Annotated in this window: 46 protein-coding genes (1 of these 46 running past the window's edge); 21 read left to right on the forward strand and 25 right to left on the reverse strand. The window is 60.9% G+C overall.

Annotated elements, in window-relative coordinates; all coding sequences use genetic code 11:
• Positions 1 to 69: 69 nt before the first annotated feature.
• Together EJA70_RS21210 and EJA70_RS21215 are read right to left on the reverse strand one after the other, a co-directional pair.
• Positions 70 to 561: a MarR family winged helix-turn-helix transcriptional regulator gene (locus tag EJA70_RS21210; protein ID WP_158833270.1), complete on the reverse strand. Its 492-nt coding sequence runs from the start codon at positions 559 to 561 to the stop codon at positions 70 to 72.
• A gap of 45 nt (positions 562 to 606) precedes the next feature.
• A complete protein-coding gene (locus tag EJA70_RS21215) occupies positions 607 to 1,563 on the reverse strand; it encodes a LysR family transcriptional regulator (protein ID WP_158833272.1) in 957 nt (318 codons plus the stop codon).
• Between the two features lie 111 nt (positions 1,564 to 1,674).
• Between EJA70_RS21215 and EJA70_RS21220 the strand changes: the two genes are divergently transcribed.
• Positions 1,675 to 2,424: a sulfite exporter TauE/SafE family protein gene (locus EJA70_RS21220; RefSeq protein ID WP_178116951.1), complete on the forward strand. Its 750-nt coding sequence runs from the start codon at positions 1,675 to 1,677 to the stop codon at positions 2,422 to 2,424.
• Here the strand turns inward: EJA70_RS21220 and EJA70_RS21225 are convergent.
• Positions 2,414 to 3,268: a LysR substrate-binding domain-containing protein gene (locus EJA70_RS21225; protein WP_172680137.1), complete on the reverse strand. Its 855-nt coding sequence runs from the start codon at positions 3,266 to 3,268 to the stop codon at positions 2,414 to 2,416. The genes EJA70_RS21220 and EJA70_RS21225 overlap by 11 nt on opposite strands.
• 96 nt (positions 3,269 to 3,364) lie before the next feature.
• On the opposite strand from EJA70_RS21225, the gene EJA70_RS21230 reads away from it, so the two are divergent.
• A complete protein-coding gene (locus EJA70_RS21230) occupies positions 3,365 to 3,586 on the forward strand; it encodes a DUF1127 domain-containing protein (protein ID WP_008088246.1) in 222 nt (73 codons plus the stop codon).
• A 64-nt stretch (positions 3,587 to 3,650) separates the two neighbouring features.
• Positions 3,651 to 4,877, forward strand: a complete 1,227-nt coding sequence (locus tag EJA70_RS21235; protein ID WP_158833276.1) for a winged helix-turn-helix domain-containing protein — start codon at positions 3,651 to 3,653, stop codon at positions 4,875 to 4,877.
• Positions 4,878 to 5,339: 462 nt separating this feature from the next.
• On the opposite strand, the gene EJA70_RS21240 is transcribed toward EJA70_RS21235, so the two are convergent.
• On the reverse strand, positions 5,340 to 6,686 hold the full coding sequence (locus EJA70_RS21240) for a class II 3-deoxy-7-phosphoheptulonate synthase (RefSeq protein ID WP_007964815.1): 1,347 nt from the start codon (positions 6,684 to 6,686) through the stop codon (positions 5,340 to 5,342).
• A 150-nt stretch (positions 6,687 to 6,836) separates the two neighbouring features.
• Between EJA70_RS21240 and EJA70_RS21245 the strand changes: the two genes are divergently transcribed.
• The gene (locus EJA70_RS21245) at positions 6,837 to 7,592 is read left to right on the forward strand and encodes a spermidine synthase (protein ID WP_158833278.1); all 756 of its coding nucleotides are present in this window, start codon (positions 6,837 to 6,839) and stop codon (positions 7,590 to 7,592) included.
• A gap of 132 nt (positions 7,593 to 7,724) precedes the next feature.
• Here the strand turns inward: EJA70_RS21245 and EJA70_RS21250 are convergent, their stop codons facing one another.
• Positions 7,725 to 8,516 carry a crotonase/enoyl-CoA hydratase family protein gene (locus EJA70_RS21250; protein WP_158833280.1) on the reverse strand — a complete coding sequence of 264 codons (792 nt, stop codon included), beginning with the start codon at positions 8,514 to 8,516 and terminating at the stop codon, positions 7,725 to 7,727.
• Positions 8,517 to 8,939: 423 nt separating this feature from the next.
• On the opposite strand from EJA70_RS21250, the gene EJA70_RS21255 reads away from it, so the two are divergent.
• A complete protein-coding gene (locus EJA70_RS21255; protein ID WP_008088238.1) occupies positions 8,940 to 10,613 on the forward strand; it encodes a DEAD/DEAH box helicase in 1,674 nt (557 codons plus the stop codon).
• A 158-nt stretch (positions 10,614 to 10,771) separates the two neighbouring features.
• Here EJA70_RS21255 and EJA70_RS21260 read toward each other — a convergent pair whose 3' ends face one another.
• Positions 10,772 to 11,539, reverse strand: a complete 768-nt coding sequence (locus tag EJA70_RS21260; protein ID WP_158833282.1) for a class III extradiol ring-cleavage dioxygenase — start codon at positions 11,537 to 11,539, stop codon at positions 10,772 to 10,774.
• A 103-nt stretch (positions 11,540 to 11,642) separates the two neighbouring features.
• Between EJA70_RS21260 and EJA70_RS21265 the strand changes: the two genes are divergently transcribed.
• Entirely contained in the window at positions 11,643 to 12,299 is a 657-nt protein-coding gene (locus EJA70_RS21265) for a thiopurine S-methyltransferase (protein WP_158833284.1), read from the forward strand.
• 87 nt (positions 12,300 to 12,386) lie between these two features.
• On the opposite strand, the gene EJA70_RS21270 is transcribed toward EJA70_RS21265, so the two are convergent.
• Positions 12,387 to 12,608, reverse strand: a complete 222-nt coding sequence (locus tag EJA70_RS21270) for a YgdI/YgdR family lipoprotein (RefSeq protein ID WP_008088233.1) — start codon at positions 12,606 to 12,608, stop codon at positions 12,387 to 12,389.
• Positions 12,609 to 12,685: 77 nt separating this feature from the next.
• Positions 12,686 to 13,288 (reverse strand): molybdenum cofactor guanylyltransferase MobA, encoded by a 603-nt coding sequence (mobA, locus tag EJA70_RS21275; protein WP_158833286.1) that lies wholly within the window; start codon positions 13,286 to 13,288, stop codon positions 12,686 to 12,688.
• A gap of 81 nt (positions 13,289 to 13,369) precedes the next feature.
• Between mobA and moaB the strand changes: the two genes are divergently transcribed.
• Positions 13,370 to 13,909 carry a molybdenum cofactor biosynthesis protein B gene (gene moaB, locus EJA70_RS21280; RefSeq protein WP_008088229.1) on the forward strand — a complete coding sequence of 180 codons (540 nt, stop codon included), beginning with the start codon at positions 13,370 to 13,372 and terminating at the stop codon, positions 13,907 to 13,909.
• Positions 13,893 to 15,119: a gephyrin-like molybdotransferase Glp gene (gene glp, locus EJA70_RS21285; RefSeq protein ID WP_158833288.1), complete on the forward strand. Its 1,227-nt coding sequence runs from the start codon at positions 13,893 to 13,895 to the stop codon at positions 15,117 to 15,119. The genes moaB and glp overlap by 17 nt, the downstream gene beginning before the upstream one ends.
• Before the next feature lie 54 nt (positions 15,120 to 15,173).
• Here the strand turns inward: glp and EJA70_RS21290 are convergent, their stop codons facing one another.
• Positions 15,174 to 15,467, reverse strand: coding sequence for a hypothetical protein (locus EJA70_RS21290; RefSeq protein WP_008088226.1), 294 nt, complete (start codon positions 15,465 to 15,467; stop codon positions 15,174 to 15,176).
• 303 nt (positions 15,468 to 15,770) lie between these two features.
• Here EJA70_RS21290 and yegS point away from each other — a divergent pair, with 303 nt between their 5' ends.
• Positions 15,771 to 16,682: a lipid kinase YegS gene (gene yegS, locus EJA70_RS21295; protein ID WP_158833290.1), complete on the forward strand. Its 912-nt coding sequence runs from the start codon at positions 15,771 to 15,773 to the stop codon at positions 16,680 to 16,682.
• Here yegS and EJA70_RS21300 read toward each other — a convergent pair.
• The 3 genes from EJA70_RS21300 to EJA70_RS21310 form a co-directional block, all read right to left on the reverse strand.
• Entirely contained in the window at positions 16,666 to 17,325 is a 660-nt protein-coding gene (locus EJA70_RS21300; protein WP_008088222.1) for a response regulator transcription factor, read from the reverse strand. The genes yegS and EJA70_RS21300 overlap by 17 nt on opposite strands.
• Complete coding sequence (locus tag EJA70_RS21305; protein WP_158833368.1) at positions 17,322 to 18,215, reverse strand: sensor histidine kinase; 894 nt, start codon at positions 18,213 to 18,215, stop codon at positions 17,322 to 17,324. Before EJA70_RS21305 ends, EJA70_RS21300 begins: the two co-directional genes overlap by 4 nt.
• Positions 18,216 to 18,697: 482 nt before the next feature.
• Positions 18,698 to 19,168, reverse strand: coding sequence for a hypothetical protein (locus tag EJA70_RS21310; RefSeq protein ID WP_158833292.1), 471 nt, complete (start codon positions 19,166 to 19,168; stop codon positions 18,698 to 18,700).
• A 454-nt stretch (positions 19,169 to 19,622) separates the two neighbouring features.
• Here EJA70_RS21310 and EJA70_RS21315 point away from each other — a divergent pair, with 454 nt between their 5' ends.
• On the forward strand, positions 19,623 to 20,558 hold the full coding sequence (locus EJA70_RS21315) for a chemotaxis protein CheV (protein ID WP_007908676.1): 936 nt from the start codon (positions 19,623 to 19,625) through the stop codon (positions 20,556 to 20,558).
• Positions 20,559 to 20,789: 231 nt separating this feature from the next.
• A complete protein-coding gene (locus tag EJA70_RS21320) occupies positions 20,790 to 21,596 on the forward strand; it encodes an MOSC domain-containing protein (RefSeq protein WP_008088217.1) in 807 nt (268 codons plus the stop codon).
• Positions 21,597 to 21,665: 69 nt separating this feature from the next.
• Here the strand turns inward: EJA70_RS21320 and EJA70_RS21325 are convergent, their stop codons facing one another.
• The 8 genes from EJA70_RS21325 to EJA70_RS21360 all read right to left on the reverse strand — a co-directional run bounded on the left by EJA70_RS21325 (position 21,666) and on the right by EJA70_RS21360 (position 31,018).
• A complete protein-coding gene (locus tag EJA70_RS21325; protein WP_007940055.1) occupies positions 21,666 to 21,950 on the reverse strand; it encodes a pyrimidine/purine nucleoside phosphorylase in 285 nt (94 codons plus the stop codon).
• 105 nt (positions 21,951 to 22,055) lie between these two features.
• Positions 22,056 to 22,598 carry an exonuclease domain-containing protein gene (locus EJA70_RS21330; RefSeq protein WP_008088215.1) on the reverse strand — a complete coding sequence of 181 codons (543 nt, stop codon included), beginning with the start codon at positions 22,596 to 22,598 and terminating at the stop codon, positions 22,056 to 22,058.
• 70 nt (positions 22,599 to 22,668) lie between these two features.
• A complete protein-coding gene (locus EJA70_RS21335) occupies positions 22,669 to 24,630 on the reverse strand; it encodes an acetyl/propionyl/methylcrotonyl-CoA carboxylase subunit alpha (protein ID WP_158833294.1) in 1,962 nt (653 codons plus the stop codon).
• 118 nt (positions 24,631 to 24,748) lie between these two features.
• Positions 24,749 to 25,546 (reverse strand): enoyl-CoA hydratase/isomerase family protein, encoded by a 798-nt coding sequence (locus EJA70_RS21340; protein ID WP_158833296.1) that lies wholly within the window; start codon positions 25,544 to 25,546, stop codon positions 24,749 to 24,751.
• Positions 25,543 to 26,700 (reverse strand): citronellyl-CoA dehydrogenase, encoded by a 1,158-nt coding sequence (atuD, locus tag EJA70_RS21345; protein ID WP_158833298.1) that lies wholly within the window; start codon positions 26,698 to 26,700, stop codon positions 25,543 to 25,545. Before atuD ends, EJA70_RS21340 begins: the two co-directional genes overlap by 4 nt.
• A 31-nt stretch (positions 26,701 to 26,731) precedes the next feature.
• On the reverse strand, positions 26,732 to 28,348 hold the full coding sequence (gene atuC / locus EJA70_RS21350) for a geranyl-CoA carboxylase subunit beta (RefSeq protein WP_158833300.1): 1,617 nt from the start codon (positions 28,346 to 28,348) through the stop codon (positions 26,732 to 26,734).
• A 3-nt stretch (positions 28,349 to 28,351) separates the two neighbouring features.
• On the reverse strand, positions 28,352 to 29,221 hold the full coding sequence (locus tag EJA70_RS21355) for an SDR family oxidoreductase (protein WP_158833302.1): 870 nt from the start codon (positions 29,219 to 29,221) through the stop codon (positions 28,352 to 28,354).
• Positions 29,222 to 29,233: 12 nt separating this feature from the next.
• Positions 29,234 to 31,018 carry an acyclic terpene utilization AtuA family protein gene (locus EJA70_RS21360; protein WP_158833304.1) on the reverse strand — a complete coding sequence of 595 codons (1,785 nt, stop codon included), beginning with the start codon at positions 31,016 to 31,018 and terminating at the stop codon, positions 29,234 to 29,236.
• 184 nt (positions 31,019 to 31,202) lie between these two features.
• Here EJA70_RS21360 and EJA70_RS21365 point away from each other — a divergent pair, with 184 nt between their 5' ends.
• From EJA70_RS21365 to EJA70_RS21375, 3 genes are all read left to right on the forward strand, one after another.
• Complete coding sequence (locus EJA70_RS21365; protein WP_008088201.1) at positions 31,203 to 31,826, forward strand: TetR/AcrR family transcriptional regulator; 624 nt, start codon at positions 31,203 to 31,205, stop codon at positions 31,824 to 31,826.
• A 92-nt stretch (positions 31,827 to 31,918) separates the two neighbouring features.
• Positions 31,919 to 32,716, forward strand: coding sequence for an ABC transporter substrate-binding protein (locus EJA70_RS21370; RefSeq protein ID WP_008088199.1), 798 nt, complete (start codon positions 31,919 to 31,921; stop codon positions 32,714 to 32,716).
• Between the two features lie 87 nt (positions 32,717 to 32,803).
• The gene (locus tag EJA70_RS21375) at positions 32,804 to 33,817 is read left to right on the forward strand and encodes a GNAT family N-acetyltransferase (protein WP_158833306.1); all 1,014 of its coding nucleotides are present in this window, start codon (positions 32,804 to 32,806) and stop codon (positions 33,815 to 33,817) included.
• A 92-nt stretch (positions 33,818 to 33,909) separates the two neighbouring features.
• Here the strand turns inward: EJA70_RS21375 and EJA70_RS21380 are convergent, their stop codons facing one another.
• On the reverse strand, positions 33,910 to 34,464 hold the full coding sequence (locus EJA70_RS21380; RefSeq protein ID WP_008088195.1) for an RNA polymerase factor sigma-70: 555 nt from the start codon (positions 34,462 to 34,464) through the stop codon (positions 33,910 to 33,912).
• Between the two features lie 370 nt (positions 34,465 to 34,834).
• On the opposite strand from EJA70_RS21380, the gene EJA70_RS21385 reads away from it, so the two are divergent.
• The gene (locus tag EJA70_RS21385; protein WP_158833308.1) at positions 34,835 to 47,833 is read left to right on the forward strand and encodes a non-ribosomal peptide synthetase; all 12,999 of its coding nucleotides are present in this window, start codon (positions 34,835 to 34,837) and stop codon (positions 47,831 to 47,833) included.
• A 230-nt stretch (positions 47,834 to 48,063) separates the two neighbouring features.
• The gene (locus EJA70_RS21390) at positions 48,064 to 48,876 is read left to right on the forward strand and encodes an alpha/beta fold hydrolase (RefSeq protein ID WP_158833311.1); all 813 of its coding nucleotides are present in this window, start codon (positions 48,064 to 48,066) and stop codon (positions 48,874 to 48,876) included.
• 63 nt (positions 48,877 to 48,939) lie between these two features.
• Here EJA70_RS21390 and dsbG read toward each other — a convergent pair whose 3' ends face one another.
• Genes dsbG through dsbD form a run of 3 tightly spaced genes read right to left on the reverse strand, consistent with a single transcriptional unit; the run spans position 48,940 to position 52,300 of the window.
• Positions 48,940 to 49,710, reverse strand: a complete 771-nt coding sequence (gene dsbG, locus EJA70_RS21395; protein ID WP_158833313.1) for a thiol:disulfide interchange protein DsbG — start codon at positions 49,708 to 49,710, stop codon at positions 48,940 to 48,942.
• Positions 49,686 to 50,567, reverse strand: coding sequence for a TlpA disulfide reductase family protein (locus tag EJA70_RS21400; protein ID WP_158833315.1), 882 nt, complete (start codon positions 50,565 to 50,567; stop codon positions 49,686 to 49,688). The genes dsbG and EJA70_RS21400 overlap by 25 nt, the downstream gene beginning before the upstream one ends.
• Positions 50,567 to 52,300, reverse strand: coding sequence for a protein-disulfide reductase DsbD (gene dsbD / locus EJA70_RS21405; protein WP_158833317.1), 1,734 nt, complete (start codon positions 52,298 to 52,300; stop codon positions 50,567 to 50,569). Before dsbD ends, EJA70_RS21400 begins: the two co-directional genes overlap by 1 nt.
• Positions 52,301 to 52,453: 153 nt before the next feature.
• Between dsbD and EJA70_RS21410 the strand changes: the two genes are divergently transcribed.
• The 5 genes from EJA70_RS21410 (at position 52,454) to EJA70_RS21430 (ending at position 57,005) form a co-directional block, all read left to right on the forward strand.
• The gene (locus EJA70_RS21410) at positions 52,454 to 53,134 is read left to right on the forward strand and encodes a response regulator (RefSeq protein ID WP_007908710.1); all 681 of its coding nucleotides are present in this window, start codon (positions 52,454 to 52,456) and stop codon (positions 53,132 to 53,134) included.
• Positions 53,134 to 54,456, forward strand: coding sequence for an ATP-binding protein (locus EJA70_RS21415; protein WP_158833319.1), 1,323 nt, complete (start codon positions 53,134 to 53,136; stop codon positions 54,454 to 54,456). Before EJA70_RS21410 ends, EJA70_RS21415 begins: the two co-directional genes overlap by 1 nt.
• A gap of 199 nt (positions 54,457 to 54,655) precedes the next feature.
• Positions 54,656 to 55,141 carry a GNAT family N-acetyltransferase gene (locus EJA70_RS21420; RefSeq protein WP_158833321.1) on the forward strand — a complete coding sequence of 162 codons (486 nt, stop codon included), beginning with the start codon at positions 54,656 to 54,658 and terminating at the stop codon, positions 55,139 to 55,141.
• A 143-nt stretch (positions 55,142 to 55,284) separates the two neighbouring features.
• Entirely contained in the window at positions 55,285 to 56,697 is a 1,413-nt protein-coding gene (locus EJA70_RS21425) for an aspartate aminotransferase family protein (RefSeq protein WP_158833323.1), read from the forward strand.
• A gap of 83 nt (positions 56,698 to 56,780) precedes the next feature.
• Complete coding sequence (locus tag EJA70_RS21430) at positions 56,781 to 57,005, forward strand: MbtH family protein (protein ID WP_008088166.1); 225 nt, start codon at positions 56,781 to 56,783, stop codon at positions 57,003 to 57,005.
• Positions 57,006 to 57,204: 199 nt separating this feature from the next.
• Here EJA70_RS21430 and EJA70_RS21435 read toward each other — a convergent pair whose 3' ends face one another.
• Positions 57,205 to 57,671 carry the 3' portion of a metal ABC transporter solute-binding protein, Zn/Mn family gene (locus tag EJA70_RS21435; RefSeq protein ID WP_158833325.1) on the reverse strand. It continues 439 nt past the right edge of the window, so the window shows 467 of its 906 coding nt (coding positions 440-906); its start codon lies off the right edge, out of view; its stop codon occupies positions 57,205 to 57,207.

Here is a 57,671-nt window from a genome sequence, read left to right on the forward strand (position 1 = left end):
TGATCTTGAAAAAGCCCAGGTCAAAAGATCGCAGCGTGCCGCAGCTCCTGCAGGGGGGGAGAGGTAGATTCAGGTAAGGCTGTTTTGCAGGTGGCTGCGTAGTGCCTGGAGTTCTGCTTGCAGATTTTGCAGGCGCTCGATGGAGAAACCGCTGGCGCCGAGGATGCAAGGGGGAACCGTGCGCGCCCGATCTTTTAGCGCTCGGCCCTGTTCGGTCAATTCGACGATGACTACCCGCTCATCCTCTCGGCTGCGCGTGCGGCTGAGCAGGCCTTCGCCCTCTAGCCGTTTCAGCAGCGGCGTCAGCGAACCCGGATCAGTCAGCAGCTTTGTGCTGATCTCTCCGACCGTCAAACCGTCCTTTTCCCACAGCACCATCATCGCCAGGTACTGCGGATACGTCAGGCCCAGCGCCTGCAACAGCGGCTTGTAGACCTTGGTCATCATCAGCGAAGTGGAGTGCAGGGCGAAGCACGCCTGATTGTCCAGCAGCAGTTCTTCGCAGACGTCGGGGGTGTTGCGGTCGGAAGTCATATCAAAGCCTTGATCGGTAATGGTCATGAATCTAGCGCCCGAATGTTTAATGCGCCAGATAATTCGCCGGCGCTAATGACGACCCAGGTCCCGCTGCAGCGCCAGATCCCAAGGGGGCACCGGGCTGAACCGCGTCTTCAGATACTCCAGCAGCAAGCGACTGCGGGAGTTGGTTTGCTGCTCCATACGCAGCGCGTAGATACCCGTGGATTCAGCCTTCGGCAGGCCACTTTCGCAAAACAGCGGCAGCAACTCGCCGCGCAGCAGGTATTCGCTGGCCAGCCAAGTGGGTAAATGGGCGATGCCTAGCCCGGCCAATGCGCCGCAAACCAGCGCCTCGGCATTGTTGGCGCTCATGCGGATCCGCGCCGGACGGTGCAATTGCATCTGACCGTCCTGTTCGAATCGCCAGGCGAAGGGCGGGGCGAGTCCTTCCCAATCCAGGCCGTCATGTTCGCTCAACTGTGCGGGGTGCTTGGGGATGCCGCGACGCTTGAGGTAGTCCGGGCTGGCGCAGGCAATGCGCACCATGCTCGCCAACGGCGTGGCCACCAGCCGCGTATCGGCCAGTTGCCCTGCGCGCAACACCAGATCAACCTTGCCCAGATTCGAGCCGCCCATGTCGACGAAGCTGTCGATCAGGTGCAATTGCACATCCAGCCCCGGATAGAGGACGAGGAAGTCGGCAATCACCGGCGCCAGATGTCGCCGCCCGAACGCGGCCGGGGCATCGATGCGGATCAAGCCTTCGGGGGCGCTGCTTAAGGACACCGCTTCAGCCCGCGCCAGTTGCAACTCGGCGACGATGCGCCGCGCCCGCTCGGCGAACGCCAGACCGGCCGGCGTGGCGAGTACGGCGTGGGTGCTGCGAATGAACAATTGGCTGCCGACAGCATTTTCCAAGTTGTCGATACGCCGCGCGACCGCTGAGGGCGTCAGCGGATGACGGCGCGAAGCGGCGGAAAAACTGCCACTCTCCAGCACGTCGAGAAACAGCCCGAGTTGGTCGGTCAATTGATTGGGATTCATGTTCGGCCCGGTGCTTGTGCGAAATCGGCATAGCCATTGTGCGTTGCTGTGCGTTTCCCCGCCAGCGGCGACTGCGTAGGATGAGTTGCCTGACGTTAGAGGAATTGGGCTGTGATGGAGTTTTTGTTGTACCTGCTGTTTGGCGCCGCACTCGGCACCTTGGGTGGCATTTTTGGCATCGGCGGCGGTTTGATCGCGATTCCGTTGCTGGGCGTGTGGTTCGGCCTCGATCAACAGATCGCTCAAGGCACGGCGCTGGTCATGGTGGTGCCCAACGTAATGCTGGCGCTGTGGCGCTATCACCAGCGCAATCGCATCGAACTGCGCCACGCGCTGCCACTGGCGCTGATGGGCTTTTGTTTTGCCTGGATCGGTTCGATCTGGGCGGTCGGCATCGATGCGCAAACCATGCGCATCGGTTTCGTTGCGTTCCTTGTGGTGCTGTCGGCTTACAACCTGGTGAAGATGTTCGGCAAGCAACCCGCTGCGACTTCCGAAATGCGCTATTCGTGGCCGTGGCTGGGTGTGCTCGGCGCGGCGTCCGGGACCATGGGCGGATTGTTTGGTGTCGGCGGGGCGGTGGTGGCGACGCCAGTGCTGACCAGCCTGTTCGGCACCACACAAGTCGTCGCGCAGGGTTTGTCGCTGGCGCTGGCACTGCCAAGTACCGGCGTGACCCTGGTGACCTACGCAGTGCATCACGAAGTGGACTGGATGATCGGCCTGCCGCTGGCCATCGGTGGTCTGGCCAGCATCAGTTGGGGCGTGAAGGTCGCCCACGCGATGCCGGAAAAACTCCTGCGTGGGCTGTTCTGCGGTTTTCTGGTGCTGTGTGCGGTGATGCTCGCGTTTAAAGTTTGAAGCCTTCGACGATGTGCTCGGCCAGGCACTCGGTGATCGGCGACGGGTTGTTCAGGTTGCGCACCAGCATGATGCTCGCCTCCGGCAGCAACGGCAGGTCTTGGTCGGCACCAAGAATGCGCATGTCCGGGGTGATCAGGCTTTCCAGTTGCGCGGTGATCGCCAGACCCGCGCTGACCACGGCCATCAGCGCCGACAAACTGGTGCTGTTATAGGCGATGCGGTAATCGCGGCCCATCGCGTCCAGCGCATTGCACGCCCACAAGCGGCAGAAACAATCACTGTTGAACATCGCCAGCGGCAGCGGCGTTTGTTCATGCGCGCTGAAATTCTGCGCCTCGGCCCAGACGAAACGCTCCTTGCGCAGCAGTTGGCCGATCTCGTTGCCCGGCTCGCGGGTAACGATCGACAGATCCAGATCGGTGCGCTGCAACAGCTGTTTGGTCGACTCGCAATGCACTTCGATCTGGATCAACGGATAGAACTGCGCGAACCGCGACAGAATTCCCGGCAGAAAACGCATCACATAATCATCCGGCGTGCCGATGCGCACCGTGCCGACCATGTGTGGCTCGCGCAGGGTGTTGAACACCTCGCTGTGCAGCTTGAGGATGCGCCGCGCGTAACCAAGCAGCACCTGGCCTTCGGCAGTCAGGCGTACCTGTCGGCCGTCGCGCTCGAACAACTGGCGCTGCAACACGTCCTCTTCCAGACGCTTCATCTGCATGCTCACCGCCGATTGCGTGCGGTTGACCATTTCACCGGCGCGGGTGAAACCACCCTGATCGGCAATCGCGACAAAGGTGCGCAACACATCGGTATCGATACTGGGGTAGGCCGACAATTGATGAATCTCCGTGATGCATGCCATCAGAAACATTCGTTGGATTGATCTTAGCGCTGGCGCGAGACTTGAGCCATCCACATGGAGGGCAACACGATGAAAGGTCAAAGAGAGTATGTAAGCGAAGACAAATTTGACGGCCACGGCCATATCGTTTCCGACCTGCTGCACAAGTTTAGCCGCTGGTATGAATTGCACCGTGAACGTGAGTTGCTCGCCAGTCTGAGCGACGAAGCGTTGAAAGACATCGGGGTCAGTCGTGCCGACGTCGAACACGAGTCTGTGCGGCCGTTCTGGGATGATCCGATGCATAAATGATGACGCCAGTGCTACACAAAACACTTTCAGGTGAGGTAGGTTGCGAGCAGACAAGGAGATGCTCATGCCCGCAACAGTATCCTTTTCCCTCAAACAGGCGCGACGTCTGGCGCTGGCCGCCCAAGGGTTCAACGGGCGCCAGCCGCCGACCGTCAAGGCCACTCACCTCAACCGGCTGATCGAACGGCTGGGCTTGCTGCAAATCGATTCCGTCAACGCCGTGGTGCGCTCGCACTACCTGCCGCTGTTTTCCCGTCTCGGTAACTATCCTTCTGACTTGCTCGACCAGGCTGCCTGGAGTTCGGGGCGTCGTCGTTCGTTGTTCGAATATTGGGGCCATGAAGCGTCATTGCTGCCGCTGTCGATGTATCCGTTGATGGGCTGGCGCATGCAACGCGCCAGGCGCGGCGAAGATATTTATCAGCAACTGGCCAAGTTTGGTCGCGAGCAGCAAGACGTTGTACGTCGCGTGTTGAGTTCGGTGCAAGAGCAGGGCGCGATCGGCGCCGGCAGTCTGTCGACCCGCGAAGACAAGGCCGGGCCATGGTGGGACTGGAGCGCGGAAAAGCACGCGCTGGAGTGGTTGTTTGCTGCCGGTGAAGTGACGGTAGCGGGACGACGTGGGTTTGAGCGTTTGTATGATTTGCCGGAGCGAGTGATTCCTTCGTCCATTCTGCAGCAAGCGTTGCCCGATGAGGCCGAGGCGCAGCGTGGTTTGCTGTTGCATGCAGCACAGGCGTTGGGCGTCGGTACGGAGAAAGACCTGCGCGATTACTTTCGTTTGAATCCGGCGGATGCGCGTCCGCGACTGGCTGAGCTGGTCGAGGCGGGGCAACTGCAAATATGCGAAGTGGCCGGTTGGCGGCAGATCGCTTATTGCCTGCCGGAGCCGAAAGTCCCGCGCAAGGTGGTCGCCAGTGCGCTGCTGTCGCCCTTCGATTCGTTGATCTGGGAGCGCAGCCGCACCGAGCGGTTGTTCGATTTCCGCTATCGGCTGGAGATTTACACGCCGCAAGACAAGCGGGTTTACGGCTATTACGTGTTGCCGTTTTTGCACAATGAACGGATTGCGGCGCGGGTTGATCTGCGTGCTGAGCGGGCGGCGGGACGACTGGCGGTGCATGCGGTGCACGAGGAAGAGCCGGGGCTGGATGAGGCGGGGATGTTGGCGCTGGCGGTGAATTTACGGCGGATGGCGGATTGGTTGGGGCTTGCGCGGGTACAGCTCAATTGTCAGCGCGAGAGTGCTGCACGATTACGAGTGGCATTCGCCCAGATCGGCTGTGACTGAACTGACGCCATCGCTGGCAAGCCAGGCTCCCACAGTGTTCTGCGTCGTACACAGATTTTGTGATCGGCGCGGTCACTGTGGGAGCCTGGCTTGCCAGCGATGAGGCCGGTTCAAACGACAAAGATATCGAACCCTAGCGGCGAACCTGTTGAATGAGGGGGGATGAGCGGGCGCCTTCGCGAGCAAGCTCAGCTCCTACATTGACCGCGTCATTCATCAATTTTGTGCGCGACGCAGATCCTGTGGGAGCCTGGCTTGCCAGCGATGAGGCCGGTTCAAACGACAAAGATATCGAACCCTAGCGGCGAACCTGTTGAATGAGGGGGATGAGCGGGCGCCTTCGCGAGCAAGCTCAGCTCCTACATTGACCGCGTCATTCATCAATTTTGTGCGCGACGCAGATCCTGTGGGAGCCTGGCTTGCCAGCGAAGAGGCCGGTTCAAGCGATAAAGATATCGAACTCTAGCGGCGAACTTGCTTGAGGGTTTCAGCGATGAGGAACGCCAACTCCAGCGACTGATCGGCATTCATACGTGGATCACAATGCGTGTGATAGCGATCCGACAAGCCATCTTCGGTAATCGGCCGCGCACCACCGATGCATTCGGTGACGTTCTGTCCGGTCATCTCGATGTGAATCCCGCCGGCATAAGTGCCTTCCGCTTCGTGCACCTGGAAGAACTGCTTCACCTCGCCAAGAATCTGCGCAAAGTCGCGGGTCTTGTAACCGCTGCTGGCCTTGATGGTATTGCCGTGCATCGGGTCGGAACTCCACAGCACCTGCTTGCCTTCACGCTGCACCGCGCGGATCAGCGCCGGCAGGTGATCGCCGACCTTGTTCGCGCCCATCCGCGCGATCAAATTCAGGCGACCCGGATCGTTGTCCGGATTGAGCACGTCGATCAGGCGGATCAGATCATCGGGGTTCATGCTCGGGCCGACCTTCACGCCGATCGGGTTGTTCACCCCGCGCAGAAACTCGACATGCGCGCCGTCGAGCTGACGGGTGCGGTCGCCGATCCACAGCATGTGCGCCGAGCAATCGTAGTAATCGTTGGTCAGGCTGTCGCGGCGCACGAAGGCTTCTTCGTAGTTCAGCAGCAACGCTTCGTGGGCGGTGAAGAAACTGGTTTCGCGCAGTTGCGGCGAGCTGTCCATGCCACAGGCGCGCATGAACGCCAGGGTTTCATCGATACGATCAGCGAGGTGGCTGTACTTCTCGGCCAGCGCCGAGTTGGCGATGAAATCGAGGTTCCACTTGTGTACCTGATGCAGGTCGGCAAAACCGCCTTGGGCAAAGGCGCGCAACAGGTTCAGCGTCGCGGTCGATTGATGATAAGACTGCAGCAGACGTTCCGGGTCCGGCACGCGGCTCTTTTCGTCGAAGCCGATGCCGTTGACGATGTCGCCGCGATAAGCCGGCAGCGTCACGCCATCGATGGTCTCGTCGTTGGCCGAACGCGGTTTGGCGAACTGACCGGCCATGCGTCCGACTTTGACCACCGGGCAACCGGCGGCGAAGGTCATGACGATCGCCATTTGCAGCAACACTTTAAAGGTGTCGCGAATCTTTGCTGCGGAGAACTCGGCGAAGCTTTCGGCGCAATCACCGCCCTGCAACAGAAACGCCCGGCCTTGGGTGACTTCGGCAAACTGACGACGCAGCTCGCGAGCTTCGCCGGCGAACACCAGCGGCGGATAACTGGCCAGGGTTTGCTCGACCTGGCGCAGGTGCGCGGCGTCGGGGTATTGGGGTTGTTGCTGGATCGGCAGGGCGCGCCAGCTGTCAGGGCTCCACGGTTGGCTCATCACGGTCTCTAAGGTTCTTCGCACGGACGGCCATGTTAGCAGCAATTAGTGCGTGACCTGTTCCCGCCCCATCGCCGACAATCGCGGTTTTGCCACGGTGCCACAGCGGTGCCATCGCGTCACCGCGCCCGGTGACCATCAGGAGACGAAATGACTGAGGAGCGCGTCGAGCATCTGCTCGCCGAAGTACAGGACGAGTTCGGCGTGATTCGCGTGCTGGAAGTGGCTGATTACCGCTTTCTCGAATTCGGTGATGCGATCGAGCAGAGCTGCGTGTTCACCGCTGACCCGAGCTGGCTGGAGTACGACTACACCCGCGCGATGTTGATCGGTGCGTTGTGCCATGAGCTGCCCGAGAGTGCGCTGTTCCTCGGGTTGGGCGCAGGCACGTTGACCCAGGCCTGCCTCAAGTTTCTGCCGCTGGAAGATGTCGAGGCCATCGAACTGCGCCCGGACGTGCCACGTCTGGCCATCGAATACCTTGGGCTGGACGATGATCCGCGGCTGTACATCCGTGTCGGCGATGCGCTGGAGTTGTTACCGACTGCCGAGCCTGCGGATCTGATTTTCGTCGACCTCTACACTGACGTCGGCCCGGGTGTCGGGCATCTGGCCTGGGGGTTTCTCGGTGATTGCCAGAAGCGCTTGAATCCGGGGGGCTGGCTGGTGATCAATCAGTGGGCCACCGATGATGGCCAGCCGTTGGGCGCGGCGCTGTTGCGCGGGCTCTATCACCGGCATTACTGGGAACTGCCGGTGAAGGAGGGCAATGTGATTCTGCTGGTGCCGGCGGATCTCGATCAGGAGCTCGACATGCAGGCGCTGACCGCTCGGGCTGAAGCCTTGGCGCCGCGGTTGGGGTATTCGTTGCAATCGTTGATCAACAGTATTCGCCCGGCGACCTGAGGCGTCAGAGCTGGCCCCATCGCTGGCAAGCCAGCTCCCACAGGGTTCGCGCCGTACGCAAAATGTGTGAACTACTCGGTCACTGTGGGAGCTGGCTTGCCAGCGATGGGGCCCAGACAGGCGCCATAATTCTCAGATTCCTTTGAAAATGCCAGGGCGGCGTTCCACCAAAGACCGCACGCCCTCCCTGGCATCTTCACTGGCCAACAACTTCTTCACCAGCGCCGGCAGCCCCTGCGCAGCCGCGGTCTCACCTTCATAGCGAGCCTGTCGCGCTGACAGCAACGTCGCTTGCACCCCCAATGGCGCCTGCCGGGCAATCCGCTCGGCCAACTCAATCGCCCGTGGCAGCAAATCCTCACTGGCCATCACTTCCTGCACTAGCCCCAAGCGCAACGCATCGTGCGCATCAAACTCATCCCCGGTCAGCAACCAGCGCATCGCGTTGCCCCAACCGGCGATCTGCTGGAAACGCAACGTCGCGCCGCCAAAAGGAAAGATCCCACGCTGCACTTCCATCTGCGCGAAGCGGGTATTGCTCGCACAGAGGTTGATGTCGGCGGCCAGCATCAGCTCGATACCGATGGTCAGGCAGTAGCCCTGTGCGGCGACAATCACCGGTTTGCTCACCCGCGGCCCGACGAAAACACCCCACGGGTCGCAACCACCGGTCGGAACCTGCCAGCCTTGCGCCAGCGCCGAGCTGGCATTCACCAGATCCAGACCGGCGGTGAAGTGCTCGCCATGGCCAAATACCACGGCCACCCGGGCCTCGTTATCGGCCTCGAACTCGCCATAGGCCAGGCTCAGTGCATTGAGCAGGTCGAGGTCGAAAGCATTGCGCTTGGCCGCCCGATCGAGGCCGATCAAGTGCACGTGACCACGACGTTCTCGGCTGACGCGGCCGGCGCAGGGCTGGTTCATGGTAAATCCTCGGGCGGGAAGGGCGGGTGCGGCGACGGAATGCCGCAGGTCGGTGAATCGTTTAAGCGTCATCGCCCGCAGGGCCGGGCCTTTGAAAAATAGACCTTGGCGCGATTATCCGCAAAACCCCGTTACACAGCGGTGACACACGCATTCAGGCGATAAAAAAAGCTCCCTTTTCGGGCAAAATCCGGTATAGTGCGCGCCGGCCTTTAACCGGGCCGCGTTTAGGTAGCGCAATTTCCCGAAGTCAGCTTCGGCTGCACGTCCGCATTGCGGGCTCTTCCCGGACGATTCTTTTTTTTCATTCATTCGTTTTCGCAAATCCCCGCCGACAAAGCTGCCAGGGCGACTCTTGAGTCTCAACACGGCATGCGCAGCTTTGGAGCATGGGTCTTTGCGGATGCACTTAGAGGCAGACCCATGACCCAGGAAACCGGCGGATTCGCCGCTTTTAATCTTAACCCGAATATTCTTGCAGCCGTCGCAGCGACTGGCTACGAAGAGCCTTCGGCGATTCAGCAGCAATCGATCCCGATCATCATGGCCGGCCAGGACATGATTGGCCAGGCGCAAACCGGTACCGGTAAAACCGCCGCGTTCGCACTGCCTATCCTGCACCGCATCGATCCTGCCAAGCGCGAACCGCAAGCCCTGATCCTGGCGCCAACTCGTGAGTTGGCGCTGCAAGTAGCAACCGCTTTTGAAACCTACGCCAAGCAAATGCCGGGCGTTACCGTTGTGGCCGTTTACGGCGGCGCGCCGATGGGCCCACAACTGAAAGCAATCCGTAATGGCGCACAGATCGTTGTCGCCACTCCGGGCCGTCTGTGCGACCACCTGCGTCGTGACGAAAAAGTGCTGTCGACCGTGAACCACCTGGTTCTCGACGAAGCTGACGAAATGTTGAAGCTGGGCTTCATGGATGACCTGGAAGTCATCTTCAAGGCTCTGCCAGCGACCCGTCAGACCGTTTTGTTCTCGGCTACCCTGCCGCAGTCGATCCGCGCCATTGCCGAACGCCACCTGCGCGATCCGCAACACGTGAAGATCCAGACCAAGACCCAGACCGTTACCGCGATCGAACAGGCTCACCTGTTGGTTCACGCTGACCAGAAGACTTCGGCCGTTCTCAGCTTGCTGGAAGTGGAAGACTTCGACGCGCTGATCATGTTCGTGCGCACCAAGCAAGCGACCCTGGATCTGGCCAGCGCCCTCGACGCCAAAGGCTACAAAGCCGCGGCGCTGAACGGTGACATCGCCCAGAACCAGCGTGAGCGCGTGATCGACTCACTGAAAGATGGCCGTCTGGACATCGTTGTGGCGACCGACGTTGCTGCTCGTGGCCTGGACGTTCCGCGCATCACTCACGTGTTCAACGTTGACATGCCGTACGACCCAGAGTCCTACGTTCACCGTATCGGCCGTACTGGCCGTGCCGGTCGCGAAGGTCGTGCACTGCTGCTGGTGACTCCACGTGAGCGCCGCATGCTGCAAGTGATCGAGCGTGTAACCGGTCAGAAAGTGGCTGAAGTTCGCCTGCCGGACGCTCAAGCCGTTCTCGATGCGCGCATCAAGAAACTGACCAACAGCCTGTCGCCGCTGGTTGCTGATGCCGAATCGACTCACGGTGAGCTGCTTGATCGTCTGACTGCAGACATCGGCTGCACTCCGCGTGCTCTGGCTGCAGCCCTGCTGCGCAAAGCCACCAACGGTCAAGCACTGAACCTGGCTGCTATCGAGAAGGAACGCCCACTGGTGCCGAACAACGCACCGCGTGGCGACCGTCCTGAGCGCACCGGTGATCGTCCTGATCGTGGTGACCGCGAGCGTCGCGCGCCAATGCCTTTGGGCGAAGGCCGTGCTCGTTGCCGTACCGCGCTGGGTGCGCGTGACGGTATCGCCGCGAAAAACCTGCTGGGCGCCATCCTCAACGAAGGTGGTCTGGCCCGTGAAGCGATCGGTCGCATCCAGGTGCGTGACAGCTTCAGCCTCGTCGAGCTGCCGGAAGATGGTCTGGATAAACTCCTGACCAAACTGAAGGACACTCGCGTTGCTGGTAAGCAGTTGAAGCTGCGTCGCTACCGCGAAGATTGATCCGCCCTTGGGCTGATTGATCGCAGATAAAAAATCCCCGACTGGTTCGGGGATTTTTTTTGCCTGTTTTTCAGGGTCAAAAGATCGCAGCCTTCGGCAACTCCTACATGGGAATGCATTTACCTGTAGGAGCTGCCGAAGGCTGCGATCTTTTGCTTTTACCCGAAACGATAAATATCCATCCCCAGCGCGCCCATCGTGAACCCCCGATGCGCGACGCTGAACTCACCACCCGCGCCCCGCGCAAAATACAACGGCAACAAATGCTCATCACTCGGATGACTGCGCACCGCGTTCGGCGCTTGCTGGCGGTAATCGTGCAATGCCGCCTCATCGTTCGCCGTCAGCTTGTCGATCACCCAGTCGCGGAAGTCCCGCGCCCAAGGCTCAACGCTTTCCGGTCCGGCATGCCAGTCCAGTTCGCGCAGGTTGTGGGTGATGCTGCCAGAGCCGATCAGCAGAATGCCTTGCTCACGCAAACCGGCCAGCGCACGACCAACGCGAGTCTGTAACGCCGGGCCGACACGGCTCGGCAGGGAAACCTGAACCACTGGAATGTCCGCCTGCGGGTACATCAGCGACAGCGGCACCCATACGCCATGATCGAACGGACGCTGAGGGTCGAGACGCGCCGGTAGATTGTTGGCCGCCAGCAGCTCGGCTATTTGCGCCGCCAGTTGCGGGTCGCCCGGCGCCGGGTATTGCACTTCAAACAATGCGCGGGGAAAGCCCCCGAAGTCGTGCCAGGTGTCCGGCTGTGGGTTGCTGCTGACCAACAGCTCGTGGCTCTCCCAGTGGGCGGAGACGATCACGATGGCTTTCGGTTTCGGCAGTTCGGCTGCCAGTCGCGCCAGGGCCGGGCCACTGGCGCCCGGTTCCAGTGCGAGCATCGGTGAGCCGTGGGAGATAAACAGGCTGGGAAACATAAGAGGGTTCCTGAGCGTTAAGATGACCCATCTTCAGTCAGATCATTGATCTAAATCTAATATAAGTTTTAACGCTTTTTGATCGATTTTTTAGGGGTGATAGATGCAACCTGAGTTTTGGCACAAGAAGTGGGCTTCGAACCAGATCGGCTTTCATTTGCCTGCGGTGAACCCGTATCTGCAGCGTTTCTGGCCGGATCTGCAGCTTCCAGCACAAGCACGCGTGCTGGTGCCGTTGTGTGGGAAAAGTCTGGATTTGCTGTGGCTGGCCGGGCGTGGGTATCAGGTGCTTGGCATTGAGCTGTCGCAGAAGGCTGTCGAGGATTTTTTCACTGAACAGCAACTTCAGCCGCAGATCAGCGAGCACGGTGCTTTCAAGGTTTATCGCGCCGGTTCGATTGAGCTGTGGTGTGGTGACGTTTTCGCGCTGACCGCAGAGGATGTTGCCGGTTGCGCCGCGCTGTACGACCGTGCTGCCGTGATCGCCTTGCCAGTGCCAATGCGCGAGCACTATGCCGAGCATTTGCAAAACATTCTGGCGGCCGGTTTGAAGGGGCTGCTGATTACGCTGGATTACGATCAGGCGCAAATACCGGGGCCGCCGTTCTCTGTGGATGATGCGCAAGTGCAGCGCTTGTTCGGCGGCCTCTGGCAGATGCAGGTGCTGCAATCGCAGGATGTGCTGAGTGACAGTGGCAAGTTTGTGCAGGCCGGTGCTACGCGGCTTGAGGAGCGGGTGTATCGGTTGACTGCCCGGTAGCTTTGTTGCGCGCATAAAAAATGCCCCGACGTATCGGGGCATTTTTTTAACCAGTCAATCTGACTGCTTCAGGCGTCGCGTCGAACCTTACAGTTCTTTAACGGTGCGAACCTGATCCTTGTTGATGCGGGTCTCTTTGCCGTCCAGCTGTTTGAACTCGTAGAAGCCCGAATCATCATCGTATTTCGGGGTGTCGACGGCCTGGATTTCGCGACCGTCATTCAGCGTGATCACTGTTGGCGACGAGCAACCGGCGAGGGTAGCCAGGCCCAGTGCGAGCATGAGAGTGGCGAGGGTCCGTTGAGTCATGGTGTGTCTCCGAATGGAAATTCTTTTGGTTACTGAGCTTGAGACGTATACAAGGCGTGAGAGTTCCTTGAGTGCTGTCAGTCTGACACAGTGTTGTGCGAATTTAACAGTTCCGGGGTATTGAGGTTGGCCAGTCGAGGGTCATTGTCCGGGCATTGCAGGGCAGTGACACCAAGATGGCGCATGACGCGGCCGGGACTGCGCTCACCGGCGTTCCAGGCGTCTTCGAAGGCCGGAAGCAGGGCGACCGGGATCACGCACAGCAGCGGTTCCCAGTGCTCGTCATGACGTAACATTAAAGGTTTTTCAGGATTCTGATTGGCGGTTTCCCGCATGCTTTGCAGCAGCGTCTCGTCGATGCGCGGAACATCGCATGGCAACACCAGCAGGTGAGTATGGCGCGCCGCTTTCAAGCCGGCACGAATACCGGCCAGCGGCCCCGGAAAGTCGCCTTCATCATCGACCACCAGATGATCGGCGTACGCGGCATAGCGTTCACGATTGCGGTTGCAGGAGATGATCAAATCATCCGTCAGCGGGCGCACTTTACGCTGCAAATGCGCAATCAGCGGTTCGCCCAGCCACTCCACCAGCCCTTTGTCCTGCCCCCCCATGCGTTGGCCGCGTCCGCCTGCCAGGAGCAGAACGGAGCAGGCGGGCAAATGTGTATTCAGCGTCATGTCGGCTCTCCAGAGGGGCGGCGAAAAAAGGGGGCGCTGTGATATAACACCGGGCTGTTTCTCCTACAACTGGACGAGCCTATGAAAGCCAAGGCTGATGTACCTTTCGCACCGCTCAATATCGCCGTGCTGACTGTCAGTGATACCCGAACGCTGGAAACCGACACTTCGGGCCAGGTCTTCGTCGACCGCCTGACGGCCGCAGGCCACCTGCTGGCTGAACGGGTGTTGCTCAAAGATGACCTCTACAAAATCCGTGCGCAAGTCGCCAGCTGGATTGCTGACGATGTCGTGCAGGTCGTACTGATTACCGGGGGCACTGGTTTTACCGGTCGGGACAGCACCCCTGAAGCAGTGGCGTGTCTGCTCGACAAGCAGGTGGATGGTTTTGGTGAATTGTTCCGGCAGATCTCGGTGGCCGATATCGGTACATCCACCGTGCAATCCCGGGCCTTGGCCGGTCTGGCCAATGGCACGCTGGTGTGCTGCCTGCCAGGCTCGACCAACGCCGTGCGCACCGGCTGGGATGGCATTCTCGCCGAGCAACTGGATTCCCGGCACCGTCCCTGCAACTTCGTGCCCCATCTGAAACAGGCGGCACCTTGTGAATCCCGTGGGTAAGCCGGGCAAGACCGGTGCCTTGATGCCGGTCGAAGTGGCGCTGGCGCGCCTGCTGGAAATGGCCGAGGCCTCGCCGATTGCCGAGCGGGAATTTTTGCCATTGGCAGACGTTCAGGGCCGCGTGCTGGCCGAGGATCTGATTTCGACGCTGGATCTGCCGCCGTGGCCGAACAGTGCGATGGATGGCTATGCGCTGAACCTGGCTGACTGGACGGGCGAACCTTTGCCGGTGAGCCAAAAGGTCTTCGCCGGGCAGGCTCCCGAAGCGCTCGCGCCGGGTACCTGTGCGCGCATCTTCACTGGCGCTCCGGTACCGGCGGGTGCCGATTGCGTTGAAATGCAGGAAAACGCCGAGGTCCTTGCAGAGGGTCGTGTACGTTTTCTCGAAAGGATGACGCCAGGACAGAACATCCGTCCGCAAGGCCAGGAAACCACGGTGGGTGAGCTGGTTTTGTCGGCCGGCACCCGGCTCGGACCGATCGAGCAAGGCCTGGCTGCGTCTCTGGGTTGTGCCGGATTGAGCGTGGTGCGCAAGGTGCGCGTGGCGGTGTTGTCCACTGGCGATGAGCTGGTCGAACCGGGGCAGGCGTTGGGTCCGGGGCAGATTTACAATAGCAACCGGGTGGTGCTGTGCAGTTGGTTGCAACGCATGGGGTGTGAAGTGATTGATGCCGGGATTCTTCCGGACGATCTGGCCACAACCCGTGAGCGGCTTGGCGCCTTGCAGGATGTCGACCTGATTCTCTCGACCGGAGGCGTGTCGGTGGGTGAGGCCGATTTTCTCGGCATTGCGCTGAGGGAGGAGGGGGAGCTGGCGTTGTGGAAACTCGCGATCAAACCCGGCAAGCCACTGACGTTCGGCCATTTTCGTAAGGTGCCGGTGATCGGCCTCCCGGGTAATCCGGCTTCGACCCTGGTGACCTTCGCCTTGCTGACCCGTCCCTATCTGTTGCGTCGCCAGGGCGTGCAGGACGTGGAGCCACTGAAGTTCCCGGTGCCGGCGGGGTTTGACTGGCCCGTGGCAGGCAATCGCCGTGAGTATCTGCGGGGTCGCCTTGAGCAAGGTCGTGCGGTTATTTATCGCAATCAAAGTTCGGGTGTCCTGCGCAGTGCGGCCTGGGCCGATGGACTGGTGGAGGTGCTGGAGGGGCGCACGCTTGGCGAGGGCGACGAAGTAGTCTTCATTTCGCTCAGCGAGCTGCTGAGCTGACACGTCGATCGCAGGGGCAGGCTCGGAGGTTGTCTCCGTAGCCTGCCTGTACGGTCAGCGCGTCATGATCGAGACGAGCTGGTCGAACCGACTGTTCGCCACCCATCCGAGCAAGCCCAGCACGACCGCGGTTGCACCTGCGGAGTAGGCCAGCCGATGTTTGATGGTTCTGACATCGCCGCGAACTTCATCCATGTCCCGGCGAATGTATTTGAGGTGGGTCTCAAGCTCGGTGATGCGAGGTTCCATATTCACTTCTCCGGTTTTGGCGCCGTTGCTGTGGCTGGCGCGACTCTCCGTAAGTGGGGCAAGCGGGCTGACCGGCGTTCTGGTTTCCTGGCTATGCATTGAGGTGTCCACCTGCTGGCCGTTGCTCGCTATCCTTTGAACGATCGCAAGCGCTAAACGTGTATCCACTCATTGCTGCACTTCCTTGTGTGTTTCAGATCGAAAAATTGCTGTTGCCGGCGCACGATGTGCCAATGCTGGCGCCGGGTCAATTCAGCCGTTTCCTCAGGTTTTGTAGGAAGATTTCCTGCTCTGTAGGACGAGCAAGCTTGGGCGCTTGAAATAATTGCCATTCTTGCGGCTTTTTTACGTGGCGCAGTGGTCAAGATGTCTCGTACCGATTCCATTCAGGGAGTGACCGTAATGAGTGAACGCAGGGCGCTAATGATTCTGCATGGCAAGCAGGCACTCAACGAGGCGGTGCGCAGCGCTGTCGAACGCAAACGCGAGCAAGGCTGGGAGCTGGCGGTGCGGGTGACCTGGGAGGCGGGTGACGCCGAACGCATGGTCGAGGAAGCGCTGACCGCCGGTTACCGCACCATCATTGCCGGCGGTGGCGATGGCACCTTGCGCGACATCGCTCAGGCGTTGTCGGCGCATCCCGGCGAGGCCAGTCTCGTGCTGTTGCCCTTGGGCACGGCCAACGATTTTTGCCGTGCGGCAGGCGTACCGCTGGAACCGGCCGAGGCCCTCGAGTTGCTGGAGGTGTCGCCGCGTGACATCGATCTCGGTGAGGTTGGCGGGCAGATCTTTCTCAACATGGCCACCGGCGGTTTTGGCAGTCAGGTCACGGCCAATACTTCGGAAGACTTGAAAAAGGTCCTGGGCGGGGCGGCGTATCTGTTCACCGGCCTGTCGCGCTTCAGTGAATTGCATGCAGCCTACGGCGAGTTGCAAGGCCCGGACTTCCACTGGAGTGGCGAACTGCTTGCGCTGGGCATCGGCAATGGACGTCAGGCAGGCGGCGGGCACGTATTGTGTCCGCAGGCGCTGGCCGATGATGGCCTGCTGGACATCAGTATTCTGCCGGCGCCTCAGGAGCTGGTGGGGACTTTGAAAAATTTGCTCAGCGACGGTTTCGGCATCGAAAACATGTTTGTGCGGACCCGCTTGCCGTGGGTCGAAATCAAGGTGGCCGAAGGGCTTTATATCAATCTCGACGGTGAGCCACTGGAAGGCGACAGCATGCGTTTCGAAGCGCGCCCGGCAGCGCTGCAGGTGCATTTGCCGGCTGATTCGCCACTGTTGAGTGGCGCGGTCAGTCGTCCAGACTGATGATCTGCTCGCGCACGGCGAACAGCACCAGGCCTGCCACGTCGTAGATCTGCAGGCGTTTCATGATCTGCGAGCGGTGGGTTTCGACGGTCTTGATGCTCAGGCCCAGGCCGTTGGCGATCTCCCGGGTCGATTTGCCGCGCACGATCAGCCGCAGGATTTCCAGTTGGCGCGCGGTCAGATTGTGCGAGTCGCTGGTTTCCGGCTGGGTCTTCTGGTTGCGCGTCAGGGCCTGATTGATCACTGTATGGGCGATGGCCGGGCTCAGATAGCGCTCGTTATTGCGCAACGCTTCGAGCGCGTGTTCCAGTTCGGTGGCGGTGGTGTCCTTGAGCAGGTAGCCATGCGCGCCGGATTCCAGCGCTTGCATGATCAGCGCCGGGTCGGTGTGCATCGACAGGATCAGCACTTTGCTTTGCGGGCGCACGCGCTTGAGTCGCTGCAGGGCTTCAAGGCCGCCGGTTTCTTTCATGGAAATATCCAGCAGGACGATATCGGGACTCAATTGCTCGACCATTTCGAGCAGTTGCGAGCCGTCATTGGCCTCGCCAATCACCGCGTAGCCGGGAATATCCAGCACCAGAGCGCGCACGCCGGCCCTGATCAGCGAGTGGTCATCCACCAGAAGTAAGTTACAAGTCAACGCATAACCTTATTCGTACTGGCCCGCTCGAGTGCACGCGGCGCCCAGGGGAAAAGTGCTTCGATTTGAGTGCCTTTGCCCGGCTCGCTGGTAACGCTCAGGGTGCCGCCCAACTGCTCCATCCGTTCGGCCATCCCGGCCATGCCGCGTTGTCCTTCCCGCCCCGGATTGGCTGCCGGGGCGAATCCCTGACCGTCATCGCTGATCAGCAGCGTCAGGCCTTTGGGCAGACGCTGGACGCGAATCAGCAGATTCTTTGCCTGCGCATGGCGCAGGATATTGGTCACGGCTTCCTGAGTAATGCGAAAGGCGGCAACCGCCATTTCTTCGGGAATGCCGTTCAGCCGCTGCTGGCAATCCAGGCTCCAGTGCACCGACGTGTTGGTCAGCGTCTTGAGCAAGTGCGCGCGCAGACTGGCTTCCAGGCCAAGGCTGGTCAGTTGCCGTGGATTGAGGATGGCCGACACGTCGCGCACTTTGTTGAGGGTTTCCTCAAGGGTGTCGCAGAGCACGCTGCATTGTTCCTGCAAGTCGTCCGGCAAGCGGCGCTTGAGCCATTCACTTTGCAGTTTGGCGGCAGTCAGCAGTTGGCCGATGTCGTCGTGCAATTCCCGGCTGAGGCGATGGCGCTCGTTTTCCTGGACTTCCAGTAAGCGGTCGGCCAACTCCTGCGGCTGAAACTTGATCGACTTGCGCGACAGCCGATATTGCACCCAGACACACGTGGTGGCAGCGACGTTGAGCAGCAGCAGTCCGAGGCAAAGCGGCAGGGAAAAACCATAGGTCAGCACACTGCCGAGCGCGGCGGCGACACTCAGTATGAGCGTGAACCGGCGGGCATTTTCCCGGGAAGGTGGCCATGTGGCGATTGACTTGAGGCTGGCGTACATAACGGATGGAGCCAATGGATGTTCGCTGCGGGCAGACCGATCAGAGTGGCTGACGGATCTCTGTCTGAAAACACTGTCATTTATGTTATTGAATTCAACAAGGTCGCGTGATCGATATTGAACCGCCAACTTCGTTGGCAGCCTATCGCTGGAATCACTGTGCCATTAATTGAAAGCAACTAATGCGCGGCATAATACCACTTAAGATACCGTTGGTCGCGTTTGCTATATATGTCCAGTCGGTCAGGAATTACGTCGTATTGGACGTGAGTTCCATTATGGAAAAGTTGATTTATTCAATTCGACAGGAATCGATAGTGACTTATTTATACACAGGCAAACCCTGATACCGGCAGCGAGAAGTCCGTTGAGATCAGGTGTGATTATTTATTCGACTATGTCGCTGGCAGGTATGAACTATTCAATTGCGACATTCGCCGTCTGCGCTTTCAGACTCCGGCAACGCGCAATCTTTCACTGAGTCAGGCTTGCCGCTCCGAATACTCCACCAGGGACAGTGGTTTGACGTGGTGCGGCAGTTGCAGTTGGCTTTGGCCGACCTGGGAGGCAAAGGCCTCGATCAGGGAGGTCTGCTCGCTGTCGTCGAGGCTCAACTGGCCAGTGGTTTGATCGACCAGTTCCAATTGCCAGGCCATCAACGTGAAGCAGTCTTGCAGTGCGTTGAGCGCCTGAGCATGCAGGTCGACCTCGTCCTGCGCATGATTGAGCAGGCCGTGGAGATGCAGGGAAAATTCGGAAATCGCTTGCAGCGCCAGCGCATCTGCCTTGCTCGCCAGCTTCAGCAGCGTGCTGAGCATGCACTCGATGGCGTCCTTGTCGTTGCTGATCAGTTGCAGGTGGCTGAGGCATTCCTCGGACTTGGCCAAGAGCGTTTCAGCCTCGAGGAGAAACTCGGGGAACCGTTGCGCCCAGTCCTTGCGATCGTTTGGCATGCTTATCTCCACAACGTCATGTCTGATGAGGGAATGCCGTGTGTGTCGACGATCGTGAACCGTCGCAAGATCGCGCCCCGGTGTGCAGGTGCACAGATTCGGAGTTTCGAGAGGAGGTGTTTCCACTGACCTGCGATCGCACACAATAGCCTGACTCCGTTCATGCAATGAGAATGGCGTCACATTAATGGCTATTGGATATTGCGAACATCAGGTTAGGCCTGATTGCTCCTAGGGGAATCCCTTAGGCGCGGGAACCTACGGCGCCAACCGAGGTCGCGCTGCAGAGAATGTAGCAGATGAAAATCACCGGGCCAGTAAAGCATGATGTTAATGTGACATCAATGCCTGAGCATGGCATTTTTAACGGGGCTTGGCATGGCGATAAAGAACCGCCACGCGCAGCCGATAACCTCACATAGTGAATTCATCAGAACAAGCCCAGGAGTCATTGATGGCCGGCATTCTCGACACGGTAGACCAACGCACGCAACTGGTGGGTGAGAATCGCCTGGAAATTCTCATGTTTCGTCTGGCCGGACGCCAATTGTTCGCGATCAACGTGTTCAAGGTTCAGGAAGTCTTGCAGTTGCCGAAGCTGACGCTGATGCCTCAGCGTCACCCATTCGTTTGCGGTGTGGTCAATCTGCGCGGTCAGACCTTGCCCGTCATCGACCTGTCACAGGCGATCGGCATGCGTCCGCTGGTGCCGGGGCCGAACAGTACGATTATTGTCACCGAGTACAATCGTTCGGTGCAGGCCTTCCTCGTCGGTGGTGTCGACCGCATCGTCAACATGAACTGGGAAGCCATCCTGCCGCCGCCGACCAGTGCCGGTCGCCAGCATTACCTGACCGCGATCAGCAAAGTCGACGATCAACTGGTGGAGATCATCGACGTCGAGAAAGTCCTCGCCGAAATCGTCCCGTACAACGCCAAAGTCTCGCGGGAAAAACTCGAAGACCCAGTGCTGGAGCGTGCGCGTGGCCGTGAAGTGCTGCTGGTGGACGACTCCAACGTGGCGCTTTCGCAACTGCGCGACACCCTTGGCCAACTCGGTGTGAAAATGCACATCGCCAGCGACGGTTTGAAGGCGCTGAATATGCTCAAGGCCTGGGCCGACACCGGCGTGAACATGACCGACAAGCTGCTGATGATCTTCACCGATGCGGAAATGCCGGAAATGGACGGCTACCGTCTGACCACCGAAATTCGCAATGACCCGCGCCTGCGTGGGCTGTACGTGGTGCTGCACACTTCGCTGTCGGGCAGCTTCAACGACTCGATGGTGAAGAAGGTCGGCTGCGACAACTTCCTCTCCAAATTCCAGCCGGACAAACTGGTCGACGTGGTGCGCCAGCGCCTGATGCTCGACGAAGTCCCGGCCTGATCACCCCCCTTTGTAGGAGTGAGCCCTGTGGCGAGGGGATTTATCCCCGATGGCTGCGCAGCAGCCCGGGCTTTTCAGGGAACATCGAGGGGGCCGCTTCGCGCCCCATCGGGGATAAATCCCCTCACCACAGGGTTTCAGTTTCAGGCAGATTAAAGTGTACGAATTGATCTTTTGATTCGTGCATGAAGCTCGTATAGGGTGGCGGTTTTATCCTCCAGGGAGCTGGCCATGCTGCGTCTGAGCGCGCTTTATCGTTACCCGTTGAAATCCGGCAAAGTCGATGTGCTGCAAAGCGTCGACCTCGACAAGCTGGGGCTTGATGGCGACCGACGCTGGATGCTCGTGGACGAAGCCAGTGGCCGCTTCCTGACCCAGCGCGCGGAAGCGAAGATGAGTCAGTTGTCGGCCCTGTGGAATGCTCAGGGCGGTTTGACCCTGAGCGCACCCCAACAGTCTTCCATCGAAATCGCCCTGCCAGGCGACGACGCCGAACTGCGCGGCGTGACGATCTGGCGTGATACGTTGCGCGTGCCGGATGCCGGTGACGAGGCGGCCCGTTGGGTCAGTGCGTTCATCGGCAAGCCGACCCGTCTGGTGCAGGTGCCGCTGGATCGTGCGCGTACCACGCAGTCAGGTTTTGGCAAGGATGATGATCAGGTCGCTTTCGCTGACGGGTTTCCGCTGCTGTTGATTGGTGAAGCGTCGCTGCAGGACCTTTCGCACAAGGTCGGGCGGCCGCTGGAGATGCTGCGTTTTCGCCCGAATCTGGTGATCGAAGGCAGCGAGGCGTATGCCGAGGACAGCTGGAAGCGGATTCGCATTGGCGACGTCGAGTTTCGCGTGGTCAAGCCTTGCTCGCGCTGCATCCTCACCACCATCGACCCGCAAACCGGCGAGCGCAGTGCCGATCGTGAACCCTTGGCTACCTTGCAGAAATACCGCGCCGAAGCCGATGGCGCGATGTTCGGCCAGAACCTGGTCAATGACAGCAATGGTCGGCTTGAAGTCGGAATGCCGGTGGAAATCCTCGAGTAAGCCTCGCTGAAACGAAAAATGCCCGTGTCCTTGGACACGGGCATTTTTTATTGGGTGCAGCCGAGGGTTTTAGCCGCGGTATTCGCACAGGTAAGCGGTGTCGACGGCGACTTTCAGCTGGAACTTGCTGTTGGCCGGGACGTTGAACTGGCTGCCGGCGGCGAAGGTTTCCCAATCGCTGCTGTCGGGCAGTTTGACGGTCAGTGCGCCGGAGACCACGTGCATGATTTCACGCTGGCTGGTGCCGAATTCGTATTCGCCCGGGGCCATGACGCCGATGGTCGCCGGACCTTCAGCGGTGCCAAAGGCGATCGACTTGACGGTGCCGTCGAAGTACTCGTTGACTTTAAACATGGGCGATTCCTCGAAAAGGGCTAAAAAATGGAGGCGGCCAGTATGCACAAGGCTTTCGGCGCCGTCACCTGCCCGGCGCCTGTCCGGCGAGTTCTCGAATTGACCCTAGAGTGGCAAAACCAGCGGCAACAATCGCGCGGTGTTGCGCGCATCTTCCAGCGCCCGGTGTTGCTGACCGTTGAACTGCATGCCGGCCAATTGCAGCGCGCCGTTGAGGCCCAATGGCCGCTCCAGGCGCCGGGCCTTGGCAAAACGTTGTTTGAGGTTCATGTGCGGCACTTTGCTCAAGCCGCTGTCGATATTCAGACGCTGCCATTCCTGAAGCAATTGCTTGCGATCGTAGTCGCCCCAACTGGCCCAGCCTTCAAGCCGTGGCTGATGTTGTGCGAGCCAGCGCTCGAACGCCGGCCAGACCTCGGTCAACGGCTGCGCCGAGTCGATATTGGCCTGGGTGATGTGCGTCAGCTCACGACAGAACGGCGTCAGCAACGGCCGCCGTGTCGGTTTGACGAAGCGCTGGAAGTGATCCTGCTCGCGCCCGGCACGATCGACCAGCGTGGCGCCGATCTCGATAATTTCCATCTCGGTGACCGGCCAGCCACCCTCATCGGTGGTGGCTTCCAGATCTATGACCAGCCAGTGGGGCATCGCAGGGTTCCTGATTTGTACGTTCTGATTATTCAGAGCGTAGCCAAACCCTGCGTTTGCGCTTGGCTGACTACTCCACCTGCAACAGAACCTGACGATTTTTTACCTGATCGCCGACCTTGACCTGCACCCGCTTGAGCACGCCGTCGATGCCGGCCTTGAGCGGGTGCTCCATTTTCATTGCCTCCAGTACCACCAGCAGCTGACCCTTGCTGACCGGGCTGCCTTCGCTGACCAGTACGTCGACGATGGCGCCGTCCATGGGCGCTTTCAAGGTGCCGGAACTGACGCTGGTCTGACTGTCGATCACCGCGTGAGTTCGATCCTCCACCTGCAGGCTGCCGGGATGGGTGAACAGCCAGAGTTGTTCGCCATCGAGGTGATAAGGGTGAGTTTGACGCAAGCCGTCGACTTCCAGCGTCACCGACTGCGCATCGCGGTCGACTAGTTTCAGTTCGAGCGTGCGTTCGGCGACCTGCACCTTGAATACGCCGTGCGCTTGCGCGAGCAGTTGCAGCGTCCAGTTCTGCTCGTCGCGGCCGAGACGGTAGTGCAGCGCCACGTTGGCATTGTTGCGCCAACCGGACAGTGGCGCGCGGTGGCTGAGGGCACTGGTTTGATAAAACAGCACGGCGGCAATGGCCAGATCTTCAGCACTTGGCGAGTAAATGTGCAGGCTCGGGTGGTCGCTGAAATGCTGCGTGATGAACGCTGTGCTGAAGTCACCGCTGATGAACTGCGGATGCTGCAGCAGGCCGGCGAGCAAACGCTGATTGCTTTGCACACCCAGCAACACTGTGTCCTGCACTGCGCGCAGGAGTTTGCGCCGGGCCTCTTCGCGGGTGGCGCCGTGGGCGATCAGTTTGCCCAGCATCGGGTCGTAGAACGGGCTGACAGATTGCCCTGCAAGCAGACCATGATCGATGCGTGCGCCGCGCTGCAACGCCGGTTCCCACGCTTGTACGCGACCGGTTTGCGGCAGGAAATCCAGCGCGGGGTCTTCGGCGTAGAGTCGCACCTCCATGGCATGGCCACTGAGTTGCACTTGGTCCTGAGTCAGCGGCAACGGTTGCCCCTCGGCGACCAGTAATTGCCACGCCACCAGATCCAGTCCGGTGATCAGCTCGGTCACTGGGTGCTCGACCTGCAAGCGGGTATTCATCTCCAAAAAGTAAAACTGCCCGCGTGCATCGAGCAAGAATTCCACCGTGCCGGCACCGACATAATTCACCGCACGCCCGGCCTTGAGCGCCGCCTCACCCATTGCCTGGCGCAACTCGGCGGTCATCACCGGGCAGGGCGCTTCTTCGATGACTTTCTGATGGCGGCGCTGCACCGAGCAATCGCGCTCGCCGAGGTAGATCAGGTTGCCGTGTTGATCGCCAAACAACTGCACTTCGACATGCCGTGGTTCGATCAGCGCCTGTTCGAGGATCAATTCGTCGCTGCCGAAACCGTTCAACGCTTCGGAACGTGCGGTGCGCAACTGCGCCGGCAAATCCGCGGCATCGTGCACCAGGCGCATGCCGCGACCGCCGCCACCGGCGCTGGCCTTGATCATCAAGGGGTAGCCGATGCGTTCGGCTTCGCGCAGCAGGGTCGCGTCGTCCTGCTCGGCGCCCTGGTAGCCAGCGATGCACGGTACACCGGCGTTGAGCATGGCGATTTTCGAGCGGCGTTTGCTGCCCATCAATTCGATGGCTGCGACGCTCGGGCCGATGAACGTCAGGCCAGCCTGTTCGCAGGCGCGGGCGAACTCGGCGTTTTCCGAGAGGAAGCCATAGCCAGGATGGATGGCGTCGGCACCGCTGCGGCGCGCGGCGTCGATGATCGCCGGGATGTTCAGGTAGGACTGCTGCACGGGGGCGGGGCCGATGTGCACGGCTTGATCGGCGATTTGCACGTGCAGCGCGTTGGCGTCGGCGTCGCTGAAGACGGCGACGGTGCGGTAGCCCAAAGCCTGGGCGGTGCGCTGGATGCGGCAGGCGATTTCACCGCGGTTGGCGATCAGGATTTTCTGAATGGCAGGCATGGGCTGTTTCCTCGGAAGTTGCGTTGCATGTGCTGGCCTCATCGCTGGCAAGCCAGCTCCCACAGGTTTTGTTAACGACGCAAATTCCCTGTGGGAGCTGGCTTGCCAGCGATGCTTTTTAGGTAGCCCACCGCGGTTTACGCTTCTGCACAAAAGCCATGGTGCCCTCGATCCCTTCTTCGCCCGTCACCGCCCCGGCAAACCACTGCGCCGCTTCATCAAGCAAAGCTCCCGATGGCTGCCCCGCACTCGCCAACAACAATTTCTTGGTCAGCGCATTCGCCTCCGGCGCACAACACAGCACATGTTGCAGTACCTCATCCAGACGCTCGGCGAGGGCTTGCGGGTCCTGTTCGACAAAATGCACCAACCCCAGACGCCGAGCCTGATGCCCATCAAAACGTGCGGCGGTCAGCGCCAGTCGCCGCGCCTCGGTCAGGCCAATGCGCTGCACCACAAACGGTGCGATCTGCGCCGGCAGCAGACCGAGGCTGGTTTCCGGCAAACCGAATTGCGCCTGATGATCGGCAATCGCAATGTCGCTGACACACGCCAGCCCAAAACCGCCGCCGAGCACTGCGCCTTGCAGCACCGTGATCAGCACTTGCGGCGCGTGCTGTGCTGCTTCCAGCAAAGCCCCGAACGCACGATTCAACTCTCGGTAAGCATCAGCGCCCTGAGCACGGGCACTGGCCATGTCCTTGAGGTCGCCGCCAGCACAGAAATGCCCGCCGGCGCCGCTGAGCACCAGAGCGCGAACACTGCGGTCATCGCGTACCGACGAGAGCACCGCGCGCAACTCGCTGACCATTTGCAGGCTCATCGCATTGCGGCTGTCCGGGCGATTGAGGTTGATGTGCAGCACGCCGCCATGCAGTTCCAGCAACAGCGTCTGGCATTCCGGCAGGCTGCTCATTTCTTTTTCCCCGGCAGGATGCCCATCAGTTTGCAGATGATCCCCAGCATGATTTCGTCGGCGCCGCCGCCAATCGAAACCAGCCGCACATCGCGATAAGCGCGGGCCACCGGGTTGTCCCACATGAAACCCATGCCGCCCCAATATTGCAGGCAGCTGTCGCTGACTTCGCGACCGAGGCGCCCGGCCTTGAGCTTGGCCATCGACGCCAGGCGCGTGACGTCCTGGCCTTTGATGTACTGCTCGGTGGCCTGATAGACCAGCGCGCGCAGGCATTCGATTTCGGTCTGCAATTCGGCGAGACGGAAGTGGATCACCTGATTGTCGATCAGCGCATTGCCGAAGGTTTTGCGCTCCTTGCAGTACTCGATGGTGCTGTCGACGCAGTACTCAAGGCCCTTGATCATGTTCGCCGCGCCGAACAGGCGTTCTTCCTGAAACTGCAGCATCTGCATCATGAACCCGGCGCCTTCGTGGCCGATGCGATTGCGCTGCGGCACGCGCACGTCGTCGAAAAACACCTGGGCAGTTTCCGAGCTGCGCATGCCGAGCTTGTCGAGGTGCGAACTGAGGCTGATGCCCGGCGTGTTCATCGGCACCATGATCAGCGACTTGTTGATGTGCGGTTTATCGTCCGAAGTGTTGGCCAGCAGGCAAATGAAATCAGCACTCGGCGAGTTGGTGATCCACATCTTGCTGCCGTTGATCACGTAGTCGTCGCCGTCCTTGCGCGCGGTGGTTTTCAGCCCGGCGACGTCGGAACCGGCGCCGACTTCAGAGACACCGATGCAGCCGACCTGCTCGCCGGTGATCGCCGGGCGCAGGAACTCTTCGCGCAATTCATCGGAGCCGAAACGGGCGAGGGCCGGCGTACACATGTCGGTCTGCACGCCGATCGACATCGGAATGCCGCCGCAATGAATGGTGCCGAACTCTTCGGCGGCGACAATCGAATAACTGTAATCGAGGCCCATGCCGCCGAATTTTTCCGGTTTGGAAATGCCCAGCAAACCGAGGTCGCCGGCCTTGCGGAAAATCTCGTGGATGGGAAAGCGTCCGGCCTTTTCCCATTCATCGACGTGCGGATTGATCTCGTGCTCGACGAACTGGCGGACGGTACGGCGCAGGGCTTCGTGTTCCGGGGTGAAGATCATTTTTTATTGTTCTCCGTAAGATCCGTGGCGGTCAGAACCGGCTGACGCCGAAGCTGTTGGGTTGCAGCGTGCGAATGTCGGCTTCGTGGCAGATGTCCAGCAAATAGCCGAGCAGGGTGCGCGTATCGCGTGGATCGATCAGCCCGTCGTCCCACAGATTGGCGCTGCCGTAGAGCGCGGTGGACTGGCTGTCGAGTTTCTGCGCGGTGACCTGTTCGAGCATGTCGAGCATCTTCGGGTCCGGCGTCAGGCCGTCCTTAAGTTGTTTGGCTTCGGTGACGATGCGCAAGACTTTGCCGGCCTGCGCGCCGCCCATCACCGCCGTGCGGCTGTTGGGCCAGGCGAAGATGAAGCGTGGGTCGAGACCGCGGCCGCACATCGCATAGTTGCCCGCGCCATAAGAGCCGCCGACGACGATGGTCAGTTTAGGCACCCGCGCATTGGCCACCGCTTGAATCAGTTTCGAGCCGTGTTTGATCACGCCTTGCTGTTCCGATTCGGTGCCGACCATGAAGCCCGTGGTGTTGTGGAAAAACAGCAACGGCGTCTGGCTCTGATCGCACAACTGAATGAACTGCGCCGCTTTGCTCGCACCGTTCGGCGTGATCGGGCCGTTGTTGCCGATGAAACCGCAGGCGCGACCCTGAATCTTCAATTGCCCGCAAAGGGTTTGCTGATCGAACTCACCCTTGAATTCGAGAAAGCAGGATTCGTCGGCGATACGCGCGATGATTTCGCGCACGTCGTAAGGTTTTTTCGGATCGTCGGGAATCAGCCCGAGCAGTTCTTCGATCGGGTAGAGCGGCTCTTTGTATTGCGGCTCCGGCAGCCATGGCAGTTGTTCATTCCATGGCAGCATGCGCAGAATTTCGCGCACCTGACGCACGCCGTCGGCATCGTTTTCCGCGAGGTATTCCGCCGTGCCGGCGACCTGCGCGTGCATCTCGGCGCCGCCGAGTTCTTCATCGGTGGCGACTTCGCCTGTGGCGGCTTTGAGCAACGGCGGGCCGGCCAGAAACAGCTTGGCCTTGCCGCGCACCACCACCACGTAATCCGACAGCCCCGGCTGATAAGCGCCGCCCGCCGTGGCTGAGCCGTGTACCACGGTGATCTGCGGCAAACCCATCGCCGACATTCGTGCCTGGTTGGCAAAACTGCGCGCACCTTCGACGAAAATATCCGCCGCGTAATTAAGGTTGGCGCCACCGCTTTCAGCGAGGGTGATCACTGGCAGTTTGTTTTCCTGAGCGATTTGCTGCAGGCGCAGGGATTTTTTCAAGCCGCTGGGCGAGATGGTGCCGCCCTTGATCGCGCTGTTGTTGGCCACGACCATTGCGCGGATGCCACAAACGTAACCGATGCCGGCGATCAGCCCGCCGCCGGCCGAGCTGCCGTCCTTGTCGTCGTGCAACTTGTAGCCGGCGAGGCTGGCCAGTTCGAGGAATGGTGCACCGGGATCTAGCAGCAGGTTCAGGCGTTCACGCGGCAGCAATTGCCCGCGCTTGTCGAATTTGGCTTTGGCTTCGGCAGCCTTGTTCAGCAGGTTCTGTTCGAGTTGCTGGACGTGTTCGATGGCTACGAGCATTGCCGCACGATTGCGCGCAAAAGCCTCACTGTGCGGATCGAGTTGGGACTGGATCTGCGGCATGGCTTACTCCTTGTCCTTGAGCACGTCGGGTAAGTACGCGCGGTGAAAGCCGTTGAACGACTTACTGTGAGTGGCTTTGTGCAACGGCCAAGCACGGCTACCCAGACTCGCCGCGCCGTCGATTTTCAAGGTACTGCCACTGATGAACGCCGCCGCCGGGCTGAGCAGAAACACGATCGCCGCGCTGACTTCCGACTCGGTGCCGATGCGTTTGAGCGGCACATGCTCGCGCAGGGTCGGGATCACCGCTTTGAACGCGCCTTCGTAAGTGTCCATGCCGCTGGAGGCGATCCAGCCCGGCGCCACGGCGTTGACCCGCACCCCGGCATAACCCCATTCGAACGCGGCGGTCTTGGTGAAGTTGTCCATGCCCGAACGCGCCGCGCCCGAGTGGCCCATGCCGGGCATGCCGCCCCACATGTCGGCGAGCATGTTGACGATGTTGCCGCCGTGTTTGCTCATCGACTGGTTGAACACTTCCCGTGCCATCAGGAAACCGCCGACCAGATTGGTACGCAGCACGGTTTCGAAACCCTTCTGATTGATCGAGGCCAGCGGCGACGGGTATTGGCCGCCAGCATTGTTGACCAGGCCGTGAATCGGCCCGTGCTCGGCGATCAGATCCTTGACCAGTTGCTTCACCGCTTCTTCATCGCGAATATCGCAGGCCTGCCAGTGTGCGCGGCCGCCGTCCTCGGCGATTTCGGCGGCGACTTTTTCGAGTTTTTCCGGTTTGCGCCCGACCAGCAGCACGTTGGCACCGAGCGCTGCCAGTTCATGCGCGGTGCAACGGCCAATGCCGCTGCCGCCACCGGTGACAATGATGGTCTGGCCGCTGAACAGATCGGCGTGGAAAATCGACGCGTAAGCCATGCAAACCATCCTCTAGTCGAGCTGTTCGGCGATGCTCTGCGGCACCGGGATCTGGATTTCCAATAATTGCTGGGCGAAGGCTTTGCCTTGCGGGTCGATGCGCAGACTGGCCACGCCACCACCGCCGAGGGCGTTTTCCAATAAAAAGTTGAGGCTGTGGGTGCCGGGCAGATACCAGCGTTCGACGCGGCCGTGGATCGGGTCGAGCACGTGGCTCATCCAGTCGACGATCACTGCCGGAGTCAGCGCTTCGGCGATCCACGACAGGTATTCAGGTTTGCGCGGCAGCACGCCGATGTTGCTGTGATTGCCCTTGTCGCCAGAACGCGCCACGGCGAGTTTTATCAACGGCACACTGGCATCGGCGCGACCCTGAGGTTTCGGCGGTTGTTGGGCAATCGGCAAATCTTCGCTGTCGAGTGCGGCCAATGAGGGCAGGGCGCAAGGATGGCATTCACCGGCAAGATCGATCTGCAGGGTGCAGGCGTTTTTATCGATCAGGAATGAGAACAAACGGATCAGCGGATACACGGTTGGCCGTCCGCCAACGATGCCGGTCAGCCCCGGTGCCATGCCGGTCGCAGCCTGAGCGATTTCCCGGGAGAACAGCACCAGTGCCTGCTTGCTCGGATGCCGTACGGCGAGTTTGATCACCACTTCGCGGCTGTCGCGGCGTTGCCCGTGCGGGCCGTAAGTGGCTTCGCTGCCGAGCAGTTCGATATCGGTTTCGCTGTAGGGCGCCCAGCCACGTTGGCTGAACATTTCGGCGGTCTTGTCGATGATCGCCTGACTGACGCGTTGCGCTTTTTCAACGGCGTCGATACCGGCGATCAGGCAACTGGCGGTGCAGCGAAAACCGTCCGGGTAGGTGGCGCTGACCTTGTATTTATCCGTCGGTGGCAGGCCTTTGGCGCCGTGAACATGCACGGCGTTTTTACCTTGTTGCTGAAGTTTGACCTCGGTGAAGTCGCAGACGACGTCGGGCAGCAGGTATGCCTGTGGATCGCCGATTTCATAAAGCATTTGCTCGCCGACCGTCAGCGGCGTGACCAGCCCGCCAGAGCCCTCGGCTTTGCTGACGATAAATTGGCCGTCGGCGCTGACTTCAACGATGGGGAACCCGATGTGCTCGTAATCCGGCACGTCGCGCCAATCGGTGAAATTGCCGCCGGTGCATTGCGCGCCGCATTCGATGATGTGCCCGGCCAGTGCGGCCTGGGCGAGTTTGTCGTAGTCGTGCCACGACCAGCCGAATTCGTGCACCAGAGCGGCGCTGACCACGGCGCTGTCGACCACCCGTCCGGTGATGACGATGTCGGCGCCCAGGCGCAGGGCTTCGACGATGCCCGGGGCGCCGAGGTAGGCGTTGGTCGACACGCACATCGGCGGCAGCGGGGCGCCGCTGAACATCTCAGTGATGCCAGTGAGTTGTTTGAACTGTGGTTGCAGGTCATCGCCGAGCAGCACGGCGATTTTCAGCTTGATGCCGGCCTTGTCGCAGGCCACTTGCAGGGCGGCGGCACAGGCTTGCGGGTTGACTCCGCCAGCGTTGCTGATGACGCGGATGTTCTGCTCGGCCAATTGCGGCAGCAGCGGCGTCAACACTTCGATGAAGTCGCCGGCGAAGCCTGCCTGCGGATCTTTCATGCGCGCGCCGGCCATGATCGACATGGTGATTTCGGCGAGGTAATCGAACACCAGATAGTCCAGATCGCCGCCGTCCACTAACTGCGCGGCGGCGGTCGAGGTGTCTCCCCAGAATGCACTGGCGCATCCGATGCGAACGGTAGTGGGCATTTTTATCTCCGACTCAGCAACCTGCGACAGAAGTGTCTGGAGGCTACCAAGCAAGCGCTTGGTTTGTAAACAGCTGAAACTATCTTCTGCCCAAGCGCTTGCTTGGTCGCGGCTGGCGGCTTAAATTGCGCGCAACCCTGCGGTTTCAGGGGGCAACAGACAGATCGACTGTAGGAGAGAACGGGTGGACGAGCAAAAAGCCCTGAAGGTCATGCGCCAATTGGTTGACCAAGGCCAGTTGACCGACCCGGACAGCGCCCGCGGCAAACTGCTGCAAGTGGCGGCTCACCTGTTCCGCAACAAAGGCTACGAGCGCACCACGGTGCGTGATCTGGCCGGTGCGGTCGGCATCCAGTCGGGGAGTATTTTTCATCACTTCAAAAGTAAGGATGAAATTCTCCGCGCGGTGATGGAAGAAACCATTCGCTACAACACCGCTTTGATGCGTGCAGCGCTTGCCGACGCCAGCAATGTGCGCGAGCGCGTACTGGCGCTGATCCGCTGCGAATTGCAGTCGATCATGGGCGGCAGCGGCGAAGCCATGGCGGTGCTGGTCTATGAATGGCGTTCGTTGTCCGAAGACGGCCAGGCGCAAGTGCTGGCGCTGCGCGACGTCTACGAAGAACTCTGGCTGCAGGTGCTGGGTGAGGCCAAAGAAGCCGGGTTTATCCGTGGCGACGTATTTATTACCCGACGTTTCCTCACGGGCGCACTGTCCTGGACCACCACCTGGTTCCGTGCCGGCGGCAGTCTGAGCCTTGATCAGTTGGCGGACGAGGCGTTGATTCTGGTCCTTGAGGAACGTTAAGGCACTTTCTATCGCGTCGGGAAACTGGCTAACTGGGCGAAACCGCCTAGCTTGAATGCATTGATCGGTATTTTTTCGGGGAGTGGGGTGTTTTGAAGTCTTCGCCAATTCGGACGGCCGCGGGGTTGATGCTCGCAGCGCTGGCTGCAATATGGGTATTGCCCGCTCAGGCAGCGCAACTGGTTCGGGTCGGCGCGGCGCATTTTCCGCCCTACACCATTCGCCCGGAAAACGGCGCCGACACCGGCCTGCTGCCGCAATTGGTCGAGGCCTTGAACCGTCTGCAAAGCGATTACCAGTTTGTGTTGGTACCGACCTCGATTCCTCGGCGTTTCGGTGATTTCAAGCAGGGCCGGATCGACATGGCGATCTTCGAAAACCCGGAGTGGGGCTGGAAGGAGATACCCCACACGGACGTCGACATGGGCCTTGAAGACGCGGAGATTTTCGTTGCGCAACGCGAAGACGGCCGCCAGCAGAACTATTTTGCCGACCTCACCGGCAAGCGACTGGCGCTGTTCAGCGGGTATCACTACGAATTCGCCAATTTCAACGCCGACCCGAAATTTCTTGCGCAGAATTTCAACGCCACGCTGACCTATTCCCATGACAGCAATCTGTTGATGGTGCTGCGCGGACGCGCCGACATTGCCCTGGTGACCCGTTCTTACCTGAGTGATTACCTGCTGCGCAACGAAAAGGTGCGTGATGAATTGCTGGTTTCCCAGCGCATCGATCAGGTCTACCACCACTACGCGATCCTGCGTTCGACCGCGCCGATCACGGGCGAAGCGTTTGGCAAGTTGCTGCAAGGCCTGCGCGACAACGGCGAGATGCTGAAAATCTTCGATCCGTACAAGATTGCCGTGGTCCCGGTGCCGCGCCACTGAGGGACTGATTTGGGCTTCAGGCCTAAATTTCCCTGCCCGGCTCACGTCCCATCGTTGAACTGTCGACGATTATCGTGAGCCCGACCCATGTCCAATCTGAATGACCTGACTGCCCTGGCCTTGCCCTCAGGCAGTCATCTGATCGCTGATGCAACCGAAAGCCGCCTGAGCCTGAGCCTCGACGGGCAGCCGCTGATTCGCTTGCGCCTGGATCGTCAGGCCAAAGGGCCAATCCAGCTCGATGAGCGTTTTGCCTTGCCACCAGGGCAAGCCCTGTGGGCGGCCTGTTATTGGCTGTTTGCCCGTGATCCCGAATGCCAGCAATTGACCTGGCAGCTGGATCAGCCGCCGACCGAAGCGTTGCTCAGCGGTTTGCTGGTAAGCACTGAGGTCGCTGGCGAATATCGTTGTGAGCGCACGCTGTTCTGGCAATTGCCGCAACCGTGGCTCGGCACTTCGCTGACCGGCAACTACCCGCAGCAAATGGTCATCAGCGATGGCAAGCGCCATCCACTGCGACCGGTGAAACCGCGCGGTGAAGTCTATCGGCGTTTCGATGCGCGACTGGGCGCGTGGATTTCCCTGCGCACTGTCGAAATCGAAGAGGATCTGCCGCGTTTCAACCGCTGGCAAAACAGCCCGCGCGTCGCCAGTTTCTGGCAGGAAGAGGGCAGCATCGAGAAGCACCGCGAATACCTGAGCAAACTCGACGCCGACCCGCACACGTTGACCTTGATCGGCTGCTTCGATGATCAGCCGTTTGCCTATTTCGAAGCCTATTGGGCCAAGGAAGATCGCATCGCGCCGTTTTACGACGCCGACAATTACGATCGTGGCATTCACATGCTGGTCGGTGAAGAAGATCATCGCGGCCCGCACAAAGTCGCGAGCTGGTTGTCGGCGCTGGTGCATTACCTGTTTCTGGATGATCCGCGCACGCAACGCGTGGTCGCCGAGCCACGGGCCGATAACGCGAAGATGATTGGCCACATGCAGAACCAGTGCTTCCACTGCGAGAAGGAATTCGACTTCCCGCACAAGCGCGCGGCGTTGATGATTCTGGGGCGTGAGCGGTTTTTTGATCGGTGCAAGTTGGCTTGAAGTGACCTGAAAGCAAAAGATCGCAGCCTGCGACCGGGTCCTCATGTAGGAGCTGCCGCAGGCTGCGATTTTTTTTATCTGACGACGCGGTCTCAGCGGCGACCGGCAATCACCGCATCCCGACGACTGCCCGAGACCTTGCGGCAGTGCACCAGCGCATCACGAATCATGAAGTTGACCAGGGTCGGCGAGACCCCCAGTTCCTTGGCAATGTCTTTCTGCGGCACACCGTGCAGGCGATACATCTCAAACGCATATCGGGTCCGGCTCGGCAGCTCGGTCAGCGCGTCGGCGATGTGTTCCAGGGTGGAGAAATTGATGTGCGAGGTTTCCGGCGAAGCACCCTGAATGACCACGTTCAGCCCTTCCTCTTCAGGGCCGGAGTATTTCTGTTCCAGCGCCTGTTTGCGGTAGTGATCGATGGCGAGGTTGCGCACGATCTGGAACAGATAACTCAGTTGAGCCTTGATCGACGATGTGATCGGCGGCGCCGACTGCAGTCGGAAAAACGCATCCTGCACCACATCTTCGGCACGTGACCGGCAGCCGGTAATGCGCGCTGCAATTTTGACCAGAATCAGTCGATTGTCGACGAATGCCTGAAGTAGCGGTGAATCGCACCTGCTTGTGGATACTTGTTCCGTCATGGAAATCACCTTGCTGCCAAATAGGTTAGTGGGACGCCTTGGGGGGACGGGGCCGTCCTACACATCGAGCGACAAATTATGTTGAATGATAATGATTGTCAAATGAGAAAAAGAACTAATGATCCAAATCGGTGCGTTGTGAGAACTGCGACACGCCGCCGCATCCCGGCCCCATTGGCGATCCAGCCTGCCGACTAATTATTTCAAGACGTCATCCGTTCTCATTGGTGAATGGTTCCGGGTACCGAGCCCGGCCAGACAGCATTCCCAAGCCTTGCGCGGTCGGCACAGACCGCGCCCTGCATGCCCAAGAGGGGCGTGACACAGCAACCCGATTCCACTCGCAAGCCGAATTCAGGCAGGAAACCTCATGACCGACGCGTTCGAAATCCCCAGCACTCTGGTCCAAGCCCTCCAGCGCCGTGCGGCCCTGACACCGGACCAATTGGCCCTGCGTTTTCTCGCCGAAAACGCAGAGCAGGCTGTGGTACTCAGCTATCGCGAACTGGATCAACGCGCGCGCACCATTGCCGCCGCGTTGCAGGCCGAAGCCGAATTCGGCGATCGTGCAGTCTTGTTGTTTCCCAGCGGCCCGGATTACGTCGCGGCCTTCTTTGGTTGCCTGTACGCAGGCGTGATCGCGGTGCCGGCCTATCCGCCGGAATCCGCCCGTCGTCACCATCAGGAGCGTCTGCTGTCGATCATTGCCGACGCCGAACCGCGCCTGCTGCTGACCAGCGCTGACCTGCGCGACGCCTTGCAGCAGATCGAAGGCGCGCCGCCGCTGCTGTGCGTCGATACCCTCGACAATGCGCTTGCCGAAAACTGGCTCGAGCCGAACCTGCCGCAGGATCACATCGCCTTCCTGCAATACACCTCCGGCTCTACCGCTTTGCCCAAAGGCGTGCAGGTCAGCCACGGCAACCTGGTCGCCAACGAACTGCTGATCCGTCACGGCTTCGGCATCGACGTGAACCCCGACGATGTCATCGTCAGCTGGCTGCCGCTGTACCACGACATGGGGCTGATTGGCGGTCTGCTGCAGCCGATTTTCAGCGGCGTGCCGTGCGTCCTGATGTCGCCGGCGTACTTTCTCGGTCGGCCCTTGCGCTGGCTCGAAGCGATCAGCCAATACGGCGGCACCATCAGCGGCGGGCCGGACTTCGCCTACCGTTTGTGCAGCGAACGCGTCAGCGAGTCGGCGCTTGAACGCCTCGATCTGAGCCGCTGGCGCGTGGCCTATTCCGGCTCCGAGCCGATCCGCCTCGACACCCTTGAGCGCTTCGCCGAGAAGTTAGCCGCGAGCGGGTTCAGCGACGACAGTTTCATGGCCTCGTACGGTCTGGCCGAGGCCACGCTGTTCGTCGCCGGCACCCCGCGCGGCACCGGTATCCCAGCACTGCGCGTGGACGATCAGGCGCTGGCGCAAAACCGCGCCGAGCCGGGCGAAGGTAGCCCGATCATGAGCTGCGGCATCAGCCAGCCCAAGCACGCGGTGTTGATCGTCGAGCCGAACACGCTCGTAGAACTGGTCGACAACGCCGTCGGTGAAGTCTGGGCGGCCGGGCCGAGCATTGCCCTCGGCTACTGGCGCAACCCCGAGGCCAGCGCCAAGACCTTCGTTCAGCACGCCGGCCGCACTTGGCTGCGCACCGGTGACTTGGGCTTTATGCGCGACGGTGAGCTGTTCATCACCGGTCGCCTGAAAGACATGCTCATCGTGCGCGGCCACAATCTCTATCCGCAGGACATCGAGAAGACCGTCGAGAACGAAGTGGAGGCGGTGCGCAAGGGCCGCGTCGCGGCATTCGCCGTCAACCAGAATGGCGAAGAGGGCATCGGCATCGCCGCGGAAATCAGCCGCAGCGTGCAGAAAATCCTGCCGCCGGAAGCGTTGATCAAAGCGATCCGCCAAGCCGTGGCCGAGGCGTACCAGGAAGCACCGAGCGTGGTGGTGCTGCTCAATCCGGGCGCGCTGCCAAAAACCTCCAGCGGTAAATTGCAGCGTTCAGCGTGCCGCAATCGCCTGGCTGATGGCAGTCTCGACAGCTACGCGGTGTTCCCGTCGACCACAGCCGCAACCGCAGAGTCGGCCACCAACGCGTCCGAACTCGAAGCGCTGATCGGCAGCATCTGGGCCGAGCAACTCAACGTCAAACAGGTCAATGCCGACGATCACTTCTTCCTGCTCGGCGGCAACTCGATCGCCGCCACGCAAGTCATCGCCCGGGTCCGTGAAGAACTTGGCCTTGAGCTGAACCTGCGCCTGCTCTTCGAAGCGCCAACGCTGTCGGCATTCGCCGCTGCGGTGGCGCAACAGCAACAGGATGGCGGCAGCGCCCAAGGTGCAATCACCGCGTTGTCGCGCAGCGAACCGATGCCGCAATCGCTGGCGCAAAACCGTCTGTGGATCACCTGGCAACTCGACCCGCAGAGCAGCGCCTACAACATTCCCGGTGCCCTGCGCCTGCGTGGTGAACTGGACGAAGACGCCTTGCGCACCAGTTTCCAGCAACTGATCGAGCGCCACGAATCGCTGCGCACACGCTTTTTCGAACGCGACGGCGTGGCCCTGCAACACGTCGATGCCGCCGCCGAATTCAACCTGCAACTGATCGACATCAGCGACCTGCCGGCGCATCAGCGCGAAGCCCGCGCCGTGCAGATTCGCGAAGACGAAGCGCGTACCCAGTTCGACCTGGAAAAAGGCCCGCTGCTGTGGGTGACGCTGGTGCGTCTCGACGACGAAGATCACCAATTGCTGGTGACGATGCACCACATCATCGCCGACGGCTGGTCGCTGAATGTCTTGATCGACGAGTTCTCACGGCTGTACGCGGCGGCATCGCAAGGCGCGACCGCCAACCTCGCGCCGTTGCCTACGCAGTACGCCGACTACGGCAGCTGGCAGCGCCAATGGCTGGCGCAAGGCGAGGGCGAGCGGCAACTGGCCTACTGGAAAACCCAGTTGGGTGACGAGCATCCGACCCTGGAACTGGCCACTGACTCTCCGCGTTCGGCGCAGCATGTTCACAGCGCAGAGCGCCATACCGTGCGCTTGGGCGCCAGCCTCAGCGAGGCGATCCGCAACACCGCGCAAGCGCACCAGTCGACACCGTTCATGCTGCTGCTCTCGGCATTCCAGAGCCTGCTGCATCGCTACAGCGGTCAGCGCGATATCCGCATCGGCGTGCCGAATGCCAACCGTCCGCGCCTGGAAACCCAGGGCCTGATCGGCTTCTTCATCAACACCCAGGTGCTGCGCGCCGAGATCGATTCGCGCCTGTCGTTCGTCGAACTGCTGGCGCAGACCCGCCAGGCCGCGCTCGGTGCCCAGGCGAATCAGGATCTGCCGTTCGAGCAACTTCTCGAAGCCTTCCCGCAGGCCCGCGAACAAGGCCTGTTCCAAGTGATGTTCAACCATCAGCAACGCGACCTCAGCGCGCTGAAACGCCTGCCGGGTCTGCTCGCCGAAGAGCTGCCGTGGCACAGCCGCGAAGCCAAGTTCGACCTGCAACTGCACAGCGAAGAAGACCGTAACGGTCGCCTGACTTTGTCGTTCGACTACGCCAGCGAATTGTTCGATGCCACGACCATTGCGCGTCTGGCCGAACACTTCAGTAACCTGTTGCGCGAAGTTTGCGAACGCCCGGAGCAAGCCATCGGCGATCTGCAACTGCTGACCACCAACGAACACGACCAGCAAAAAAACTGGAGCGTCGCACCGTGCACCCCGGCGCAACAATGGCTGCCAGAGCTACTCAATGAACAGGCCCGCCAGACCCCGGAACGCACCGCACTGGTGTGGGACGGTGGCAGCCTCGACTTCGCGGAACTGCACACTCAGGCAAACCGCCTCGCACACTATTTGCGCGACAAAGGCGTCGGCCCCGACGTTTGCGTGGCCATCGCCGCCGAGCGTTCGCCACAACTGCTGATCGGCCTGCTGGCGATCATCAAGGCTGGCGGCGCCTATGTGCCGCTGGACCCGGATTACCCGGCTGATCGTCTGGCCTACATGCTCAGCGACAGCGGCGTCGAACTGCTGCTGACGCAAACAGAATTGCTCGACCGTTTGCCGGCCAGCGATGGCGTCAGCGTCATCGCCATGGACGCGCTGCACCTGGAGAACTGGCCGAGCCAGGCACCGGGCCTGCACCTGCACGGCGACAACCTCGCCTACGTGATTTACACCTCGGGTTCCACCGGCCAGCCGAAAGGCGTCGGCAACACCCACGCAGCACTGGCTGAACGTCTGCAATGGATGCAGAACACTTACGCGCTCGATGAAACCGATGTGCTGATGCAAAAGGCGCCGATCAGTTTCGACGTGTCGGTGTGGGAATGCTTCTGGCCGTTGATCACGGGTGCGCGTCTGCTGATTGCAGGTCCCGGTGAACACCGCGATCCGCATCGCATCGCGCAGCTTGTTCAAGAGCATGGGGTGACCACGCTGCACTTTGTGCCGCCACTGCTTTCGCTGTTCATCGACGAACCGCTGAGCGCCGAATGCACCAGCCTGCGCCGGGTATTCTCGGGCGGTGAAGCGCTGCCCGCCGAACTGCGCAACCGTGTGTTGGCGCAACTGCCAGCGGTGCAATTGCACAACCGTTACGGCCCGACCGAAACCGCAATCAACGTCACCCACTGGCATTGCACCACGGCCGATGGCGAACGCTCGCCGATCGGCCGGCCGCTGGGCAACGTGATGTGCCGCGTGCTCGACGCCGACCTCAATCCCGTGCCGGCCGGCGTACCGGGCGAGTTGTGCATCAGCGGCATCGGTCTGGCTCGCGGTTACCTCGGTCGTCCAGCGTTGACCGCTGAACGCTTTGTCGTCGATCCATTGGGCGAGCAGGGCGCGCGTTTGTACCGCACTGGCGACCGCGCGCGCTGGACCGCCGATGGCGTCATTGAATACCTTGGCCGTCTCGATCAGCAGGTCAAACTGCGTGGTTTCCGTGTCGAACCGGAAGAAATCGAAGCACGTCTGCTTGCCCAGGACGGCGTCGCCCAAGCCGTGGTGCTGGTGCGCGAAACCGCTGCCGGTGCGCAGCTGATCGGCTACTTCACCGCAACCGATGCCAGCGAAAATCATGACGAGCAGATCACCCGGCTGAAAACCGCACTGGCCGCCGAACTGCCGGAATACATGGTCCCGGCGCAACTGATGCGTCTCGACGCAATGCCGCTCAGCCCCAACGGCAAACTCGACCGCCGTGCCTTGCCCGAGCCGCAATGGCAAGTACGTGAACACGTTGAACCGGTGACTGAGCTGGAGCAGCAGATCGCCGCGATCTGGCGCGAAGTGCTGGGTCTGGCGCAAATCGGTCTGCGCGACGACTTCTTCGCCCTCGGCGGTCACTCGCTGCTGGCCACGCAAATCATTTCGCGTACCCGCCAGGCCTGTGACGTCGAGTTGCCGTTGCGCGCGTTGTTCGAGCACAGCGAACTCGGTGATTTCGCCGAACAGATCCGGTTGATCCAGGCCAGCGGCCGCACCAACAAACAGCCGCCGATCGACAAGGTCGACCGCAGCCAACCGGTGCCGCTGTCGTACTCGCAACAGCGCATGTGGTTCCTCTGGCAAATGGAGCCGGACAGCCCGGCGTACAACGTTGGCGGCATGGCGCGCCTGCGTGGCGTGTTGCATGTCGAGCGTTTCGAGTTGGCGTTGCAAGCGCTGATTTTGCGTCACGAAACTCTGCGCACCACGTTCCCGAGTGTCGACGGCGTTGCGCGTCAGCAGGTGCATGCCGAAACCGGCGTGCGCATGGGCTGGAAGGATTTCTCCAAATTCGCCGCCGACGTGCGCGAGCAAAAGGTTCAGCAGTTTGCCGACGAAGAGGCGCATCTGCCGTTCGACCTGGAAACCGGCCCGCTGCTGCGTGCCTGTCTGGTCAAAACTGCCGAGCACGAGCATTACTTTGTTCTGACCCTGCACCATATCGTTACCGAAGGCTGGGCGATGGACATCTTCGCCCGTGAACTCAGTGCGCTGTACGAAGCATTTGTCGATGATCGCGATTCGCCGCTTGAGCCGCTGCCGGTGCAGTACCTCGACTACAGCGTCTGGCAGCGCAACTGGCTGGAATCCGGCGAGCGTCAGCGTCAACTCGACTACTGGACCGCACAACTTGGCCGTGAACATCCGTTACTGGAATTACCCGGTGACCGCCCGCGTCCGCCAGTGCAGAGCCATCAGGGCGAGCTATTCCGTTTTGATCTGAGCGACGACCTCGCCGCGCGCGTTCGTGCATTCAATGCGCAAAACGGTCTGACCCTGTTCATGACCATGACCGCCGCGCTCGCCACGCTGCTCTACCGCTACAGCGGGCAGACCGATCTGCGCATCGGCGCGCCAGTGGCTAACCGTATTCGCCCGGAAAGCGAAGGGCTGATCGGGGCGTTCCTCAACACCCAAGTGCTGCGTTGCCAGCTTGACGGCATGATGTCGGTCGGCGAACTGTTCGAGCAGGTGCGCCACACAGTGATCGAAGGCCAGTCGCATCAGGATCTGCCGTTCGATCATCTGGTTGAAGCCTTGCAGCCGCCACGCAGCGCCGCGTACAACCCGCTGTTTCAGGTGATGTGCAACGTGCAGCGCTGGGAATTCCAGCAGAGCCGAATGCTCGCCGGCATGACCGTCGAATATCTGGCCAACGATGCGCGGGCGACCAAGTTCGACCTCAACCTGGAAGTCACCGACCTCGACCATCGCCTCGGTTGCTGCCTGACTTACAGCACCGATCTGTTCGACGAGCCGACCATCGCGCGCATGGCCAAGCATTGGCGCAACCTGCTTGAAGCGCTGATCGCCGATCCGCAACAACGTCTCAGCGAATTGCCGTTGCTCGATGCGCCGGAGCAACAGCAACTGCTCGACAGCCTCGGCATCGAGCCGGGCGAGCATCGTCTCGATCAGTGCATTCATCACCTGTTCGCCGAGCAGGCGCTGGCGCGCAAAGACGCACCGGCCCTGACCTTCGCCGGGCAGACCCTGAGCTACGCCGAACTCGACGCCCGCGCCAATCGCTTGGCCTGGGCCTTGCGTGAGCGTGGCGTCGGCCCGCAAGTGCGCGTAGGCCTGGCGCTGGAGCGTTCGCTGGAAATGGTCATCGGCCTGCTGGCGATTCTCAAGGCCGGCGGCGCCTATGTGCCGCTGGACCCGGAATACCCGCTCGACCGTCTGCACTACATGATCGACGACAGCCGCATCGGCCTGCTGCTCAGTGATCGGGCAATGTTCAAAGCCCTTGGCGATCTGCCGCCGAGCGTGGCGCGCTGGTGCCTGGAAGACGACAGCGCGGCACTCTTCGATTACCCGGCCACTGAGCTGCCGTTTATCAGCCTGCCGCAGCATCAGGCGTATTTGATTTACACCTCGGGTTCGACCGGTAAACCGAAAGGTGTGGTGGTCTCCCACGGCGAAATCGCCATGCACTGCCAAGCCGTGATCGAGCGATTCGGCATGCGCCCGGACGACTGCGAACTGCACTTCTACTCAATCAACTTCGACGCTGCCACCGAGCGTTTGTTGGTGCCGTTGCTCAGCGGTGCGCAGGTGGTGCTGCGTGCGCAAGGTCAGTGGGACGCGGAAGAAATCTGTGGCTTGATCCGCACGCACAAAATCAACGTACTCGGTTTCACCCCGAGCTACGGCAGCCAGCTGGCGCAATTCCTGTCGACGCAAAACGAAATCCTCCCGGTGCGGATGATCATCACTGGTGGCGAAGCGTTGACCGGTGAGCACCTGCAGCGCATTCGTGCAGCGTTCAAACCGTCGATGTTCTTCAACGCCTATGGTCCGACCGAAACCGTGGTCATGCCACTCGCCAGTCTGGCGCCGGAGGTGCTGGAAGAGGGCGCCGGCGGTGTGCCGATCGGCAGCGTGATCGGCGCGCGCGTGGCGTACATTCTCGACGCCGATCTGGCGCTGGTGCCGCAAGGCGCGACCGGTGAATTGTTCGTCGGCGGCGCCGGTCTGGCGCAGGCTTATCACGACCGTCCGGGCATCACCGCCGAACGGTTTGTCGCTGACCCGTTTGCCACTGATGGCGGGCGCATGTATCGCACTGGCGACCTGGTGCGCCAGCGTGCCGATGGTCTGGTGGAATACCTGGGCCGGATCGACCATCAGGTAAAAATTCGTGGTTTCCGTATCGAGCTGGGCGAAATCGAAACCCGTTTGCTCGATCACAATTCGATCCGCGAAGCCGTGGTGCTCGCCCTCGATGCGCCGAGCGGCAAACAACTGGTTGGCTATCTGGTCACCGAAGTTGCCGAGCAGAATGAAGCCAGACAGGCTGAACTGCGCGACGCCCTCAAGTCGCACCTCAAGGCGCAACTGCCGGATTACATGGTGCCGACGCACCTGATTCTGCTGGCGAGCATGCCGCTGACCGCCAACGGCAAACTCGATCGTCGTGCGTTGCCGGCGCCGGATCCTGAGTTGAATCGTCAGGACTACGTCGCGCCGAGCAACGAACTGGAGCAGACCCTGGCGCAGATCTGGTGCGAGGTGCTCAACGTCGAACAGGTCGGCCTTAACGACAACTTCTTCGAACTCGGCGGCGACTCGATTCTGTCGATTCAAGTGGTCAGTCGTGCACGGCAGCAAGGCATTCATTTCAGCCCGCGTGATCTGTTCCAGCATCAGACCGTGCAGACCCTTGCGGCGGTAGCCAGTCGCACTGAGCAGGTGACGGCCGAGCAAGGTCTGGTGGTTGGCGAATCGGCGCTGACGCCGATTCAGCACTGGTTCTTCGACACTGAAATCCCTGAACGTCAGCACTGGAACCAGGCGTTGTTGCTGGAGCCGACCGTACCACTGGAACCGCACCGTCTGGAACAGGCGCTGTTGGCGGTGATCGAGCAGCATGATGCTTTGCGTCTGCGCTTCAGCGCAGTCAACGACGCGTGGCAAGCGATGCACCAACCGGTCTCCGATGCGGCGGTGTTGTGGCAAGTGCGTGTTACCTCGATGGACAAGTGCGAAGCGCTGTTTGCCGATGCGCAACGCAGCCTCGATCTGCAAAATGGCCCGCTGGTTCGCGCCTTGCTGGTCGACGGCCCTGAAGGACAGCAACGCCTGTTTATCGCGATTCATCACTTGGTGGTCGACGGCGTCTCATGGCGTGTGTTGCTCGACGATGTGCAAACCGTTTACCGCCAACTCGACGCTGGGCAGTCGGTCAAACTGCCGGCGAAAACCAGTGCCTTCAAGGACTGGACGGCACGTTTGCAGGCTTATGCCGGCAGCGAATCCCTGCGCGAAGAACTCGACTGGTGGCAGACCCAACTGGCTGGCCCGAACGCCGACCTGCCTTGCGAAAATCCGCAGGGCGGACAGCAGAATCGCCACGCGCAAACCATCAGCGTGCGCCTCGATGCCGAACACACTAAACAGTTGCTGCAACAGGCGCCGGCCGCCTATCGCACGCAAGTCAACGATCTGCTGCTGACCGCGCTGGCCCGCGTGTTGTGCCGCTGGAGTGAGCAACCCTCGACGCTGATTCAGCTGGAAGGCCACGGCCGCGAAACCCTGTTCGACGAGATCGACCTGACCCGCACCGTCGGCTGGTTCACCAGCGCCTATCCATTACGCCTGACCCCGCACAACATCGAAGAAGCCGCCGGGCAGGGCGCTTCGATCAAGGCAATCAAAGAGCAATTGCGCGCCGTGCCGCACAAAGGCCTGGGTTATGGCGTGCTGCGTTATCTCGCCGATGACCTCAGCCAGCGCAGCATGGCCGCGCTGCCGCATGCGCCGGTCACCTTCAACTACCTCGGCCAGTTCGACCAGAGCTTCGGCAGCGATGCGCTGTTCCGTCCGCTGGATGAGCCGGTCGGTGCCGCCCACGATCCGCACGCGCCACTGCCGAACGAGCTGAGCATCGACAGTCAGGTTTACGGTGGTGAATTGCTCCTGCGCTGGACCTTCAGCGCCGAGCGTTACGAGACGCAAACCATCAACGATCTGGCCGATGCCTACCTCGGTGAGCTGCAAAGCCTGATCGCCCATTGCCTGCAAGACGAGGCCGGCGGCCTGACGCCGTCGGACTTCCCGCTGGCCAGGCTGACTCAGGCGCAACTTGATGCCTTGCCGGTGCCGGCCGCGCACATCGAAGACGTCTATCCGCTGACGCCAATGCAGGAAGGCATGTTGCTGCACACCTTGCTCGAACCGGGCACCGGTCTGTACTACATGCAGGATCGCTACCGCATCAACAGCGAACTCGATGCCGAGCGTTTCGCCCAAGCCTGGCAAGCGGTGATCGCCCGTCACGAAGCGCTGCGTGCGTCGTTCTGCTGGAACGTTGGCGAAGACATGCTGCAAGTGATTCACACACCAGGTCGTACGCCAATCGAATATCTGGACTGGAGCGACATCGCCGAAACCGAGCAGGAACCGCAGCTGCAAGCCTTGTTGAAAAACGAGCGCGAGGCCGGTTTCGATCTGCTCAATCAGGCGCCGTTTCACCTGCGCCTGATCAAGGTCGGCGCGGCGCGCTACTGGTTCATGATGAGCAACCACCACATCCTCATCGATGCCTGGTGCCGCTCGTTGCTGATGAACGACTTCTTCGAGATCTACACCGCGATGGGCGAGGGCCGTGAAGCGCAACTCGCCGTGCCGCCGCGTTATCGCGATTACATCGGCTGGCTGCAACGCCAGAGCCTCGCCGAAGCGCGGCAGTGGTGGCAGCAGAACCTGCAAGGGTTCGAGCGCACCACGCCGATCCCGAGCGACCGGCCGTTCCTGCGCGAACATGCCGGTGAGAGCGGCGGGATGATCGTCGGCGACCGCTACACCCGCCTGAATGTCGAGGACGGTGCGCGTCTGCGTGAACTGGCGCAGGCGCATCAACTGACGATCAACACGTTTGCTCAAGCAGCGTGGGCCTTGGTACTGCGCCGTATGAGCGGTGATCGTGATGTGCTGTTCGGCGTGACCGTGGCCGGGCGGCCGGTGGAAATGCCGGAGATGCAGCGCACGGTCGGCCTGTTCATCAACAGTATTGCGCTGCGGGTGCAGATGCCGGCGGACGATGAACGCAGCAGCGTGCGTCAGTGGCTCAGTGGCTTGCTCGACAGCAACATGCAACTTCGCGAGTACGAATACCTGCCGCTGGTGAACATTCAGGAACAAAGCGAATTGCCGAAAGGCCAGCCGCTGTTCGACAGCCTGTTCGTCTTCGAAAACGCCCCGGTGGAAGTCTCGGTGCTGGACCGCGCGCAGAGCCTGAACGCGACGTCGGACTCGGGCCGAACCCACACCAACTTCCCGCTGACGGCGGTCTGCTACCCGGGCGATGACCTCGGTTTGCACCTGTCGTATGACCAGCGTTATTTCGACGAATCGACCATCGAGCGCATGCTCGGCGAGTTCAAGCGTTTGCTGCTGGCACTGGTCGACGGCTTCCATGGCGACATGGCCGATCTGCCGTTGCTGGGTGCCGAGGAACAGGACTTCCTGCTCCATGGTTGCAACCAGAGTGCCTACGATTATCCGCTGGAGCAGAGCTACGTTGCGCTGTTCGAAGCGCAGGTCGCCGCGCATCCACAGCGTATCGCCGCGACGTGTATTGATCAGCAACTGAGCTACGCCGAGCTGAACCACAACGCCAACCGTCTCGGCCATGCCCTGGTCGCGGCCGGGGTGCAGATGGATCAACCGGTGGCGTTGCTCGGCGAACGCAATCTCGATCTGCTCGGCATGATCATCGGCAGCTTCAAGGCTGGCGCGGGTTATCTGCCCCTGGATCCGGGCCTGCCGAGCCAGCGTCTGCAACGCATCATCGAGCTGAGCCGCACGCCGGTGCTGGTCTGCTCTAAAGCCTGCTTTGAACAGGCGCGGACGTTGCTGGATGAATTCAGCTGCGCCAATCGCCCACGCTTATTGGTGTGGGAAGAGGTTCAAGCAGCGGCGATTTCGGCGCAGGACCTGGGTATTTACAGCGCCCCGGACAACCTCGCCTATGTGATCTACACCTCGGGTTCGACCGGCCTGCCGAAAGGCGTGATGGTCGAGCAGCGCGGCATGCTCAATAACCAATTGAGCAAGGTGCCGTACTTGAATTTGAGCGACGCCGATGTGATCGCGCAGACCGCCTCGCAAAGCTTCGATATTTCGGTCTGGCAGTTCCTCGCCGCACCGCTGTTCGGTGCGCGGGTGGACATCGTGCCGAACACGATTGCCCACGATCCGCAAGGTTTGTTGGTGCATGTACAGGCGCAGGGCATCACCGTGCTGGAGAGCGTGCCATCGCTGATTCAGGGCATGCTCGCCTCGGATCGCTTGAGTCTGGATGGCTTGCGCTGGATGTTGCCGACCGGTGAGGCGATGCCACCGGAACTGGCGCATCAGTGGTTGCTGCGTTACCCGGACATCGGTCTGGTCAACGCTTATGGCCCGGCGGAATGTTCCGATGACGTGGCGTTCTTCCGTGTCGACATGGCCTCGACGCGCGGCAGTTATTTGCCGATCGGCACACCGACCGACAATAACTTGCTGTATCTGCTCGATGGCGCGCTGGAGCTGGTGCCGTTGGGTGCGGTGGGCGAGTTGTGCGTGGCCGGCACGGGCGTCGGTCGCGGTTATGTCAGCGATCCGCTACGCACCGCGCCAGTGTTTGTACCGAACCCGTTCGGCGCGCCGGGCGAGCGTCTGTATCGCACCGGTGATCTGGCGCGGCGTCGCAGCGACGGTGTGCTGGAGTACGTCGGCCGCGTCGACCATCAGGTGAAGATTCGCGGTTACCGCATCGAACTGGGTGAGATCGAAGCGCGCCTGCATGAACAGCCGGAAGTGCGCGATGGCGCGGTCGGTGTGCAGGAGGGCGTCAATGGCAAGCACTTGGTCGGTTATCTGGTGGCGGCCGATTCGGCACTCAACCCAAGCGAACGCCTGGAGCGGATCAAACAGCGCCTGCGCGCCGAATTACCGGAATACATGGTGCCGCTGCACTGGTTGTGGCTCGATCAGCTGCCGCTGAACGCCAACGGCAAACTCGACCGCAAAGCTTTGCCCGCGCTGGAGATCGGCCAGTTACAGAGCCAGGATTACCTGGCCCCGCGCAATGACCTCGAGCAGACGCTGGCGGATATTTGGGCCGAGGTGCTGAAGGTCGAGCAGGTCGGTGTGCGCGACAACTTCTTCGAGCTGGGCGGGCACTCGTTGCTGGCCACGCAGATTGCTTCACGGGTGCAGAAGTCGCTGCAACGCGACGTGCCGCTGCGGGCGATGTTCGAGTGCAGCACGGTGGAGGAATTGGCCGAGTACATCGATGGGCTGGCGGCGAGTGACATCACCGAGGAGAAGGTCGACCGCTTGAATGATCTGATGGCGGAGCTGGAGGGTCTGTAGTTTTTTCGGTGTCTGTACTGGCCTCATCGCTGGCAAGCCAGCTCCCACAGTAATCGAACATGATCACAAATTTTGTGTTCACTCTAGAACCTGTGGGAGCTGGCTTGCCAGCGATGGCGTCAGTGCATTCAACACATTCAACAGGAACATTTTTAGACATTTGCCCGATTGACGATCAGCAACCGGCAGCTCAGTCTGCCGGTTCTGTTTTTTACCGCGCAGGTGAATCGATGCCCTTCTTAACGGTTGACGGACAAGCACTGCATTACCTTGATCAAGGCACCGGCCCGGCAGTCTTGCTGGCCGGCAGTTATCTGTGGGATCAGGCCATGTGGGCACCGCAGATCGCCGCGTTGTCGCCGCACTATCGGGTGATTGCGCTGGACCTGTGGGGCCACGGCGAGTCGGGGCGTTTGCCTGAAGGCACTTCATCACTGGACGATATCGCCCGCCAGGCACTCGCCTTGCTCGATCATCTGCAGATCGAGCAGGTGACCCTCGTCGGGCTTTCGGTCGGCGGCATGTGGGGCGTGCGTCTGGCGCTGGCGGCACCGCAGCGGATCAACGGCCTGGTGCTGATGGACACCTATGTCGGCGTCGAACCGGAGCCTACCCGTCAGTATTACTTCTCGCTGTTCAAGCAAATCGAAGAAACCGGTGAAATCAGCGAGCCACTGCTCGACATCGTTGTGCCGATCTTTTTCCGCCCGGGCATCGATCCGCAGTCGGCGCTGTATCAGGATTTCCGTGCAAAACTGGCGGCGTATTCGTCGGACCGCTTGCGCGAAAGCATCGTGCCGATGGGGCGTATCACCTTTGGCCGCGATGATCTGTTGCCACGTCTGGGCGAGTTGAGTGCTGCAACCACGCTGGTGCTGTGCGGCGATCAGGACAAACCGCGACCACCGTCGGAAGCACAGGAAATGGCTGAGTTGATTGGCTGCCCGTGGGTGCTGGTGCCGCAGGCGGGGCATATCTCCAATCTGGAGAATCCCGAGTTTGTCACCGAGGTGTTGTTCGCCTTCCTGGCTGAGCGCCATTGAAAAGATCGCAGCCTGCGACAGCCCATGTAGGAGCTGCCGCAGGCTGTGATCTTTTGATCTTGCTTACTTGGGCCCGAGAATCTGCGCCAACTTGTCCGGCGACGGCGCCCCTTGCTGTTGTTGCAGCTCACCCTTGGCATCCATGTAGAAAATCGCCGGTGTCGCCTGCAAATCCAGGTCTTCCATCAACTGCATATTGGCCGCCAGTTTGCTCTGCACCGCCGCCGGAATATCCTTCAGCGCTTTAAGCGAACTGCCCTTGCCAGCCTTCTCATGATCTTCCAGCGCCTTGCTCGGGTCTTTCGCGGCCAGCAATGCCGCTGATTTGCCCGGGCTGTCCTCACGGATGATCCCGACCATGATGTGCCGCAGTTGCACTTTGCCGGCCTTGACCCAGGGCCGCGCCTGTTCCCAGAACATGTTGCAGTACGGACAGTTCGGGTCGCTGAACAGGTACACCGTGCGCGGTGCATCCTTGTTGCCGTCCTGAATCCAGTTGCTCGCCTCGAACTTGGCCCAGACTTCCTTTGCCATCGGTGCGTAGACCAGTTTTTGCAAGGGTTCGCTGCTCAGGTCCTTGCCGTCGGCGTCGTACAGATTACCCAGCAGAACGTGTTTGCCATCCGGGGTCAGGTACAGCGCCATGCCACGGTTCTGGTATTGCGCCGCATAACCGCGCAGACCGTCGGGCGCATCGAACTGGCCGACGATTTTCGCGCCTTTGGCTTCGATCTGTTTGATCGCCGCCGGCAATTCTTCAGCAGCCTGCACCGACGGCAAGTGCAGCAGGGCGGTGCCCAGGGTCAGCGTCAGCAGGTGGCGGAGGCGGGGCATGGCAGTTTCCTTGCAGAGGTGGCCGGTGCGGTGGCCGGGTTCGAATTCGGGGTTGGCGTGCCAAAGTTTTCCAGGGCACGGGCCAGGCTGGCGTTCGATAGCTCACCAAGGTGACTGCTCAGCAACCGACCGTCAGGGCTATAGAACAGCGTAGTCGGCAATGCCATGGAACCCACGGCTTGACCGAGCCGACCACTGCGGTCGAACAGCACGTTATTGAGGCTCAGGCCCTGGGTTTCGAGAAACGTCGCCACGCTTTGCATGCTTTCGGCCTGATTGACGAACAGGAAGGTCAGATCCGGTCGTTGCTGCTGGGCGTTTTCCAGCACCGGCATTTCGCGGCGGCACGGTGGGCACCACGTGGCCCACAGGTTGATCACCAACGGGCCGCCCTGATAGTCGCTGAGCTGGATGGTTTCCCCGGCCGCGTTGCGCAGGGAGATGTCCGGCAGCCGGGTGCCTTGTTCATAGATATTCAGTGACAGGGTTGCGAGCAACCAGAACGCCACGCCGCTGACCACGCCAAAGCCCAGCGGCCGGCGCAATCCGGGCCGGCGCCAGCCGCGATACAGCGCCGCCAGCAGTAATACGATCACCCCCGGCCAGGCGAGAAAACCGCCATCGCGCAGGTCGATGATCTGCCACGGGTCATTGCGATAGTGCGCCCAGTACAGCACGACAAACGCCACGCGCGCCGCCAGCATGCCCAATAGAAACAGGCTGAACAGCGCCGACTCGGGGTTGTCACCGCCGCGCTTGGCCACCCGCCAGCCGACAAAGGTCGCCAGCGCCAGAGCACTGATCAGCAGCAGATGGTTGAGCGCAATGGCAAAGGTGCCGAGGGTGAACGTCAGCATTAATTGGCGTCTCGGGTGGTGGCCCAGCGTTGCAGGAACGTGTCGGCATCGACTTCGCCGGTGATGCGCTGGCTGCGACGCTCTTCGCCGTCGGTGCCGATCCAGACGAAGCTCGGTGGCCCCGGCACTTTGTAACGGCTGAGCAGCTCGCGGCTGGCGGCATTGTCGGCGGTGACATCAAGCCTGAGCAGTCGCACATCGCTCAATGCCTGCATGACCTTGTCCTTGCCGAACACCTGTTTTTCCATGACTTTGCACGACACGCACCAGTCGGCGTAGTAGTCGAGCAAGACCCATTGGCCTTTGGTTTTCGCTGTATCCAGTTCGCGTTGCAGGGCGTCGGGAGTGTTGATCGTGGTGAACGCTTCATGGCCATTGGGTGCAGCGCTGGTCGTGCGGCCGGCGCTATAAACCTGCAACGGCTGGTACGGATCATCACTGCCACCCGCCGCGCCGATCACCAGCAAACTGCCCCACAAACCCAGCAGCAGCGCCATTGCGCCGAACATCTGTGCAACACGGCCAAAGCCTTCGGATTGTTTCCAGGCACTGTAAGCGGCAATCAACAACAGCGCGCCGCACAAGCCCAGCCACAACGACGGGTCCAGCACCGGCCGCAACATCAGTAACGCAGTGGCGAGAAAGAGGAAACCAAACACGCCCTTGAGCAGGTTCATCCACTCGCCGGGTTTGGGCAGGAAACGATTGCCGACGGTCACCAGCAACAACAGCGGCACACCAATACCGATGCCCAGCGAGAACAGAATCAAGCCACCGTGCAGGGCATTGCCACTCTGCGCGATATACAACAGCGCGCCGGCCAGCGGCGCGGTCATGCACGGGCCGACCAGCAAGCCCGACAGCGCGCCGAGCGCGCCGGCGCCGACCAGGCTGCCACCACTGCGACTGCGCGAAGCGTTTTCGAGGCGATCACGCAGCGCCACCGGCAGTTGCAGTTCAAAGAAGCCGAACATCGGCAACGCCAGCACCACGAAGATCGCGGCAAAGGTGCCGAGCAGCCAAGGGTTCTGCAACCATGCTTGCAGGTTCGCGCCAAGCAGCGCGGCAATCACGCCCATCGCCGCATACACCAGCGCCATGCAAATCACATAACTGCCGGCCAGCGCAAAACCGCGACGCGGTGTGGCACCACTGCCGACGACCATACCGGCGAGAATCGGCAGCATCGGCAGCGTGCAAGGGGTGAACGCCAGCAGCAGGCCGAGGCCGAAGAACACCAGCAGACTCCAGCCCAGTGCGCGCTGTTGCAGGCTGCTGGCCAAGGCCTGATCAGGTGCTTCGGCGCTTGCCGCGACGGCGGCTTTACCGCCGAGGTCAATCACTCGGGTCTGCGGCGGATAGCACAGGCCGGCATCGGCACAGCCCTGATAGCTGACCTTGATCTGGCCGCTGGCCGAGGCGGGGATTTTGACTTCCAGGCCTTGGCGGTAAACCGGTTGCTCACCGAAAAACTCATCGCTGTGCGATTCGCCTTCGGGCAATGCCGGTTGTTGTTCGGCGCTCAGACCGTCGAATTTCAGGCGTTTCTGATACAGGTAATAGCCGTCGGTGATTTGCCAGAACAGCTGGGTTTCACCCGATTCCAGACGCTCGGACGTGAGCACGAACGCTTTATCGACCGGCAGAAACTCCGGTTTTGACTCAAATGGGTTGTTTCCAGCCTGGGCCAGGCTCGAAATCAGCAGAGCAAACAAAAGAAAAAAATGACGCATGGAGGAGCCTTGTCCCTGTGCAAGTGAGGTGCACAATGGGCGGTGGCGATTAACCGATGATTAACCGCCATGCCCTTGTCGCTGTGACGTTCGGGGCATAATGTCAGCTTAATCGGCCAACTGCCTAATCGGCTTTTTTCTACGGGACTCACCATGCACGTACTGGTTTGCGAAGACGATGAGTTGATCGCCAGCGGGATCGTTGCCGGTCTCACGGCGCAGGGGTTGACCGTCGAGCACGTCAACACGGCGTCGAAGGCGCGGGCGATGCTCAAGGTCGCCGAATTTGACGTGATGGTGCTCGATCTCGGCCTGCCCGACGAAGATGGCCTCAAATTGCTGCAACAATTGCGGCAAAGTGGCCTGGAAATCCCGGTACTGATTCTGACCGCACGCGATTCGGTTACCGACCGCGTTGATGGCTTGCAGGCCGGCGCTGACGATTACCTGCTCAAACCGTTCGATCTGCGTGAACTGTTCGCGCGCTTGCAAACCCTGTTGCGCCGCGTGGCGGGCCGCAGCGTCAATCTGATCGAACACGGCGCGCTGACTTATGACCCGAGCAGCCGCGAAACCACCCTCGCCGGGCAACCGGTGGATTTGTCGCGCCGCGAACAGTCGTTGCTCCAGGCCCTGCTGCACAATCGTGGGCGGGTGCTTTCCACCGAGCAACTGAAGGACAGCGTCTACGGCTTCAACGACGAGCTGGAAAGCAACGCCCTCAACGTACACATCCATCACCTGCGCAGCAAACTCGGCAAGGGCATCGTCGAAACCGTGCGCGGCCTGGGTTATCGGCTCGGCCCGGCAGATGGCGGAGATCAAGGCAAGTGATGAGTCTGCGACTGCGCCTGAGCCTGACCCTCGGCGCCGCGTTCGCGCTGATCTGGGCGCTGGCGGCGGCCTGGATGCTCAGCGACCTGCGCAATCAGATGATGTTTTCCCTCGACCAGCGTCTGGTGGCGTCGGCGCGCATGGTCGCCGGCCTGCTGGAACAGTTGCCGACACTGCCGAGCAAGGGCGAGGGCACGCATTTCAGCGCTGAACAATTGAATATTCCTGGCGGCATGGCCTGTCAGGTCAGTTCGTTGCGCGGGGAAATTCTCGCCCGCAGTCATAACAACCCCGAGCAAGCGCTTGAAGCCGAGAAAATGGGCTTCCACGACCAGATCATCGACGGCGCGCCGTGGCGCAGTTTCACCCTCGCACGCGGCGATGTGCGGATTACCACGGCGGATCGGCAGATCGAGCGCGAGGCCCTGAACATGTCGATTCTGCTGGCCGCGTCGGTGCCGGTCGGCGTGGCGTTGCTTGGGTGCCTGTGCCTGTTGTGGCTGGGCATCGGCCAGGGGCTGGCGCCGCTCAATCGCTTGCGTGAAGCGCTGATGCGACGCAATGCCGACTCGCTTGAGCCGCTGCAATTGCAGGCATTTCCCAGCGAATTGAAACCGCTGCTGGATACGCAGAATCAATTATTCCAGCGCATTGGCAAGACTATCGAGCGTGAGCGGCGGCTGACCGGTGACGCGGCGCACGAACTGCGCAGCCCGCTGACGGCGATCAAGACCCACCTGCAAGTGGCGCGCATGACCGAAGGCAGCGCTCGCGATCAATCGCTGGCGCGGGCGGAAGAGGGCGCTGATCGCCTGCATCGGACCCTTGAGCAATTGCTGCTGCTGGCGCGGGTCGAAGGCAGTCTGTCGTTCGACGACGGTTCGCAATGCAGTGCCGAACAGGTCGCCCGACTGGCGATTCAGGATGCTACCGGCGGTGAACGACTGCGGATCAAACTGCAATTGCCGGCGCAGCTTTCTGAGGCTCCGTTGCAGATGCCAGCGGTGTTGGCGATTGCCGCGCTGCGCAATTTGCTCGACAACGCGCTGCGCCACACACCGGAAGATTGCGCGGTCGAGGTGAGCCTGGAAACCATCGGCAACCGCGTACGTTTTGTCGTGCGCGACCATGGTCCGGGCATTGCCCCGGATGATTTGCAGCACTTGACCCAGCGCTTCTGGCGCAACGGCCAAAGCACCGGCTGCGGCCTTGGCCTGGCGATTGTCCAGGCGATCGTCCAGCGTTGCGACTGCGCGCTGCATTTCGACAGCCGCGCGGACGGCCTGCGCGTCGAACTGACCATGCCCCTGCGAACGCTCTGATTTCACTCCCCCCTGTAGGAGCTGCCGAAGGCTGCGATCTTTTGATCTTGATCCTGGAAAACAAGATCAAAAGATCGCAGCCTTCGGCAGCTCCTACAGGGGATTCTCATCAAATGTAACTTCTTGGCGTTCGCTATCCGGGCGGGGCGGGGTTAAGGTCGGCCCCTGCTTTGACTCAATGGATTGAGGGAACAGCGCCATGGAAGCACCCATCTGTATTCGTTCGGCCCTCCCGGCCGACAGCGGCATCATCAGCCGCATCATCGAACGCTCGATCCGCGTCGGTTGTGCATTCGATCACCGCAACGATCCCCGACGAGTCAGCGCCTGGCTTGCGCAACTGTCTGCCGAACAGATCAGTGCCTGGCTGGCCAATCCGCAGTGCTATGTGAATGTTGCGCTGCTCGGGGATAAACCGGTGGGCGTCGGCATGGCCGCCGCCTGCGGGGAAATCACGTTCTGCTACGTGCAGCCGGAATGGTTTCGTCGTGGCGCAGGGCGGGCGTTGATGAACGATCTGCACGGCTGGCTGCGCATTCGCGGCGTTCTGCATGTCAATCTCAACAGCACCCGCACCGGTCAGGCTTTTTATCGGCGCCTGGGCTATCGCGAATCGGCGCAACCGGCTGCCCGCGACGGCTTGCAGACCCTGGCAATGACCCAGTCGTTCGACACCTCGGCCTGACAACTCGATCAAGGGTCTAAATCCTCGGGACGCTTAAGCGTTTCCAGAACAGGAAAACCTGCAAGTGCGCTCCGCGACCGGAATGCGCACCTGTGCGGTGTGCTGTTTTGGTCACTATCCATAGCGTATTGAGGGGTCGAGAGATGTCAGTCGCCACCAGCCTTATCGAAGAGTCGTCGGCCCGGGTCAGCTCGGCGCCAGCGGAAACGCTGTACCAGTTCAACGAGTCGCCGTTGCTCGCGCGTCAGGCGCAACAGGAATCCAACGCCCGCAGTTATCCACGGCGCATTCCGCTGGCGCTCAAGCGTGCCAAAGGCCTGTACGTCGAAGACGTTGAAGGCCGCACCTTTATCGATTGCCTGGCCGGTGCCGGCACGCTGGCGCTCGGCCACAATCACCCGGTGGTGATCGAAGCGATCCAGCAAGTGCTGGCCGATGAACTGCCGTTGCACACCCTCGACCTGACCACACCGGTCAAGGATCAATTCGTTCAGGACCTGTTCGGCCTGCTGCCGTCTGCTCTCGCGGCGGAGGCGAAAATCCAGTTCTGCGGCCCGACCGGCACTGACGCAGTGGAAGCGGCGCTGAAACTGGTGCGCACCGCCACCGGGCGCAGCACCGTACTGTCGTTCTCCGGTGGTTACCACGGCATGAGCCAAGGCGCTTTGAGCCTGATGGGCAGCCTGGGGCCGAAAAAGCCGTTGGGCGCGTTGCTCAGCAGTGGCGTGCAGTTCATGCCGTTCCCGTATGACTACCGTTGCCCGTTCGGCCTCGGTGGCGCTGCGGGCGTCAAAGCCAATTTGAGTTATCTGGAAAACCTGCTCAACGACCCCGAAGCCGGCGTGCAACTGCCCGCCGCCGTGATCGTTGAAGCCGTGCAGGGCGAGGGTGGGGTGATTCCCGCCGACATCGAGTGGCTGCGCGGTCTGCGCCGAATTACCGAGAAGGCTGGCGTGGCGTTGATCGTCGACGAGATCCAGAGCGGTTTCGCCCGTACCGGCAAGATGTTTGCCTTCGAACACGCCGGCATCACGCCTGACGTGGTGGTGCTGTCCAAAGCCATCGGTGGCAGCCTGCCGCTGGCCGTGGTGGTGTATCGCGACTGGCTCGACACCTGGCAACCGGGCGCGCACGCCGGCACGTTCCGTGGCAACCAAATGGCGATGGCCGCCGGCTCTGCGGTGATGCGTTATCTGGTCGAGCACAAGGTCTGCGAGCACGCCGCGGCCATGGGCGAACGCCTGAGCGAGCACCTGCGCATCCTGCAGCGTGACTTCCCGCAGCTGGGCGACATTCGTGGCCGTGGCCTGATGCTCGGTGTTGAACTGGTCGACCCGAACGGTGCGCCGGATGCCCTCGGTCATCCGCCGGCGTTCGCGGCTCTGGCGCCGTTGGTGCAACGCGAGTGCCTCAAGCGCGGGCTGATCCTGGAGCTGGGCGGCCGTCACGGTGCGGTGGTGCGTTTCCTGCCGCCGCTGGTGATCACCGCCGCTGAAATCGACCGTGTTGCCGAGATCTTCGGCCGTGCCTTGGTGGCCGCGACCGCCGCCGTGTAAATTTTTCGCCGCGCCGAACGTTCTTTCTACATACCCGGCTGCACCCGTTGTGCAGCCCACCCTTACAACGATGGAGAACCAGCATGACGTCAGTATTCGACCGCGAGGACATCCTCTTTCAGGTCGTGGTCAACCACGAAGAGCAGTACTCGATCTGGCCGGACTACAAAGCCGTGCCGGAAGGCTGGCGCACCGTGGGCAAGAGCGGCCTGAAAAAGGAATGCCTGGCCTACATCGAAGAAGTCTGGACCGACATGCGTCCGCTGAGCCTGCGCCAGAAGATGGAAGCGCAGGCCGTGGCGCAATAAGCATCCGGCAAAAAGAAGCCCGCTGAACCGATAAGGTCAGCGGGTTTTTTCATGCCCTGGATTTGTGTTGATGATCAGGGCCTCATCGCTGGCAAGCCAGCTCCCACAGGTATCGGGGGGATTACAAAATCTGCGTTCACCGCGACCCCTGTGGGAGCTGGCTTGCCAGCGATGAACGATAACGCGGTCTCGAATGAAATTACGCCCCGCTCAACCCCTTGAGCAGCAGATCCACATTCCCCTCCAGCTCCGCCACCGGATCCGCCGCATCGATGCTCAACACCAGCAACCGGCTACCCGACTCGGTAATCGCCGCTTTCACCGCCTCCGCAGGCTGGCGATGATGCAGCACCACCGCCACGTCATTGTCCTTGAGCGTGGCTGTCAGCTTTTTCAGATCCTCCGGCGTCCACTCCGCATCCGGACGCGGATCCTGGCCGACCAATTCCAGATTCAGGCTGCCAATCAAATAACCGAAGTGATCGCTCAAACTCATCACGCTCAGGTTGTCGGCACTGGCCAGCCGCGCCTCGCTGTCGGCACTGAGCTTGAGCAAACGCTGTTTCAACGTCGCCAGGTTCGCCTCGATCGCAGGCTTGGCGGTCGGTGCCAGGCGCACCAGATCCGCCGCCATGACGTCGGCCATGCGCCCCATGTTGTTGCTGG

Origin of the sequence: Pseudomonas sp. PB103, assembly GCF_009764635.1 — a bacterium.
In the GTDB taxonomy this organism is placed as follows: Bacteria; Pseudomonadota; Gammaproteobacteria; order Pseudomonadales; family Pseudomonadaceae; genus Aquipseudomonas.

What these genes read in the sequence shown, in the direction of transcription:
- EJA70_RS21210 (WP_158833270.1), bottom strand. Translation starts at nt 561, where the DNA reads ATGACCATTACCGATCAAGGCTTTGATATGACTTCCGACCGCAACACC.
- EJA70_RS21215 (WP_158833272.1), bottom strand. Translation starts at nt 1,563, where the DNA reads ATGAATCCCAATCAATTGACCGACCAACTCGGGCTGTTTCTCGACGTG.
- EJA70_RS21230 (WP_008088246.1), top strand. Translation starts at nt 3,365, where the DNA reads ATGAAAGGTCAAAGAGAGTATGTAAGCGAAGACAAATTTGACGGCCAC.
- EJA70_RS21235 (WP_158833276.1), top strand. Translation starts at nt 3,651, where the DNA reads ATGCCCGCAACAGTATCCTTTTCCCTCAAACAGGCGCGACGTCTGGCG.
- EJA70_RS21240 (WP_007964815.1), bottom strand. Translation starts at nt 6,686, where the DNA reads ATGAGCCAACCGTGGAGCCCTGACAGCTGGCGCGCCCTGCCGATCCAG.
- EJA70_RS21245 (WP_158833278.1), top strand. Translation starts at nt 6,837, where the DNA reads ATGACTGAGGAGCGCGTCGAGCATCTGCTCGCCGAAGTACAGGACGAG.
- EJA70_RS21250 (WP_158833280.1), bottom strand. Translation starts at nt 8,516, where the DNA reads ATGAACCAGCCCTGCGCCGGCCGCGTCAGCCGAGAACGTCGTGGTCAC.
- EJA70_RS21255 (WP_008088238.1), top strand. Translation starts at nt 8,940, where the DNA reads ATGACCCAGGAAACCGGCGGATTCGCCGCTTTTAATCTTAACCCGAAT.
- EJA70_RS21260 (WP_158833282.1), bottom strand. Translation starts at nt 11,539, where the DNA reads ATGTTTCCCAGCCTGTTTATCTCCCACGGCTCACCGATGCTCGCACTG.
- EJA70_RS21265 (WP_158833284.1), top strand. Translation starts at nt 11,643, where the DNA reads ATGCAACCTGAGTTTTGGCACAAGAAGTGGGCTTCGAACCAGATCGGC.
- EJA70_RS21270 (WP_008088233.1), bottom strand. Translation starts at nt 12,608, where the DNA reads ATGACTCAACGGACCCTCGCCACTCTCATGCTCGCACTGGGCCTGGCT.
- mobA (WP_158833286.1), bottom strand. Translation starts at nt 13,288, where the DNA reads ATGACGCTGAATACACATTTGCCCGCCTGCTCCGTTCTGCTCCTGGCA.
- moaB (WP_008088229.1), top strand. Translation starts at nt 13,370, where the DNA reads ATGAAAGCCAAGGCTGATGTACCTTTCGCACCGCTCAATATCGCCGTG.
- EJA70_RS21290 (WP_008088226.1), bottom strand. Translation starts at nt 15,467, where the DNA reads ATGCATAGCCAGGAAACCAGAACGCCGGTCAGCCCGCTTGCCCCACTT.
- yegS (WP_158833290.1), top strand. Translation starts at nt 15,771, where the DNA reads ATGAGTGAACGCAGGGCGCTAATGATTCTGCATGGCAAGCAGGCACTC.
- EJA70_RS21305 (WP_158833368.1), bottom strand. Translation starts at nt 18,215, where the DNA reads ATGTACGCCAGCCTCAAGTCAATCGCCACATGGCCACCTTCCCGGGAA.
- EJA70_RS21310 (WP_158833292.1), bottom strand. Translation starts at nt 19,168, where the DNA reads ATGCCAAACGATCGCAAGGACTGGGCGCAACGGTTCCCCGAGTTTCTC.
- EJA70_RS21315 (WP_007908676.1), top strand. Translation starts at nt 19,623, where the DNA reads ATGGCCGGCATTCTCGACACGGTAGACCAACGCACGCAACTGGTGGGT.
- EJA70_RS21320 (WP_008088217.1), top strand. Translation starts at nt 20,790, where the DNA reads ATGCTGCGTCTGAGCGCGCTTTATCGTTACCCGTTGAAATCCGGCAAA.
- EJA70_RS21325 (WP_007940055.1), bottom strand. Translation starts at nt 21,950, where the DNA reads ATGTTTAAAGTCAACGAGTACTTCGACGGCACCGTCAAGTCGATCGCC.
- EJA70_RS21330 (WP_008088215.1), bottom strand. Translation starts at nt 22,598, where the DNA reads ATGCCCCACTGGCTGGTCATAGATCTGGAAGCCACCACCGATGAGGGT.
- EJA70_RS21335 (WP_158833294.1), bottom strand. Translation starts at nt 24,630, where the DNA reads ATGCCTGCCATTCAGAAAATCCTGATCGCCAACCGCGGTGAAATCGCC.
- EJA70_RS21340 (WP_158833296.1), bottom strand. Translation starts at nt 25,546, where the DNA reads ATGAGCAGCCTGCCGGAATGCCAGACGCTGTTGCTGGAACTGCATGGC.
- atuD (WP_158833298.1), bottom strand. Translation starts at nt 26,700, where the DNA reads ATGATCTTCACCCCGGAACACGAAGCCCTGCGCCGTACCGTCCGCCAG.
- atuC (WP_158833300.1), bottom strand. Translation starts at nt 28,348, where the DNA reads ATGCCGCAGATCCAGTCCCAACTCGATCCGCACAGTGAGGCTTTTGCG.
- EJA70_RS21355 (WP_158833302.1), bottom strand. Translation starts at nt 29,221, where the DNA reads ATGGCTTACGCGTCGATTTTCCACGCCGATCTGTTCAGCGGCCAGACC.
- EJA70_RS21360 (WP_158833304.1), bottom strand. Translation starts at nt 31,018, where the DNA reads ATGCCCACTACCGTTCGCATCGGATGCGCCAGTGCATTCTGGGGAGAC.
- EJA70_RS21375 (WP_158833306.1), top strand. Translation starts at nt 32,804, where the DNA reads ATGTCCAATCTGAATGACCTGACTGCCCTGGCCTTGCCCTCAGGCAGT.
- EJA70_RS21380 (WP_008088195.1), bottom strand. Translation starts at nt 34,464, where the DNA reads ATGACGGAACAAGTATCCACAAGCAGGTGCGATTCACCGCTACTTCAG.
- EJA70_RS21385 (WP_158833308.1), top strand. Translation starts at nt 34,835, where the DNA reads ATGACCGACGCGTTCGAAATCCCCAGCACTCTGGTCCAAGCCCTCCAG.
- EJA70_RS21390 (WP_158833311.1), top strand. Translation starts at nt 48,064, where the DNA reads ATGCCCTTCTTAACGGTTGACGGACAAGCACTGCATTACCTTGATCAA.
- dsbG (WP_158833313.1), bottom strand. Translation starts at nt 49,710, where the DNA reads ATGCCCCGCCTCCGCCACCTGCTGACGCTGACCCTGGGCACCGCCCTG.
- EJA70_RS21400 (WP_158833315.1), bottom strand. Translation starts at nt 50,567, where the DNA reads ATGCTGACGTTCACCCTCGGCACCTTTGCCATTGCGCTCAACCATCTG.
- dsbD (WP_158833317.1), bottom strand. Translation starts at nt 52,300, where the DNA reads ATGCGTCATTTTTTTCTTTTGTTTGCTCTGCTGATTTCGAGCCTGGCC.
- EJA70_RS21410 (WP_007908710.1), top strand. Translation starts at nt 52,454, where the DNA reads ATGCACGTACTGGTTTGCGAAGACGATGAGTTGATCGCCAGCGGGATC.
- EJA70_RS21415 (WP_158833319.1), top strand. Translation starts at nt 53,134, where the DNA reads ATGAGTCTGCGACTGCGCCTGAGCCTGACCCTCGGCGCCGCGTTCGCG.
- EJA70_RS21420 (WP_158833321.1), top strand. Translation starts at nt 54,656, where the DNA reads ATGGAAGCACCCATCTGTATTCGTTCGGCCCTCCCGGCCGACAGCGGC.
- EJA70_RS21425 (WP_158833323.1), top strand. Translation starts at nt 55,285, where the DNA reads ATGTCAGTCGCCACCAGCCTTATCGAAGAGTCGTCGGCCCGGGTCAGC.
- EJA70_RS21430 (WP_008088166.1), top strand. Translation starts at nt 56,781, where the DNA reads ATGACGTCAGTATTCGACCGCGAGGACATCCTCTTTCAGGTCGTGGTC.